Raw genomic sequence first — 57,338 nt, 5'->3', positions numbered from 1 at the left:
GCCCGTGGGCCGTGGAGATCATCCGGGGCGTGGAGGAGGTCGCGCACGAGCAGGGCGTCGGCACCGTGGTGTCCGCGATCCACGACCGGGCGGGCGCGGCACGGCAGTGGATGACCAACCTGCGCGCCCGTGCCTCGGACGGCGTGATCCTGGTGACCTCGGCGCTCGAACCCGGGCTCCACGACGAACTGCGGCGCCTGGGCGTGCCGTTGGTGGTGATCGACCCGGCCGGCGCGCCCGCCACCGAGGCGCCCACCGTCGGCGCCACCAACTGGGCGGGCGGCATGGCCGCCACGGAGCACCTGCTCGGGCTCGGCCACCGCAGGATCGGGTTCATCGAGGGTCCGCCCCGGCTGCTGTGCTCCCGGGCCCGCCTCGACGGCTACCGCGCCGCACTCGACGCGGCCGGGGCGGCCGTCGACGACGCGCTGATCGTGCCGGGGGACTTCTACCACGAGTCCGGCTTCAACGGTACGAACCGGCTGCTCGACCTGGACGAACCGCCCACCGCGATCTTCGCGGCCAGCGACCAGATGGCGCTCGGCGCGATCGAGGCGCTGCGCCGGCGCGGCCTGCGCGTGCCGGAGGACATGAGCGTCATCGGCTTCGACGACCTTCCGGAGGTGCGCTGGTCGTCCCCGCCGCTCACGACGGTCCGCCAACCCCTGTCCGACATGGGCAAGTTGGCGGCCCGCGCGGTGCTCGACCTGGCACGGTCCGTGGCGCCCGCCTCGCCGCGGGTGGAGCTGGCGACGGAGTTGGTCGTCCGCGCCAGCACGGCGCGACCGCGACGCGCATAGCGGAACGGAACCCTCCACAGGGGGTGGTGCGCGCGTTGCAGGGGGGTGTCAACGGCCCTTTTCGTCAAGGGCGTTGACACCCCCTTCGCATGCCCGTAACTTCCGTGGCCGTCTACCGATAATTTTCGGACCGCTTCCGGAAGGTAAGCCATGCCAGCCTTCGACAGAGCCGCTATGTCGGCACCGGTGACCGCGGCCGGCGCCGCGTCCTCCGCCTTTTCCCGCCGCCGGTTCCTGGGGACCGCGTCGGCGGCGGGACTCGCCGCGGCCGGTCTGTCCGCCTGTTCGGACTCCGGGTCCGCGACCACGGACAGCGAGGGCCGCACCGTCGTGGAGTGGTGGAACATCCAGACCACTGAGCCGTCCAAGTCCGTCTGGCCCGATCGGGTCAAGGCGTTCGAGGCCAAGAACCCCGATGTGCGGATCAAGCTCGTCACCCTGGAGAACGACGCGTACAAATCGAAGATGACGGCGCTGACGAGTTCCGGAAAGCTCCCGGACATCTACCACACCTGGGGCGGCGGTGTTCTCGAGCAGCAGATCGACGCGGGGCTCGTGGAGGACCTCTCGTCCTCCGTCAAAACCTTGAACGGGACGCTCGTTCCGGTGTCGGTCAAGGCGTACCAGTTCGACGGCAAGACGTACGCCGTGCCCTTCGACATCGGCGCCGTCGGCTTCTGGTACAACAAGGCGCTGTTCGCCGACGCGGGGATCGATGCCCCGCCCGCCACCTGGGACGACTACCTCGACGCGGTCAAGAAGCTGAAGAGCGCGGGGACCACGCCCATCGCCCTCGCGGGCAAGGAGAAGTGGCCCGGCATGTACTACTGGGCGTACCTGGCCATGCGGATCGCCGGGGTCGACGGCATGCAGAAGGCCGCGGACGCCAAGGACTTCACCGGCGACGCCTTCGTCAAGGCGGGTGAACGCCTCAAGGAACTCGTGGAGCTGGAGCCGTTCCAGAAGGGCTTCCTCGGGGCCGCGTACTCCACGCCCAACGGCGAGGCCGCGGTCATGGGCAACGGCAAGGCCGCGATGGAGCTGATGGGCCAGTGGGCACCCGTCGTGCAGGCCGACTCGGGCAAGGGCATCGGCGAGGACCTGGGCTTCTTCTCGTTCCCCACGGTCGCGGGCGGCAAGGGCGCGCTCACGGACGTGTTCGGCGGAGGCGGCGGGTACGCCGTGCGCAAGGGGGCGCCGCAGGCTGCCGTCGACTTCCTGAAGTTCTTCATGACGGCCGAGTCCGACCGCATCCTCGTGGCCGAGGCCGCCATGATGCCGGTCGTCAAGGACGCCACGGACGCCCTGACCGACCCCAACCTCAAGGACGTCTCGGAAGCCCTGGGCAAGGCGACCGGATTCCAGCTCTACCTCGACCAGGCGTACCCGCCGGCCGTCGGACAGGAGGTCAACGACTCCGTCGCCGGTCTCATCGCCGGGGCCAAGTCCCCGGAACAGGTGGCCAGGTCCGTCACCCAGGTCGCCAAGAGCCAGTAAATGACGATGACTTCGACCGACATGCGCGACGAGCGGACGGACACCGCCAAGGAGCCCGAAGCGGGCGCGCCGAACCGGCGCCCGCTCGGCCGCCGGGCGCGGGACTGGCTGACCCCCTTCGCCTTCACGGTGCCCGCCCTCGTCCTGTTCGGGCTGCTCGTGCTCGCGCCGATCCTGTACGCGCTGTACGTCAGCTTCTTCAACTGGGGTGGCTTCGGCTCCCCTCCGGACTTCGCGGGCGCCGACAACTACACCCGTCTCCTCGACGACCCGGTCTTCCTCGGCGACCTCTGGCGCGGCCTGCTGCTCGTCCTGTTCTCCGTGGGGATCCAGCTGCCGTTCGCGCTCGCCATGGCCGTGCTGCTCAACCAGAAGCTGCGCGGCCGGGCCTTCTACCGGATGCTGTTCTTCGCCCCGTACGTGCTGTCCGAGGTCATCACCGGCGTCCTGTTCTCCATGATCTTCGCGCCGGACGACGGGCTCGCCGACAAGACGCTCGGCGCGGTCGGCCTCGACGGCCTGGGCGGGCTCTGGTTCGCGGACCAGGACCACGTCCTTGCCACCCTGTTCATCGTCATGATGTGGAAGTACTTCGGCTTCCACATGATGCTGTACCTGGCCGGACTGCAGGGCGTCCCCGCCGAGCTGCACGAGGCGGCCCGCATCGACGGCGCGGGACCCTGGCAGCGCTTCCGCCACATCACCCTGCCGCTGCTCGGGCCGACGATCCGCATCAGCGTCTTCCTGTCCGTGATCGGCGCGATCCAGCTCTTCGACCTGGTCTGGGTGGTCACCCAGGGCGGCCCGGACCACCACTCCGAGACGATGGCCGTCACGCTCTTCCAGTTCGGGTTCAAGCGCTACCAGATCGGCTACGCCAGCGCGATCAGCATCGCGATGTTCCTGATCAGTCTCGTCTTCGCCCTCGCCTACCAGCGGTTCGTGCTGCGCCGCGACACCGAAGGAGCCCTCACCTCGATGCGAGGCAACCGATGACCCCGACGCTGCGGCGCAGGATGCGCTCCCTGCCCGTGTACGTCACCGTGTGGGTGGTCGGCGTGGTCATGATCACGCCGCTGCTCTACGCCTTCGTCTCCGGGTTCAAGTCCACCGACCAGCTCTCCCGCAACGCCTTCGGGCTGCCCTCGCCGTGGGTCACGTCCAACTACACGGACGTCCTGGCCTCCGGCTCCTTCTGGCGGATGCTCGGCTCCTCCACCCTGATCGCGGTGGGGACGACCCTGCTGACGGTCGGCACGGCGGCGCTCGCGGCGTTCGCGCTGGCCCGCTTCGCCTTCCGCGGCCGGGAGGTGCTGTTCACGCTCTTCACCATCGGCCTCATGTTCCCGTTCGCGGTGGCGATCCTGCCGCTGTTCATCCTGCTGCGCACCTTCGGGCTGCTCGACGACCCGTGGGGCGTGATCCTGCCGCAGGCCGCGTTCGGGCTGCCGATGACCATCGTCATCCTGCGCGGCTTCTTCCGCGAGATCCCCGGCGAACTGGAGGAGGCCGCCACCCTCGACGGCTGCTCCCCGTTCGGCTTCTTCTGGCGGATCCTGCTGCCGATGGCCCGGCCCGCCCTCGGCACCGTCTCCGTCCTCGCCGTGGTGGGCAGCTGGAACAACTTCCTGCTGCCGCTGCTCGTCTTCAGCGAACCCACCTGGTGGACGATCCCGGTCGGCGTCCAGCAGTTCCAGGGCCAGTACGCCGCCGACATCGCCCGCGTCTTCGCGTACCTGTTCCTCGCCATGGTGCCCGCCCTCGCCTTCTACGCCGTCGCCGAACGGCAGCTGATCGGCGGCATCACGATGGGCGCCACCAAGGGCTGACCCCACGCGGACCGACCTCTCCGACACTCGTACCGCATCGCATGTGAGGAGTTCCATGGCCGAGCCATGGCAGGACACCACCCTGCCCGCCCACGTCCGGGCGGCGGACCTGCTCGCCCGAATGACCACCGAGGAGAAGACCGCCCAGCTGTCCAGCGTATGGATCGGCGCCGAACCCGATGGCAGCGGGGCGGCCGACGTCGCGCCCGGACAGCACACCTACGCGGCCCGCAGCGCCGCACTCGACATGCTGCTGCCCTACGGCCTCGGCCACCTCACCCGCCCCTTCGGCACCGTCCCCGTCGACCCCGCCGAGGGCGCCGCCCGCCTCGCCGACCTGCAGCGCACCATCCGCGCCGGCAACCGCTTCGGCCTGCCCGCGATCGCCCACGAGGAGTGCCTGACCGGCTTCACCGCCTGGCAGGCCACCGTCTTCCCCACTCCGCTCGCCTGGGGCGCCACCTTCGACCCCGCGCTGATCACGGAGATGGCGCAGGCCATCGGTACGTCGATGCGCGCGGTCGGCATCCACCAGGGGCTCGCCCCCGTCCTGGACGTCGTACGGGACCCGCGCTGGGGCCGCACGGAGGAGGCCATCGGCGAGGACCCGTACCTGGTCGGCACCGTCGGCACCGCCTACGTACGAGGTCTCGAGGCGGCCGGGATCGTCGCCACCCTCAAACACTTCGCCGGTTACTCGGCCTCGCGCGCCGCCCGCAACCACGCCCCGGCCCCGCTCGGCCCGCGCGAGCTGGCCGACGTGATCCTGCCACCGTTCGAGATGGCGGTACGCGACGGCGGCGCCCGCTCCGTGATGCCCGCCTACAACGACATCGACGGCCTGCCCGCCCATGCCCACGGGCGCTTGCTCACCCAACTCCTGCGCGAAAACTGGCAATTCACCGGAACCGTGGTCTCCGACTACTACGGCGTCTCACTGCTCGAAGAAGCGCACCGGGTCGCCGAGGGCGAGGGCGGCGCGGCGCGGCTCGCCCTCGCGGCCGGCGTCGACGTGGAATTGCCTGCGGCCCGCTGCTTCAGCCCCGCGGACCCGCTCCCCGAGGACCTGCTCGACCGGGCCGCGCTGCGCGTCCTCACCCAGAAGTGCGAGCTGGGCCTGCTCGACCCCGGCTGGGAACCCGTCGCAGGAGGCGAGCCGGTCTACCTGAACCCTCCGCACATGCGGGAGCTGGCGCGACAAGTGGCCGAGGAATCGGTGGTGCTGCTCGCCAACGACTCCGGGGTGCTGCCCCTGGCACCCGGCGATGGGCCGCGCATCGCGCTCCTCGGCCCGCTCGCCCACGAGCAGGCCGCCATGCTCGGCTGCTACACATTCCCCCGGCACGTCGGCGTGCACCACCCCGACCTGCCGACGGGAGTCGAGGTTCCGACGCTCGCGCAGGCGCTGCACGCAGAGTTCCCGGGTGCCGTGTTCGTCGACGACCCGGCCGGCGCGGACGTCTGTCTGGCCGTGGTCGGGGACCGCTCGGGCCTGTTCGGCCGTGGTTCGTCGGGCGAGGGGTGCGACGCGGAGGACCTCCAACTGCCGTACGGCCAGGGTGATGTGCTTGACGAGGCGATGGCCTGCGGTGCGCCGGTCGTCATCGTCGTCCTCGGCGGGCGTCCCTACGCGCTCGGCCGCTGGGCCGACCGGGCCGCCGCCGTCATCGAGGCGTTCTTCCCCGGGCAGGAGGGCGGCGGCGCCGTCGCGGGCGTCCTGTCCGGGCGCGTCGAGCCGTCGGGGCGCCTCCCCGTCGCCGTGCCGCGCAACCCCGGCGGGCAGCCCGCCCCGTACCTGGTCCCGCCGCTCGGCCGGCACGGCTTCCCCAGCACCGTGGACCCGACGCCCCTGTACCCGTTCGGGCACGGCCTCTCCTACACCACGTTCGACTGGGGCCAACCGCGTTGCGGCGCCCTGGAGTTCACCACTGACGGCGAGACATCGTTCCGTATGACCGTACGCAACACCGGCGACCGGGCGGGCACCGAGGTCGTCCAGCTCTACCTCCACGACCCGGTCGGTACCGTCGCCCGCCCCGAGGTCCGGCTGGTCGGCTACGCCCGCGTCCCGCTGGACGCCGGCGCCTCGGCCGAGGTCCACGCCACGTTCCCCGCCGACCTCGCCGCGTACACCGGTGCGGACGGCCGCCGCGTCGTCGAACCGGGCGCTCTCGAACTACGCGTCGCCGCCTCCAGCGAACGCGTCCACCACACGGTGCCGCTCACCCTGACGGGGGCGGTGCGAGAGGTGGGGCACGAGCGCCGGATGCGGTGCGAGATACGCGTGAAGTAGCACAGCCATAGTTGCACATGCTGCAACCAACCATGGTTTCACCGGCACTTCGGACAGTTTTCTCATTGGAGGTATTGCGTCACCCCTGACCCGCTGGGCTAGTCTCATGATCGATCATCGTTCGATGCGTCTTCAACTTCCTTTACGGACAGACCCGTTGGTGGAGTGTGACCATGAGAAGGACAAATGAGACAAGCGAGTCAGGTGCGGCGAATGAGGGCAGATCGTTAGGCCGAAGATCCCTCCTCGCCGGTGCCGCCGCGGTCGCCGGCGGAGCGGCCCTGACCACCGCCCCGCCCGCGGCCGCCGAGGCCCCCGCACGTTCCGGCGCGGCGGCCGCGACCGCCGTCGCCACCGGGCCGCAGGCCACAGTCGGTACGCCCGACTACGTCACCGTCACCCCGGGTGACGCCCGCTTCCCCGACCTGGTGCGCGGCATCAACCAGCGCTGGGCCGCCAAGCCCGACTACGTCCGCCTGGTCACCACCACCGCCCAGGCCGTGCGGGCCGTCCAGGACGCGGTCGCCGCCGGCAAGCGGCTGACCGTCCGCAGCGGTGGCCACTGCTACGAGGACTTCGTCTTCAACAGCGACGTCCAGGTCGTCATCGACATGTCCGGGATGACGCAGGTCTACTACGACAGCGCCAAGAACGCCTTCGCGGTCGAGGGCGGCGCCTCCAACCTCCAGATATACGAGACGCTCTACAAGCTGTACGGCGTCACGCTCCCGGCGGGCTCCTGCGCCTCCGTCGGCGCGGGCGGCCACATATCCGGCGGCGGCTACGGCCTGCTCTCCCGCCTGCACGGCCTGACCGTCGACCACCTCTACGGCGTCGAGGTCGTCACGGTGGACAAGAACGGCACGGCCAAAGCCGTCGTCGCGACCCGCGACTCCACCGACGCCGCACTCAGGGACCTGTGGTGGGCCCACACCGGCGGCGGTGGCGGCAACTTCGGCCTGATCACCCGCTACTGGCTGCGCACGCCCGGCGCCACCGGCACCGACCCCTCCAAGCTCCTGCCGAAGCCCCCGTCCGAGGTGTTCGTGCACGCCACGGCCTTCCCCTGGAAGGACATGACCGAGGCGTCCTTCACCCGGCTCCTGCAGAACTGGGGCACCTGGCACGAGCAGAACAGCGCCCCGGACTCCAAGTACAACTCCCTGTTCGGCCTGCTGAAGCTGAACCAGCGCGCCAACCCCGAACGGTCCGAGATCGTCCTGCTCACGCAGATGGACGCCACCGTCCCGAACGCTCAGACCCTCCTGGACGACTACCTGGCCGCGGTCTCCGCAGGCGTGGGCGTCACCCGCCGGGCGATGACCCAGCGGTCGGGCGAACACGCGGCGATGCCCCAGTTCGCCAAGCCGCGCACACTTCCCTGGTACATCGCCACGGACTACCTCAGCGGCGGCAACCCCACGCTGTACGGCAAGTACAAGTCGGCGTACGCGCGCAAGGGCTTCTCCGCCACCCAGATCAAGGCGATGTACAAGCACCTGACGCGCACCGACTACAGCAACGGCGACGCGCTGGTCCAGGTCGATTCGTACGGTGGCCGCATCAACAGCGTCAAGCCGGGCGACACCGCCGTGCCGCAGCGCGACTCCGTGCTCAAGCTCCAGTACCAGACCTACTGGACCGACCCGGCCGACGAGGCCAAGCACTTGGCCTGGATCCGCGACTTCTACAAGGACGTGTACGCGGAGACCGGCGGTGTTCCGGTGCCGAACGACATCAACGACGGCTGCTACGTGAACTACCCCGACAAGGACCTCGGCGACGCCGCCTGGAACACCTCGTCGACCGCGTGGAACAGCCTCTACTACAAGGACAACTACGCCCGCCTGCAGAAGGCGAAGGCGGCCTGGGACCCGAAGAACGTCTTCCGGCACGCCCAGTCGGTCCGACTGCCGTAACCACCCGCGGGAACCCTGTGGCCACCGCCGTCCCGCTCGGGGCGGTGGCCACAGGCCGTCGTCAGTCCGGCTTCGAGTCCGGTTTCCCCCTCAGCGCGAGAGCACCGGGAGCGCAGCTCTTCCTCAAGTCGTCGAGTTCGGCGGCCGTCAACTGCTTCTCGGCGGAGCCGCGACGGCCGTCGTGGAGCTGGGCACACGCGCCGTCCAGCCACGCCGGGGAAGGGGCGACCCCGACGAACTCGGCGAGGCGGGTCAGTTCCTGCCGGGGAGCGTCGAGGAGGTCTTCGTAGGCCAGCGTCATGCGCTGCCCGGACGGCAGACCGTCGACGAACCGCGCGCCCTGGACGACGAGTTCGGACCACAGGTCGCCGAACCGTCGCAGGGGGAATTCCCGGTCCCGTACGAGCGCGGGGTCGAAGCTCTCGCCGAGCAACGCCGCCAGATTCGGTGGCAGGGCATCAATGTGCTGAGGTGTCAGGTCGGCGAAATCGTCGACGCCCGTCCGCTCCCTGATCTCACGCATCAGTGTGATCACGCGGTACCCGGAGTGACGGCTCATGGAAAGCGCGCAGTCCGGCCCGTCCCGGAAGAGGTGCACGAACTTGGCGTACGGGAAGGCGGCGCGCAGCTTCGGCGCCCAACCCGTCGAATAACCGGAGCGCTCCACGACAGCGGTGCGCCCGAACCGCGCGCCGAGCAGCTCGAACAGCGCTTCGTGGTGCGCGGCGGCGCTCCGGTCCGGCCAGTCGACGACCGCCGTACGGATCTCGTCGAGCAGACCGTCGGGATCGTCGGTGAGGTGGGGCAGCACCATGAGGGAGAGCGCGGGGATGCCCGTGGTCTGCGCCGTGTACCGCCCCGGGCGGCGGGTGTAGAGGAATTCCGGCATCAGCAGCCCGCTGCGGATCATGCTCGCGAAGTACGGGGTGGGCCGGAAGAGGCTCTCCCAGAACTCCGCGCCCGACAACGGCCCGTCGGGGAAGGCCGCGTCCCCGACCGAGGCCATGTACTCGTTGAGGCTCAGCACGTCGGGATGGGTGTTGAGGATGCGGGACAGCGCGGTGGAGCCGCTGCGGCCCGTCCCGATGACGAAGGTCAGGCTGCGCAAGGTCACTCTCCGATTCGGGCCGGGTCAGGTTCCCCGAACCTATAGCCGTACAGCAGGATCAGTCTCACCGTTTCCAGGGCCAGCAGGCGGTCGGTCTCCTGCTCCTCGTACGTGAGGTCCGCGTAGGGGACCAGCAGGGGATGCGTGCGTCTGCGGTCGCTGCGCCGCCGGCCGTGGCGCCAGCCCTCCGCCATCCGCTGCCGTGCCCAGTTGTCGTGTGCGTGCTCCGCGAGGACCTCGACCAGTGCGTGCAGGCTCTCGGGGACCTCCACACCGTCGGTCTTCGGCGGATCGGGCACCCAGCCGGCGGATCCGTGACGGTGCCTCCTGCGGACACGGAACCTCATCCGGCCCTCCTCGGCGGGCTCGGCCACGCCAGCCGGATCGCCTCGACGAGCAAGGTGGCGGCGGCATCGGAGGCGTACGCCTTCCACAGCTCGTCCTGCTCCGGACGGAGCGAGCCGGCCCGCAGCCCCGCGGTGGCCGTGCCCGCCACCCCGCACACCAGTGAGACGGGCACGTGCGTGCGTCCGGCGCGGCGGACCCGGGCGACCACCTCCGCGACGTCGGAGCCGTCCAGCTCCACCGCGGCCAGCTCGGGCCACACGGTGAGCAGCGGGCGCAGCACCGGATCGGCGGTGCCGCCGACGGGAGCGTCACCCGAGGCGACGGCGCCCACGAGGATGCCCGGTTCGCCTTCCCCCGCAGGTCCGGTCGGTGGCTGTGCGTACACCCGTGCCGCCCAGGAGCCGTGGTTGACGTGCATGCTCTCTCCCAGGGCCATGATCCCTTCGTGCGCCAGGTGGCTGCGGTCGGTGCGGGGCACAGAGGTCCTGGCCGGGCCCTCGATGGTGCAGCCGTGGATCCGGCTGGAGATCACCACGTCCCCGGGGGAGAGGTTCGCCGCCAGGCCGCAGCACACCCCGACGAAGACCACCGCCTCCGGCCGGTACTCCTCGACCGTGGCGGCCAGCGCGCGCTCCACACCGTTGGGCCCTTCGCAGGGCTCGGCCGCCACCACTTCGTACGCGGTGCTGCGGCCGACCGCCTCGATGCCGACGCGCAGCCAGGTGCGGCCGCTGCCGTCCCGTACGGTCTCCACGCGCGCCCCGGAGCTCTCCGCGTGCCGCCGCAGCGCGTGCTGTGCCTCGGGCAGCAGGCTGATGACGGCGATGTCGGCGTGCCGCCGGGCCGAGGTGCGCCCCGGGGCTACGCCGGGCGCGCCGTCCAGACGCTCCCGGAGCCTGCGGCGCGCGACGAACTCGCGGTCCACGTCCTGGCTGATGACGGCGACCTGGTCGTCCCGGTCGAGCAGGTCCACGGACCGGCCCTGAAAGCTGACCTGCCCGGCGACCCCGTCCTCCAGGAAGTAGGGAAGGATCGACAACTGGTGGTCCGCGCGCAGGCGTTCGGCGATGCGGTACTCCTCACGGCAGTACTTGCTCTCCCAGTAGTGCCGGCTGATCAGGGGCACGAAGACACGGCACGCCGCCACGCTCGCCGACAACTGGCTGTGCCAGTCCGCGCCGAGCTCGATGGTGTTGCGGCGCAGATAGTGGAAGTAGGGAAGGTTGTGCGACTCGAAGGCGCGGCAGACCTGCTGGGCCAGAGCGTTGTCCTCGAACGCGTTGCTGAGGAAGACGCTGCCCTCGGCCCGCCCCAGGCTGCGGAAGTAGCCGACACCTTCGTCGTGTGTCTCGAACTCCAGGCGTGGCCGGTAGAGGCGGTCCACCAGCGCGTCCAGCTGCTCGGCGAGTTGCCGCGGATGGCTCCAGTACACGGCGATGCGGTCGGGCTGCTCGACCGCGCGCAGGGCGGCACCGCCCAGCAACGGTGACGGACGGGGCAGGTAACTCCTGTCCGGCGGATCGTGGACCAGCTTGAGCGTCGGCACGAACCGGCCGTGCAGCAGCGGGAAGACCCAGTCGGCGGCGTGCGGCGAGGCGACGTCGAGGACGACGAAGTCACAGGCGTCGACCGCGAGCAGGAATTCGAACGCGTCGTGGAAGTCCAGGGGGATCTCCCGTGACGCGTACCCCGCGTGGGCGATCGACTCCCGGATGTGCGGCGCCGCGGCGCGGTAGGCAGGGTCGTCCGGCAGGATGAGGCCGACCGTGCCGAGCAGCCCCTTGGCCGCCCGGCTCTCGGGACCGCTGCGTCCCGCCAGCCGGCGGATGGCGGGCCGGAGGTCGGACGGATCGGGAAGCCGACGCCGGTTGAAGACGATGCGCTGCTCGTCCGCCACGGGGAAGAAGCCCGCCGAGACGCCGTTCTCCATGAAGACCAGGCGGGGCTTCTTCGCCTGCAGAGCCAGGTTGTGCTCGTGCACCATGAACGGCGAGGTCCGGTAGCGCCGTTCATCCTCCCGGTGGGTCACCACGCCCACCAGGCAGGCGCTCTGCTGCATCAGCAGTTCAAGATGGGTCGGGGACAACGGATTCGTCTTCGGGTCGACGGCGAAGGTGAAGCCCTCGTCCCAGAAGACGTCCCAGAAGTATTCGTTCAGCTCCCGGTCCTCCGCCCAGTAGCTGTGGCTGAAGTAGGCGGGAATGCGCTCCTGTTGGCGGATGCGGCTGCTGCCGGGCATGTTCAGTTCCATCCCCGTTTCCGGCGGGCAGTACACACACGGGTAAACTGGGGCATGCCTCCTCCGTCGCACGCGCCGCGCCCGCTCATCGCCGTGATCGGCAGTGTGGACCCGCGCCGAACGTTCGCCCACCCCCTCTCTTCGGCCCATCTCGCGCCCGCGGCCTGCCGCCAGCTGGGCGCGGAACTCGCCCGCGCCGGCTGCGACGTGGCGGTCTTCTCCAGCAGCCCGGAGTACATCGAGACCGATGTCGTACGCGGCTACGCCGACGCCTGCACCGAGGCAGCGCCCGGCCGGGTCGCCGCCTACCCGCCGCGCCACCGTGACGTGGACTTCGGCTTGTCGCCGAGGGCGCACGTACGGGTGGAGATCCTGCGGGACACCAGCGGCGAATGGGAAGTGGCCTTCTACCGCACGCTCCTCGTGAGCGACGGGGTCCTGTTGATGGGTGGCGGCCAGTCCACGCGGGTGGCGGGCATCGTCGCTCTGTCGCAGCGGCTGCCGCTGGTGGCCGTGGCCACCTTCGGCGGCGGGGCGGGTCAGGTGTGGGTCAACTTCGACCGCGTGCGCAACGACGCGGACGACGCCGACATCCGCCTCATGGGCGACAACTGGTCCCCGGACTCCGCCGCCCGTCTCATCGCCTGCCTGGAACGGCAGCGGGAGCGGAAGCTGCGAAGGCTGGCGGAGGCCGAGCGTGAACAGCACACGGCGGCCCGGCGCGCGGCGGGCGGCATGACCGCGGCGGCCGTGTGCCTGGTGGCGGCGGTGACCGGCCTGGTCACCGCCGGGCCCCCACGCCCCGCCGGCGTCCAGGACCTGGTGGTCCTGGTGGGTTCCCCGCTCGCGGCCGCCGCGGCGGGGGCGATCATCCGCAACTCTTTCGAGGGCGACGCGCGGTGGGGGAGGGCGACGGTACGGGGACTGGGTGCGGGCCTGGTCTCGGTGCTGCTGTACTTCGCCTCACAGCTGTTGAGCGTGCCCACGCTCCTGGACGACCTCGACGTACGCCGCCTGCTGTTCTTCACGATCCCGCTCGGCTTCACGGCGGGTTTCACCTTCGACCTCGTCTTCGAACGCCTCCGCGAGGGCTCCGTGAGCCCGCCGCCCGCGCAACCCCGGGACCCGATGGCGCCGGGGGCGGGGCCGCCCGCGGGCAGGGAGTGAGCGCGGGCCGGCGCCGGCCGCGCTGTCAGTTGCCGAACACTGCCTTCTGGACGTCGTTCGGGCCGTCGAACTGGTCCGCCGGGGCACTGGACAGCTTGTCGACGAGAGTGTCGTCCGCGCCGTTGTCCCTGGCCAGCGAGACCAGGTCGTCGCGGTTCGCGGGGTAGTCGGCACCTTTCAGTGCCTTCTGCAGGTCAATCGGGCTGATGTCCGCCATGGCTGTCTCCTCGCTCTTCTCATGCTTCGGCGTCGGACCCGGGTCGGCCGACAGATGCATCGTGTACACAGTGGGCGAATCCCCGCATGTCGACCGTGCGGGGATTCACGCCATTGCCGAGCGACCGTGCTGTCCCGGCCCGCCCCGGCACGCTCGGGCCGGTCGACCGGAACTCGCGCTTACTGCTGGGGACGCATGGCCCGCCTCGGCACACTGCCGCTCACCGGAATCCGAAGCTTCGGGCCGGCCAACGCCCCGCAGCGGCGCGTGCGTTGTCGGAGCCCCTGCGCGTCCCCGACTTGTTCGCATTACGTACGTCGACCATCGCTCAACGGACCATATCCGGCCAACATCCAGCCAAAATGCTGACATGTACCTGGCTCGAATGGCACGCTTCCCCGCAACACGCTGCACGTACAGCACCACGCTGCACGCCCGCGTCGCGTCTTTTTCTGCTCCGGGCGGCCCTCCATGCCTCCCGGGCCCCCACAGATGGAGCCTGCGTGACCTCTCACATATCCCGTAAGCGTTCGACGCTCGCGATCGCCACCGCCGTCGCCGCCGGAGCGCTGCTCGCCGCCGGACTGACCACCGGCGCCTCCGCCCAGCCGGGCGACGACACCGAGCCGTCCGGCGCTCCCGTCGCCCTCTCGGCGTCGGCCCGCGCGGATCTCCTCCAGGACGCGAGTGCCGACAGATCGGCGACCGCCGACAAGATCGGCCTGGGTGCCAAGGAGAAGCTGGTCGTCCGCGACGTCGTCAAGGACGCCGACGGCACGACCCACACCCGTTACGAGCGCACCTACGACGGCCTGCCCGTCCTCGGCGGCGACCTCGTCGTGCACACCGCCAAGAGCGGCGAGCTGAAGGGCGTCACCAAGGCGACCGAGGCCACCGTGAAGGTCGCCTCCACCGACGCGAAGCAGGACAAGTCCTCGGTCGCGAAGTCCGCCGAGTCGACCGCCGCCAAGGCGAAGACCGCCGAGGCCGACGCGCAGTCGCCCCGCAAGGTGATCTGGGCCGCCTCCGGCAAGCCCGTCCTCGCGTACGAAACCGTCGTCACCGGCGTGCAGAAGGACGGCACGCCCAGCAGGCTCCACGTCATCACGGACGCCGCGACCGGCAAGAAGCTGTACCAGTACCAGGACATCGAGAACGGCACCGGCAACAGCCAGTACAGCGGCAAGGTCACGGTCGGCTCCAAGAAGGTCGCGAGCGGCTACGAGCTGACCGACAAGGCCCGCGGCGGCCACCGCACCTTCGACCTGAAGCACGCGGAGAGCGGCGCGGGCAAGCTCTTCAAGGACTCCAACGACGTCTGGGGCAACGGCAAGCCCTCGAGCGCGCAGACCGCCGCCGTCGACGCCGCCTACGGTGCCCAGCTCACCTGGGACTACTACAAGTCGGTCCACGGCCGCAAGGGCATCAACGGCGACGGCAAGGGCGCGACCTCCCGGGTCCACTTCGGCAACGGCTACGTCAACGCCTTCTGGGACGACAGCTGCTTCTGCATGACGTACGGCGACGGCGAGGGCAACAAGAAGCCCCTCACCTCCATCGACGTCGCGGCCCACGAGATGACGCACGGCGTCACCTCCGCCACCGGCAACATGGAGTACAGCGGCGAGTCCGGCGGCCTCAACGAGGCCACCTCGGACATCTTCGCGACCGCCGTGGAGTTCAAGGCCAAGAACCCCAAGGACGTCGGTGACTACCTCATCGGCGAGAAGATCGACATCAACGGCGACGGCTCCCCGCTGCGTTACATGGACAAGCCGAGCAAGGACGGCGGCTCCCTGGACAAGTGGAGCGCCAACGCCGGCAACGTCGACGTCCACTACTCCTCCGGCATCGCCAACCACTTCTTCTACCTGCTGTCCGAGGGCAGCGGCAAGAAGCGGATCAACGGCGTCAACTACAACTCGCCGACCGCCGACGGCACCAAGGTGCTCGGCATCGGCCGCGCCAAGGCCGAGAAGATCTGGTACAAGGCCCTGACGACGTACTTCACTTCGACCACCAACTACAAGGCGGCCCGTAAGGGCACGCTGAAGGCCGCGAAGGACCTGTACGGCTCGAACTCCACCGAGTACAAGCGCGTGGCCGCCGCCTGGACCGGCGTCAACGTCAAGTAACTCCCAGTCAGTCACGCAAGGGGCGGCGTCCGCAACGGACGCCGCCCCTTGCGGCATCAGTGGTCGAGAAGCTGCGTGTGCGCCAGCTCGGCGTAGAGAGCGTCATGTTCCATGAGTTCGCCGTGCGTGCCGATCGCCCGTACGCGTCCCGCCTCCATGACGATGATCCGGTCGGCCGTGATGACGGTGGAGAGCCGGTGGGCGATGACCAGGACGGTGGTGCTGCGTGCGGCATCAATGATCGTGTCGCGCAATGCCGCCTCGTTGGCCGCGTCGAGCTGCGAGGTGACTTCGTCCATCAGAAGCAGTCCGGGGCGGCGCAGCAGAGCGCGGGCGATCGCCACCCGCTGCCGCTCGCCCCCGGAGAGGCGGCTGCCGCGGTGGCCGACGTGGGTGTCCAGCCCGTGGGGGAGACGGTCCGTCAAGGTGTCAAGGCGCGCCATGCGCAGCACCTGGGCGAGTTCTTCGCCGGAAGGGTCGGTGGTGCCGAGCGTCAGGTTGTCCCGCAGTGTGCCGGCGAGGACGGGGGTGTCCTGCTCGACGTAGCCGATGGATGCGCGGAGCCGGCTCAGGGACCACTGCCGTGTGTCCTTGCCGCCCAGGAGGATGCACCCGGCATCAGGTTCGTAGAAGCGCTCGATGAGAGAGAAGACGGTGGTCTTGCCCGCGCCGGACGGGCCCACGATGGCCGTCAGCCCGCGGTCGGGCACGGTGAAGGAAACCTCGTGGTGCACCCTGGGCAGTCCGGGCCGGTAGGAGAAACGGACTTGCCGGAACGTCACGTCGAGTGGCGACCGGCAGCCTTCGGCGGCCGTGCCGGGTGAGCCGCCCCGCGCCACCGGTTCCCGTGCGCGCACGGCTGCGTGCTCATCTTCCAGCTGTTCGGCCTCGAGCGTCTCAACCTGCTCGATGCGGACGGCGGCGGCGGATCCGACCTGGAACTGGCAGACACCTTCGACGAGTTGGCCGATGCGGGGAGCGAGGGCGAAGAGGTACAACAGGAAGGCGACCAGGGTGGAGACGCTGATCGTGCCGGAAGCGACCCGGGCCCCTCCCACCCCGAGCACGACGAGGAAGCACACCTGAACGACCACCGCCGACGCTGTGGCCGACACCGCCTCCCACACCGCGGCCCGCATGCCTCTGCGGCGGGCGTGTTCGGCAGCACGGCGCAGCGCTTGGGCCTCCCAGTGCTCGGCGCCCGAGGCCTTGACCGTGCGGAAGGCCCCCAGGACGCGCTCCAGGGCGCCCCCGATGTGGCCCACCGCGTCCTGCACCTGCCGGGTGGCGCGGCCGATGCGCGGAGCCACGACCGCGACGATGACGCCGACGAACGCGATCACGCCGAGAGTGACGCAGAGCAGCACGGCGTCGAGGAACCCCATGATGACGACGGTCGCGGCGGTGACCAGTGTGCCGGTGACGGCGGCGGACACCGCCTGGGGTGCGGTCTGGCGCAGCAGCGTCGTATCGGAGGTGACGCGGGCGATCAGGTCGCCCGGTTCGGTGCGCTCCACCACGGGCACCCGCAGGCGCAGCAGCCGCTCGGTCAGCCGACAGCGGGCGGCACAGATCATGGACTCGGCCGACCACTGCAACACGTAGTGGCCCAGCCCCGCCAGCACCGCGCCGACGACCACCAGCAGGCTGAGCACGACGACGGGGCCGGCGGCCTGCTGTCCCTGACTCATGCCGTCCACCACACGCTTGGCCGCCAAGGGCTGGGCCAGGCCCATGACACTGCCGACAAGCCCCAGCAGGACACCTGCGGCCATGCGCCGGCGCTGTGGGCGCAGATGGGTCATGAGCGCTCGCTGGGCCTCCCAGGTGCGGCCGGGACCCGTGTTCTCGTCGAGCGCGTCGGAGCCGTCGGCGGGGCCGGTGGAGGGCCGGGGGTCCTCGATGCCGGGGGCCGTGGTCATCGGCTCACTCCACGGTGAAGAAGCGCTGGAAGTACGTGGGCGAGGCGTCTTCGCCGACGAGGACACCCTCGGCTTCCACCCAGGCGTGGGCGGCGAACGGCGGTCGGCTGCGCACGCCCACGCACCAGGTGGGCCACTGGCCGTACCACCGGCAGAGCAGCACGGTGGCCAGGGACCTCGCAAGGCATCCCTTCTGTCCGCCGGCGGCCAGGCTCACGGCGAGTACCGTCTCCCGGGCCTTCTCCGCCTCGGGGAGGGTGGCGGGCCGGGCGCCGCGACGGAGTCCGGCCAGGATGGTGCGGATGCGTCCCGGCGGCAAGGTGGCCAGTACATGGGCGCAGCCCACGGCCACCCGGGCGGTGAAACGGCGTGCCACCGGCACGGAACGCGGATCGTAGGGGAGAGCTTCCGGGGTCGTCATGCGTGCCTCTTCCGTCGGCCTGTGTCCGGCAGATGCGGGCGCTATGTGGTGAGGAGCCCCGCGGAGCGCAGCTCGCAGACGATGGCGTCGACGTCCTTGACCGCTTCGTCGGCGTCGACGTCGTCGTACTGCGTGGTGAGCGCCTCGACGGCCCGTTCCGCGCCGTGGGCACGACCGTCCAGCAGGGTGCGCAGGACGAGGGCCGCCGTCGGGTTGAGGGTCCAGTATTCGGCGCTCTTCTGATCGAGCAGCGCCATGCCGTATTCGGTCTCGGTCATCAGGACGCCGGGCCTCAAGGCGTGCACCGGGGTCACCTCTCTCGGTCGGCGATGGGCTGGGTGGGGGCGGCGTTCCCATGGGGCGGTGGTGCCATCTCGCGGGAGCGCAGCCAGACTTCGCAGGCGATCGTCGGGTGCAGCAGGTAGCTCTCCGTCTCCGCGGCGAGAGAGCGGCGGCACCATGCGCGCAGGACGCCTTCGTCGATCAGGCCGAGCCGGGCCAGCCGCGAGTCGTCACACAGTGCCAGCAGCCGCCGGCGATGCCTGCGCAGGCCGGCCTCCTCCTCGAACGTGGCGTTCGCCTTGGTGCTGCGTGTCCGGCTGGTCTCCGGCACGACGCCGCGCGTGGCTTCGACGATCAGGGGTTTGTACCGCCAGGGGGTGATCCGCTCCTGTGGCCGCACGGCGAGGCAGGTCTCGATGACGCGAGTGTCGTAGTAGGGGGCGGCGACGGTGACGCCCAGGGGCGCCGCCATCTGGCCGATGTGCCGGGTCCACTGGGAGATGCCGTCCATCGCGACCAGCTCCCGGTGCTCGCCGTGCCCCCTGCCCCGGGGCTCGATGCCGGACAGGCCGGCGCGTATGAGTTCGCGGGCGGCCGCGATGGCGTCGGGCGTGGCCCAGGGCGCCATCCGGGGTGGTACGGCCCAGTCGAGCAGCGGTGTGTCCGCGCCGGGGGGCGGCCTGGTCAGGTCGCGGGCCACGCGTCCGAGCCAGCTCCGGTAGGAGCGCCGGTCCAGAAGCTGGCGCAGCGTGGCACGCCGGGTCCACCGGTACTTGGCGGCGTATCCGCGGATGTTGCGCAGTGCGGTCGAGGGATGGGTCAGTAGCAGGGCATGCAGCCGGGCGGGCGTGCCGGCGAGGAGTTCGTCGCCGCCCAGTCCGGTCATGTGCAGGCCGGAGCCGCGGGCCGCGGCCATTTCCACGATGCCCATCCGGCGGTTGCGGTCGACGGTGATGATGCTGGGCGTGTCCAGGACGTCGTGGAGGGTGTCGATCCCGTCGAAGGTCATGGCCGTGTCCTGAGCCGGTACGACGTGGTGCTCGATGGCTTCGAGTTCCTTGACGGTGCGCCGGGCCCAGTACACGTCGTCGCCGGACTCGTCGTGCAACGCGGCGGTGTACGCGACGACCTTGGCGCCGCTGTGGGCTGCCGTACAGCACAGGGCGGTGGAGTCCAGGCCGCCCAGATCCGCCGTCACCAGCTCACGCCCGCGGGTGCGTACCCCGACCGCTTCGGTGAGCACCTCACGCAGGCGCGCTGCCCCCTCGGCGAGGGGGACGACGGGGTCGGGCGGCGACCACCACTGCCTGGTGGCGGCCCGGCCGTCGGCCTCGAGGGTCAGGCAGTGGCCCGCGGGTACGGCCCGCACGCCCCGCCACAACGGGGGCTCCGACAGCGGGTACGGCACGCTCGAGGTGAGCAGTTCGAGGGCGATCCGGCGTTCGTCGAGGTCGGCGTCGATCAGTTCGGCGAGTACGTCGGCCCGGTCGGAAGCCACGCTGACGGGGCCGTGGCCGAACGTCGCGGTTTCGGTGTGGAATACGCGCCGCAGGTTCACGACGCCACCTCGCACCCGCACTCGGCCGCCGCCACTGGCCACCAGATGGAAGCTGCCGGGCCGGCGTGCGGCGCGGTCCAGGGCCGCCGGCGAGGCGGAGCCGATCGCCGCGGCGTCCTGTTCCAGCTCCTGCTCGGTGACAGTGTGCTCCCCGATCACGGCGACGCGTGTGCCGCCGCACCGACCCACGACGGCCGTCCGCTCGTCCCAGCGGCCCAGCAGCCAGGGTCGTCCGGAGGCATGCAAGAGGCTCCGGGAAGCGTAGGGATGCGCCCTGGTGGCGAGGGGCGTGGCCGCGGCGGTGTCGGGCAACGCGATGAACCAGGCGGGTGCGGCCTGGAGGGAGAGGAGCGCATCCATGAGCAACGGCCTTCGGTCGGCGGTGAGGTGATGCCCGGAGCAGGGGATCGGGTGGCGGCTGGACGCCACCACCCGACAACCGGCCTGGACAAAGGCCGGCGCACACGTATGGATCAGAGGAGCTGCTTGCCGCCGAGGATGTCCTTTGGCCCGCGATCCTTGATCCCGGTCACTTTGCGGAAGCTGCCGACCTTGGTGAGGGTGGGGCGCTCGTACGTCATAATCATTCTCCCTTTTTGAGGGTGATACGCACAGAGAAATATGTGCGGCGAATTCAATCAAAGTGCCCGCCCCGGTTGTCGAGGGCGGCCAAATCCGCAGTACCCACCTAAGTACGAAAAGGGCAACATCACAACGCTTGCTCCGGATAGGGAGGCGGACAGGGGGCGCCCGGGGGGCTCGCGTGGGGTGCGAAGGGTGATGGGGTGTGAGTGCGAGCGTGCGCCCCCCTTTCGCGGCAATTAAGTGGCGCCCATATGTCTCACCTAGGCATATTTCGCCCCGTCTCGTGCTGGGATCCTTGCATGCGGCTCCCGAGGAATGTTCTCCTGCCTATCGATGTACAGTGCGGGAATGCGCGCTTTTCAGGGGCGTACGACCAATTCGGAACCGCATCAAAATAGGTAGGGGTATTTCCCCCACTTTTTGCGGGCTCCCTCCACAAATACCAAGAAGCCCACTACCGAAGCACCCGAGTGGCGGGCAGCAGTACCGAGACGTCCGGCTCCGACCGGGTGGCGAAGCCGCCGGTGACGGTCAGGCGGTCGAGGTCGACGACGGCGATCCGGTCGCTGTCGAGCAGGGACACGTACGCCACCGCCTCATCGGGATGGAACGAGACGGCGGCCGGGATTCCGTCGAGCCGCAGGGTGCGCAGGGGCCGCAGGTCGGCGGTGGTGCACACCGTGAGGGTGTTGCCGACGATGTCCGTCACGAGCAGCCGGTCCTCGTCGAGGGTGTAGACCCGCAGCGGATCGCCGCCCACCTTCCGGCTCCGCCGCACCTTCATGGTGCGCGCGTCGACGGCGACCAGAGCGGAACTCCTGCGGGCGCCGACGAACAGCGTCTTCTCGTCCGTGCTCAGGCAACTGCTCTCCGGCAGCTGTCCCGGGGTCACGAGGACCGGGGGTACGGAAGCGTCGTACGGCCTGACCAAGCTCACCGTGTGCGACAACAGGCCGGTGACATAGGCCCGTTCACCGTCGCGGGTGAGGGAGAAGAGGTGGGTCTTCACCCCGTGCGTCGGCACCGCCCTGGTGGGCGCCCGGTCGGTGGCCGGGTCGTCGAAACCGAGCAGCACCGCCTTCTCCTCGCTGAGTGCGTACAGCCGGTCCCGGTTGTCGATGCCCATGCCGTGGACGCGGTTGTAGGGGCGGATGTCGATGGTCCGGGACAGGGCCCGCTCGGCGAGGCCGACCACGAAGACGGCGGCGCCGCCCTCGCCGACGGTGGAGGCCATGCGGACGCCGTAGTGCCCGACGTAGGCGAAGCGCCGCCGCGAGTCGACGACCATCTCGTGGGGGTAGTCGGGCAGTTGGACGGTCTCCAGGCGCCGGCCCGACGTGACGTCGTAGAAGCTGACCGCGTGGCTGCTCTTCTCCACCACCAGCAGCACGTCACCCCGGGCGGCGGCCCGGGAGGCGCCCGCGCCGGACACCGTGAGACCACCCGCGAGGGCGCCGCCGCCCGCCGCCTTGACCACCGTACGACGTGCCACCACGGGCCCACCTCGTTTCCTCGACTCCGAACACTGTGGCCCCATGAGCCTCTGCGAGGGCCCCGCCCCTCGTGGCGTGTGACGCAGGTCATATGGGCGGCCCGTTCGCCGCGCGCGCCCCCGCCGCGCGACATCGGCGACACGGCGTGGTGGCCCGGGCGCGTCTGAGTACTCCCAGCGCTGCAGGGTGAACCGCCCCGCTGTCACGGGCGTTCACAGGAGGGAAAGGCAATTCCGCCTGTCGATCAGGGAGTTCATCATGTTGGATCGTCGCTCTCTTCTGCGGACCAGTGGCGTGGCGGCAGCCGGCGCGCTCGGCGCCGTCGCTTCTGCCTCGACCGCTGAGGCATCTTCCACGCCGTCCAGTGGTCATCACTCGTTCGTTCACGACCCGACCGACGGCGTAACGCGCACCTTGCTCCAAGAGAACCCCTCGCCCGCCAAGGGCTGGAAGACGGTGCAGACCCTCGTCGAGATACCTCGGCGCAGGGAATCGGGCCGCCACAGCCACCCGGGAGTGGAGGTCGGATACATCGTCCGCGGCGATGTGTCGATGGAGTTCGACGACGGGACCACCCTGCGGCTCCGCACGGGCGACCCCTTCTTCATCCCCTCCGAGACCATTCACAACGCCCGCAATATCGGGAGGGTGACAACCATGATGCTGTCCACCTACGTCGTTGACGAGACAAAGCCGCTGGTCACCCCACACACCCACTGAATCTCTTCCGGCTTGGCGCCGAGGCAGGGCACGGGTTTCCAGGGGCCGGAGCAACACTCCGGCCCCCACGGAACGGCAAGAAAGCGACAAGGTCTTGCCAAGTGCTTCCGGCGAGCGTGTGAGCCGTTCGTCCGCGCATGCGGCTGAGCACGCCACGGAACACTTGGACAGGAACGAGCACCACGCATGAACGGGATCATGGAAACGCGGACCACTGCCTCCGCTCCGACTTGGTCGCAAGACCGGAACCTCACATCCGACGCCGACTGTGACGCCTTCATCAGAGACATCTACGACCAGTACGGCCCTCTGCTCGTCCGGTACGCCGCGCGCTTGCTGGACGGTGACTGGCACAAGGGGGAGGACGTCTTCCAGGAGACCGCGGCCCGAGCCTGGAAGCACGCCCGTTTCCTGGGCAGCCGCAACGAACGCCTCAGACCGTGGTTGTTCACCGTGACCAGGAATCTCGCGATCGACCATCACCGGGCGCGTCAGGTGCGGCCGTTGGAGCACATGTCAGTCGAGGAGCTGGACCTGTCCAGCGACAACACGGCATCCACGATCGACTCCCATGTGGTGTCGCAGGCCCTGGGGCAGCTGAACGAGCAGCAGCGAACCGTCATCTGGCTCATGTACTACCTGGAGTGCAGCGTTGCCCAAGCGGCCGAGCACCTCGGCATACCGGCGGGCACCGTCAAGAGCCGCGCCTTCTACGCCGTGCGGGCGTTGCGCAAAGCGCTGGAGAAGCAGGGGATCCTGGGGGTGTGACCATGGCGCGGGGACCTTACTGACCCTCACTCCTCGGAACAGGGAGCTTGTGCTTCCCGACCGCCCTCTCCGGCACGGTGGGCGCGGGGTCCTCATCCATGTCGAGGGCGGTGAGCCGGTCACGGACCTGCTGAGCGCTGTGTGCCATCGCCCGCGCTTCCGCGTCATCGAGGGCGTCGACCCAGTCCGTCCGTGCGCCTTCCCGGTCGCCCATGGCCAGCCGGGTGTCGCCGAGCCTCATCCGTGTGCCGATGGCGTTCCTGTGGTCTCCCAGTTCCCGGAACGCCCTCGACGCCCGCTGGTAAGTGGCCACCGAGTCCTCGTAACGGCCGAGCAGGCGAAGGTTGTGGCCCAGGATGTCCCACCCCTGGGCGAGCTGCCAGGGCGCGTCGAGGCGGTGGAACAAGGCGATGCCCTCCTCGCTGTACAGGAGGCTCTTCTCGAGGTTGCCCAAGTTGGAATGGAACCAGGCGAGTTCGAGGAGGCACTCGGCCAGCCACAACTCTTCGCCTGTCTCCCGGGAGAGTTCCAGCCCCCGCTCGGAGGCCGCCACCGCGTCCGCCGTCCGTCCGAACAGGAACAGCGCACAGGCCGTGACGTAGTGGGCTCGCGCCTGTTCACCGATGTCGTCGAGCTCTTCGAAGATCGCTGTCGCCTGTTGCAGCTGGTGCAGGGCTTGCTCCTGATGGCCGAGGTAGCCGTGGATGCCACCCAGGTGCCGTAGACAACGGCCCTCTTCGAGGAGGTCGTTGCGGCGTCGGGCCACTTCGAGGGCGGGGGTCAGCGCGGCGATGGCTTCGGGCCAGAACTCCTGCCGGTTGAGGTATTCCTTGAGCGACCAGGCGAGCCCGGTGATGTGCGGGTCGAGCCGCTGGCTGACGGCGGTGTGGAGCAGGCCCGTCAGCACGTGGTGTTCGGCGGTGAGCCACCGGGTCGCCTGCTCGACCGTGGTGAGTTCCTCCGGAGTGACGCCCGAGCGGGGTGCTCCGAGTTCGAGGTCGTGCGATGTGTCCTGTTTGAGGAACCGGTTCGCCTCGCAGGCGGTGAACACGTAGTGGTCCAGGACCCGGAGAGTGGCATGGTGGCGACCCTGTTCGGTGTCGTGGGCATGAGCGAGCTCGGTGGCGTAGCCGCGGAGGAGGTCGTGCAGGCTGTAGCGACCGGGCAGCGGTTGTTCCACGAGGCAGGAGCTGAGCAGTTCGCCGAGTGCGCGGCGGGTCCGGGAGACGGAAAGGCCGGCGAGGCTTGCTGCGGCGGGTGCGGTGATGTGTGGGCCGGGATGCAGGGCCAGCAGGCGGAAGAGCCGGGCGGCGTGCTCCTCCAGTGACTGGTAGGACCAGGAGAAGACGGTGCGCACGTCGGTGGTGGTGTCGAAGCCGGTGAATGCTTCGAGTCCGCCGTGGGTCTGTCGCAGGTCGTCGACCATGGCGTGGAGGGGGAGTGAGGGGTCGAGTTCCGCACGGGCCGCGACCACGGCCATGGCCAGGGGAAGCCGTCCGCACAGCCGGATGATGTCGGCTGCGGCGGTGGGCTCGGCGGCGAGCCGTTCGGGTCCCAGACGCCGTTCGAGGGCTTCGTGCGCCTCGGTCGGTGAGGGCAGCGCGAGCCGGAGGGGCTTGGCACCGTCGGTGGTGATGAGGCCGGGAAGTTGGTTACGGCTGGTGATCAGGGTGAGGCAGCCCGCTCCTGCGGGAAGCAGAGGGCGCACCTGCTGCTCGTCGCGGGCGTTGTCCAGGACGAGGAGGATCCGCCGGTCGGCGAGGAGACTGCGGAAGAGTGTGCTCCGGTCGGCGGTGTCTTCGGGGATGCGCGGGGCGGGGACGCCCAGGGCGGTGAGGAAGCCGTGCAGGGCGCTGCCGGGTTCGACGGCGGGTGCGTGCGGGTGGAAGCCGCACAGGTTGACGAAGAGCTGCCCGTCGGGGAACGAGGAGGCGATGCGGTGCGCGTGGTGCATGGCGAAGGTTGTCTTGCCGACACCGGGAGCACCGCTGATGACCACAGCGGGGGCAGTGGTGGGTCCGGGGCGGCCCGTCGCACCGATGACGGCGGACAGCCACGTGCCTTCGGCCGCCCGCCCTGCGAACACCGGCAGGCTGCGCGGCAGTTGCGCCGGACGTGCCAAGGGCGGAGTCAGGGACGCTGTTCTCCCGCCGTCCGCGACCGGTGCAGGACGTGCGTCGGACTCGGCTCCCGCGTCGTCGGACCGGTCGGCGGCCGGGCCGGTCGACGAGGTTGCCTCGCCCCCGTCCGGTGCCCCGGTCGTGGTGGCCCCGCTCGGATGGCGGCCGCGCTGGGTCACCGTGTCGTTCGTCCGGTCGGCCGGGTGCAGGGGCGGCAGGTCGTGGTGGAGGATGCCCTGGTGCAGGGCGCGTAGGGCCGGACCCGGTTCGAGGCCGAGCTCGTCGGCCAGGTGCCGGCGCACGTCGGTGTAGCGCTGCAGCGCTTCGGGGTGCCGGCCGGCGAGATACAGCGCTCGAAGGAGCAGGGCCCAGCCGGTTTCCCGCAGCGGGTGCTGCGCCGTTATCTCCTCCGCCGCGGCCAGGGCTTCGGTGATCCGGCCTTGCAGGAGCAGGCCGGTGGTGCGGATCTCGCGAGTGCTCTGCCGCAGTTCTTCCAGACGTGCTGTCTCCTGGACGGCGAACAGGTGGTGCGCGGCGTCGGCGAACGCCGTGCCGCGCCACATGTCCAGGGCCTTCTGGGCCTCTTCCACGACGCGTTCGGGCCGGCCTTGGCCCATGAACCGGTGTGCTTGGGCGACGGACCGCTCGAAGCGCACGGTGTCACGGTTCTCGGGCGGCACCCGCAGGGCATAGCCCAAGGGTTCGGTGACCAGCATCTCGAAGGCGCCCTGGCGGCGCAGATGCTGGGGTTCCAGGATCGCGCGTACCTTGCTGATGTGGGCGTGCAGGGAACCCATCGCCGCGCTCGGTGCCCGGCCCGGCTGCTGCGGCCACAGTTCCTCGAACAGGGTCTGCGGAGAGACCGCCCGGCCGTCGGCGAGCAGCAGGCGAATCAGCAGGAGCCGCTGCCTGCGCCGGCCTGGGTCGAGTACCGCCCCCGCCCGCCGTACCTCCAGCGGACCCAGCACTCCGAAGTCGAGACCTTGTCCCACAGCTGTCACCGTTGTCCGCTCCCCGCATATCGGACAGGACGATAGCAGGACGGCCTCCGTCCTCGGCCCCCTCGGGAGCGGCATGCAACTCGGGAGCGGCATGCAAACAGATGTCATGACCTGTGGCGATACATGAACCGCTGTGACGTACAGCCCGTTGAGCGAGCGAACGGTTGTCGTCCGGAGTGGAGAAGAACATGGTCGTCGAGGGAACGTGCACTGACCGGTTCGAACCGGTACGAGCGGCGCTGACAGCGCACCTCGAAGCCGGCGAGGAGCTGGGGGCGTCGATCGCCGTCGATGTGGACGGGGTCATGGAAGTCGATCTGTGGGGTGGCCACGCGGACGAAGCGCGGACCGTTCCATGGCACCGGGACACATTGGTGAGCATGTGGTCGGCCACGAAGACCCTCACCAGTCTCGCGGCCCTCGTCCTCGTCGACCGGGGCGCACTGGATCCGCACCGCCCGGTCGCGCACTACTGGCCCGAGTTCGCCGCCCGGGGAAAGGAACACATCGAGGTGCGGCACGTCCTGGGCCACACCTCGGGACTTTCCGGCTGGGAGCAGCCCTTCTCCGTGGAAGACCTGTACGACTGGCCCACCGCGAGTGCCCGGCTGGCCGCGCAGGCACCCTGGTGGGAGCCGGGCTCCGCTTCGGGCTACCACGTGCAGACCCAAGGACAGCTGGTGGGAGAGCTCGTCCGGCGGGTCAGCGGCCGTACCTTGAGGGAGTTCGTCGACACCGAGATCGCCAAGCCGGCACGAGCCGATGTCCAGATCGGTGCGCGCGAAGCCGACTGGCCGCGCATCGCCGACCTGGTGGCGCCCTCGCAGCTCTCCGGTATACCCACCGGCCTCGATCCCGACGGGATCTTCACCAAGACGCTGTTCGGCAGCCCCGCACGTGACGAGCACGTCGACACCCCGCGGTGGCGCTCCGCCGAACTCGGAGCCGTCAACGGCCACGGCAACGCACGAGGTATGGCCCGAGCGCTCTCCGTCATCTCACGGCGCGGCCAGGTCAACGGCCGCCGGCTGCTCTCCGCGGAGACGGTGGACAAGGTGTTCGACGTCCAGGCCGACGGAGTCGACCTGTTCCTGGGCGTCCCCGTCCGCTGGGGCATGGGCTACGCGCTCGCCGATCCGAGGACGATGCCGCACATGCCCACAGGGAGGATCTGCTTCTGGGTCGGCCGGGGCGGTTCGATCGTGATGATGGACCTCGACCGGCGCGTCACGTTCTCGTACACGATGAACCGGGTGGGCGACGGGCTCCTCGGCTCGGATCGCACGCACAGCTATCTCAGGCATGTCTACGAAGTCCTGGAGTCCGCGGGCTGAGGTGCACCTTCCGGGTGAACCGACCCGGCCGTCCCCTCGTAATACGAGACGAAGGACGCTCCACCCCCGGTGACCGGGCGAGAGCAACGCCCCAGGACGACTCGGTCCGCGGACCGGCAGCCGCGCTCCGTGCCGATGCCACCCGTCGGCCCACAGCAGTCCGGTCCGTGCCGCTCACCTGGCGCGGGCGGACGTACGTCGACTCAGTCACCGGCGAGGTGACCCGGGGCCCCGTTCCTCGAACGCACCGGCCGCACCGGCCTACTTCGCCTGTCCGGTCCGTCGAGGGCCACCAACCAACCAGCTGACCAAGAGGGATCACACGCATGCGCATCACCCGCCACGTCCGTCCGAGCCGCAGAACCGCGCTGCTCGGTGTCACCGCGGCCGTAGGTCTGTCCGTCGCCGCCGTCACCCTGCCCGGCACAGCCGGCGCGGCGCCCCACCACGCGACACGTCCGACGATCGTGCTGGAACACGGGGCGTTCGCCGACGCCGCGAGCTGGGACGGCGTCGTCGCCCGGCTGCAGCGCGCCGGCTATCCGGTGGTGTCCGCCGCCAACCCGCTGCGCGGTCCGGCGACCGATGCCGCCTACCTGCGCAGCGTCATCGACCACGTCGACGGGCCCGTAGTCCTGGTCGGCCACTCCTACGGCGGCACCGTCATCAGCCAGGCCGCCGCGGGCCTCGAGGACAAGGTGAAGGCACTGGTCTACATCGCGGCGTTCCTGCCCGACAGGGGCGAGAGCTCGATCGGACTGACGAACAAGTTCCCCGGCAGCACCCTCGGCCAGGCCGTCGAGTCCGTCAACTACTCCCTGCCCGACGGCGGTCGAGGCGCGGACGTGTACATCAAGCCCGAGAAGTTCCGCGGCCAGTTCGCCGCGGACGTGCCGGCGGACAAGGCCAGGCTCATGGCAGCCGGGCAGCGTCCGGTCGCCGCCGCCGCACTGGAGGAGAAGTCCACCGAGGCCGCCTGGAAGACGATCCCCTCCTGGTCGCTGATCACCACGGGGGACCGCAACATCCCCGTGGCCGCCCAGCGCTACATGTCGGCCCGCGCCAAGGCCCGCACGACGACCGTCGACGCGTCGCACGCGGTGTCCGTGTCCCGCCCCGAAGCCGTCACCCGCATCGTCGAGCAAGCAGCCCGAACGGTCCGATGACCGACGGCCCCACCCTGCCGCCCGCCCCACCTCATCGCACCCGCACAGCCGTGCCCGATCGGGCACTTCACCATCAGACGCATTCACTCCGGAAGGCAGCAACCACCATGGCGTTCATCACCGTCGACCAGGAGAACTCCACCAGCATCGAGCTGTACTACGAGGACCACGGCACGGGGCAGCCGGTCGTGCTGATCCACGGCTACCCGCTCGACGGCCACTCCTGGGAGAAGCAGTCCGCCGCACTCCTGTCGGCCGGCTACCGCGTGATCACGTATGACCGGCGCGGTTTCGGCCGCTCCAGCCGGCCCACCACCGGCTACGACTACGACACCTTCGCCGCCGACCTGAACGTGGTCCTGGAGACCCTCGACCTCGACGACGTCGTTCTGGTGGGTTTCTCCATGGGCACCGGTGAAGTCGGCCGTTACCTGGGCACCTACGGCTCCGACCGGATCGCCAAGGCCGCCTTCCTCGCCTCGCTGGAACCCTTCATCCTCAAGACCGATGACAACCCCGGCGGCGTCGACGGCACCATCTTCAAGGACATCGAACGTGCCGTCACCGCCGACCGCTACGCCTACTTCACGGAGTTCTACAAGAACTTCTACAACCTCGACGAGAACCTCGGCACCCGCATCAGCGAGGAAGCCGTCCGCAACAGCTGGAACGTCGCCGCCGGCGCCTCCTCGTACGCCTCCCTGGCCTGCGTGGCCACCTGGTCCACCGACTTCCGCGCCGACGTGTGCAAGGTCGACGTCCCGGCACTGATCCTGCACGGCACCGCCGACCGCATCCTGCCCATCGAGGCCACCGGCGAACGCTTCCACCAGGCACTCCCGCAGGCCGATTACGTCGTCGTCGAAGGCGCACCCCACGGCCTGCTGTGGACCCACGCCCAGGAAGTCACCGACGCGCTCCTCACGTTCCTCGCCAAGTAACCAGCCCCGCCCACGGGCTGACAGGCCCGTGCCACTTCCCGTGGCACGGGCTCGGTACTGGACCTTGCAGTCGCTGCAAGGGTGAGGATGGCGGCATGTTGTCGATCAGTGATTTCAGCGAGATGTGCGACCTGCCGCCGCAGACACTTCGGTACTACCACGCGGAAGGCCTGCTCGTTCCAGCCGATGTCGACGAGTGGACCGGCTACCGCTCCTACACGTTCGGGCAGGTCGAACGGGCCATGCTGATCACTGTTCTGCGCGGCACAGGCATGAGCGTGACGCTCGTCCGACGCGCTCTCGGCCAACCTGACGAAGCACTGATGCTCTTGCGGCAGCACGTGAAGGAGGTGCGACAGCAGCGAAAGACCCAGGACGAGGCCATCAGAGACGCACGCGCGTTGCTCGCGTCGCCTCCTGAAGCGGTTCTGCGCCACGTCGACGAGATGACCGTGGCGTCGAAGCCGGTGCCGTGCCCGCCCGCCGGACGGCGCGACCGGTACGACTGGAATGCGGCCGACGCGGCGGTCACCGCCGCTGTCCAGGATGTGGTGAGGACCGTGGAGTCGTACGGAGCCGTGGTAGCCGGGACGCCTTGGCGAACCCTGGCCGCCGGGACCCCGGAGCAGAAGCGCCGGATCCTCGCCGGCGAGGGACCGCATTGGCTGGTCAAAGTCCCCGTCGCGGCGGACGAAAAGACGTTGGCTGGCTCCCTGCCTGCCGACATCGAGGTGGAGACGTTCGAGTCCCGGGACGAGCTGTCGATCTTCATGCCGGGCAAGAGCTCGATGGCCAAGCACGGCACTGCACTCTCGCGTCTCCTTGCGCACCCCTTTGACGCCGCCTACGTCGACGTCTCCCGTATGCGCCATCTGCTGCACCCCGACGGGGTCGAAACCGCCGCGGAGGTACGTGAGATCCGCGAGCCGAGCGCCGTCGAGTGACCTCAGGCGATCCGGCAGGATGGCCGCATGCCTCACACCCCGATACGCCCCGCACAGCCCTTCGACGAGAAGTGGATCGCCCAGGCCCTCAACGGTTTCATCGAAGGCTCCGGACACTGGGGTCCCGGCACGCTCGCCATGTTCACCGAAGTCGGCGGCTACTTGACCGGGAGCGGCGAGGAGGTACTCGCGCGGTACCGGGGCTGGAACTGGTACCGGTTCATCGGCCGGTGCGGCGCCGTGGCCCTGCGGGCGAGCTCTTTCCACGTGCGGGACCATCTGCGTGAGGTCCAGCTGGCGATGCTGGATGTCTGGGCAGAAACCCCCTTCGCCGACCCGGAGGCTCGCGCCCGGATGCGGACGGGCGTCCTCGAACTCGCCGACAACGACACGTATGCCGCTCGGACCCACGACGGTGCGACGGTTGCTCTGCACGGGCTCGGCGCCGGCCGGGACGGGAAGCGCTTCGTCGAGTTGCGCACCGGCACCGCCCAGCCGCCGGCGCCAGGTCGGATCACGGCCACCGAGCCGGTGCCCGCGGCCGGTTGGGACACACCTGACCGACTGCGGCGCCTCGTGCACCTCGTACGGCAGAAGGGTCCCGCGCCCTGGGACCGCGCGGCGGCCGCGATGCTCGCCGAGCGGACCGGGCTGAGCCGGGCCGGTGCCGCACTGCTGCTCGCCGGAATACCCGATGTGAAGTACGGGTACGGGGGCCTCGACGCCGAGGCGCGCAAAGTGATGGGACTCAAGCAGTCCGAAGCCGAGGCCGGTGAGCGGGAGTTGGCGGCCCTGCGGGTGGCCGAGCGCCTCGACCTGCTGGCCGACGTGCTGCCCGCGGACCCCGATGAGCTGTGGCTGGAGGGCGGGCAGCTGGCGCTCGCCGAGCGGATCGCCGAGGCCTGGTGCGGGCAACAGGGCGTACGCCCCGCCGTGCCCGAGTCGACGCTCGCCGTCGCCGCCGAGCACAGCGATGTACGGATGGCCCCGGCAGCCGTGTGCGCCGTGTTCGCCGATCCCGCGCGCGAGCCGCGGCTGACCCGCGACCCTGACACCCGGCTGCGGGTGAACAGCATCAGCGGCGGCGGCTGGGAGGGCGACGAGGGTTTCCGTTTCAGAGAGCTGCTCGCCGTGGTGTGCGACGCCGTCGACTGGGTGTACGCCGAGCTTCCCGAAGGGGATCCCGTACGCCGGGGTGTCCCCGAGACCGTACGGCTGCTGCGGGAACGCCTGGCCCACCCGGAGCTGTTGCTCTCCGCCCGCGGCCGCAGCCTGCGCGGCCGCACCGTGGCGGACCTGCTGCCGGCCTTCCCCGGCGCCCTGCCCTACTTGGACGCCGCCGAACCGCTCGCCCATCCCACGCTCGACGACGGCCTGGCCGTCGTGTCCGAGGCGGGGTTCGACCGGCGCGGTGAGCGCGAGGCGCCCGGCGTGTACTTCCGGCCCGGCCGCTACGGGACCGACGAGCGCTCGCGACGCCTGGAGGCCGTGGTCGACGTGGAGGACTCCCATCTGGCGCTGGTCCGCCGGCTGCGCGGTCCCGAGTTCGATCGGATCGTGCAGCGCATAACCGAGGCGTCGCTGCCGCAGGGCGGCTACGAGACCGATCCGCGCCTGTCCGCACCACAGGTGGTCGAGGAGGCGGCCGCCACCACCGGCCTGGATACGGACGCCGCCACCTTGTATCTGCAACTGCTCGCCCTGCCCATGCCCACCGACCGCCGTATCCGCCGCTTCAACCGGTGGACCCCCGCGCACCACAAGGCCGTTGCGGCCGCACTCGTCGAAGCCGGTCTGGCGGTCGCCGACCGCAGGGCCCGCGCTGGGCGGGGGGTATTCCTGCCCGGCGACTGGGCCGGCGGAGACAAGTTCTACCCTCCGATGGAGACCTGGAAGGCCGAACTGCTCGGGGCCCGGGTCATCGGTCACAAGGTCTACTCCCGACCCGTCGCCGGCCCCCTGCCCGAACTCTTCGCCCGGGCCTGGGGGACGCGTCCCCGCTGAGCGTGGTGGCACTTTTGGCACGCGGCATTCGCCGTTCCTGGCCTGCAGAAACGGCTGGAAGTGCTTGGTGGGAGAGCGCTTTGGTCCGCCCCGGTCCGGCTCTTGCTCTTCGACGCTGACTTGGGCACGGGTCCCAACGTCGCTCGCGCCGCAGAGCCGCCGTCGCCGTCCTGCGGGGGAGTGGTGCTGGGAGTGGACACGCACCGGGACGCCCACGTGGATACGGTGCTTGCCGTGACAGGGGCAGTGCTGGCCACCGACGACGGGTGTGGTGAGGGGGGCCGGGGTGGAGGGGACCGGCTCCTATGGGGCGTCTCTGTCGCGCTGTCTGCTGGCGCAGGGTGTGGATGTGTTGGACGTGAACCGGATGGACCGGGCGGATCGCCGTCGGCGCGGTGAACCGGATCCGCTGGATACCCAGAACGCGGCGCGAGCCGTGCTGAGCGGGCGGGCTCGCGCCCAGGCCAAGGCGGGCGACGGGCCGGTGCAGATCGCCCCGCTGGGCAGCGAGGCGTCCTTCGCCGCGCTGTGCGGGGTCAGTCCTGTCGAACGTTCCTCGGGGCGTCGGCAGTTCCGTCGTGTCAACCGTGGTGGCGCCCGTCAGACCAATGCCGCGCTCCACCGGATCGTGTTCACCCGCCTGCGGGTCGACCCACGTACCCAGGACTAATGCGCGCGCCGGATCAAGGAGGGCGTCGGTCGAGCCATCGAAGAGGTGGCCGCCATCGGTGGAGGTACGGAAGTTCTCCTGCCGCGCACGCTTGAGGGTGCCGTCTGGGACCTCGCGGCCCAGGGAGTGTGATGCCCCGCAAATCGACCGCGTTCGGGCCGAAGCCCGCGTTCGGGTTCGCCATGCGGCCCCAGGTCGGTTGTATACCCCTGGGGGGTATGTTACCTTCGCGCTCGAAGATACCCCTACGGGGTACCTGAACAAGGGGATGGAATCATGCCAACGGTCAACCCAAGGCGCTGGTGGGCACTGCTCGTGCTCGCCACCGCCCAGTTCATGGTGATCATGGATACCAGCATCATCGGAGTGGCCCTTCCCGAGATGCAGCGTGAACTCGGCTTCTCGCAGAACGAGTTGCAGTGGGTCTTCAATGCCTATGTCATCGCCTTCGGCGGCCTCCTGCTGCTCGGCGGCCGGCTCTCCGATCTCCTGGGCGCCCGCAAGGTGTTCAACACGGGGTGGGTCGTCCTGATAGCGGGCTCCGTCGTCGCCGCGGCCGCGCAGACCGCCTGGGTCGAGGTCGTGGGTCGCGCGGTGCAGGGCGTGGGCGGCGCGCTGATCGCACCTGCCGCCATGACACTGCTGATGGTTCTCTTCGCCCATGACCCGAAGGAACTGGGCAAGGCGATGGCGCTCTATGGCGCTGCGGCCCCCGCCGGCGGCACGGCGGGAGTGTTCCTGGGCGGTGTGTTCACCGAGTGGCTCAGCTGGCCATGGATCTTCATCATCTACGTCCCGATCGGCGTCGCCACCCTCGCGGCAGCCAAACTGCTGCCCGCCGTCGAGCCCCGCAGGGGCCGAGTCGACGTGCTCGGTGCCGCATCCGTCACCGCAGGCCTCGCCCTCGCCGTCTTCGCCATCGTCCGTGCGGAGCACGTCGGTTGGGGGGCCGGCGCCACTGTTCTCCAGCTCGTGGGCGCCGCCGCTCTACTGGTCCTGTTCTTCGTCATCCAGAAGTCTGTGGGTCAGCCGCTGATGCCGCTCGGCATCTGGCGGGTGCCGCGCCTCGGGTCCGCCAACCTCGCGATGGCGCTGCTCGGTGCCGCATGGATCCCGATGTGGTACTTCCTCAACCTGTATCTGCAGCAGGTGCTCGGCTACGGGGCATTCGCCTCCGGTGCGGCGCTGCTTCCGATGACTGTGCTCCTGATGATCTTCATGACGGCGATCACCGCGAAGCTGCTCGCGAAGTTCGGCGCCAAGCGGCTGATCGGTGGCGGATTGCTTGTCCTTGCGGCAGGTCTGCTGTGGCTGTCGGCCGTCGGGCCGACCGGTTCGTTCGCGGTCGACGTTCTGCCCGCCTCGCTGGTCGCGGCCCTCGGCATGTCGTTGGCGTACATCCCGGCGATGATGGCTGCCATGTCCGGCGCCCCGCAGGAGCAGGCGGGTCTGGCCTCCGGGATCGTGAACACCACCTATCAGGTCGGCTCGGCCCTCGGTCTGGCAGCCCTGACCGCTCTTGCCGCGTCGCAGGGCGCGGGACAGTTGGGCAACCTGCCGGCGCTCACCGACGGCTTCAGCGCCGCGTTCCTGGGCGCTGCCGCAATCGCTGCGACAGGGGGCCTCGCCACTCTCCTCGTGATGCGTGGCGACAAGGCTGCGGCCGCCGTGCAGCAGGCCGACGCACCACAGTCCAGGGGTGAGCAGATCGGCGTGTAGCCGGTGGGCTGCCAGTCGGCCGCACGCGACACTGTTCACAGGGGGCCACTCGATGTCTCACCGGACATTGAGGCGGCCCCTTTCTGCTGTCGAATGCACAGCCGAGTCAGTCGCCGGTCACGTACTCAAGTGACGGGACTCGGCAGTCGCACGGCAGTCCGACCTCGGCAGCTGCGCGCCCGTCATCCCGGCTGCGGCAGTTGACGAGATGGGCGCGGTGCAGTTCGGGGTGCGCGCGCTGAGGGCCGGCGAGGAAGTTGTCAACGGCGAGGGCGCCTTCGGGCGGTCTGCGGCGACGTCACCCGTGGCCCCGATCCGCTACGGCGTCGCGCGCACGAGGCGGGCGATGACGTTCTGCTCGACGTTCTCGTCTTTCCCCCGGGTGCGGACGCGTGCGCCCGCATGCGCGCGGGCGGTGCCGGTTTCCCTCTCGTACGTCGGCAGATGCGCTGACCCGTTGGATCCACCTCAGCGAGCTCGTCACGAGGTTTCCACCCACCGAGGCTCGCCATATACCCCCCGGGGGTATATGGTTCTGATCGTTGGACGGAGCGGAACGGTGCCGGAAGGCGCCCTACACCCTGGGAGATGTCATGACGAACCACGCGGGCCACGGCCAGACCGACCACAGCGCTCACGGCGCTCACGGCGCTCACGGTGGAGCCCAGCCCGGCGGCCTCTCGGTCTCGGCGAACGGCTACACCATCGAGCTCGACTCGACGATCCGCACCGCCGGTGTGCAGCAGGTCAGCTTCCGGGTGATCGGCCCCGACGGGCGGCCGGTGACCGAGTTCGTGCCCGAGCACGAGAAGGAGCTGCACTTCATCGCCGTACGGCGCGACACGGCCGGGTTCCAGCACGTGCATCCGGTGCGGGACGAGAAGGGCACCTGGAGCGTCGAGCTCGCCCTGGAGCCGGGGGACTGGAGGTTCTTCGCCGACGTTCACCCGGCAGGACACGACGGGACCATGACGTTGGGGATCGACGCGGCGGTCGCAGGTCACTACGACCCCCGGCCGCTCCCCGAGGCCACCGGGATCGCACGGACCGGCGCGTACACCGTCGCGCTCGACGGCAAGCTCCTGCCCGGCGAGGCAAGCGAGCTGACCCTCACCGTCAGCAAGGACGGCCGCCCTGTCACCGACCTCCAGCCCTACCTGGCCGCGTACGGGCACCTGGTGGCCCTGCGCGTCGGCGACCTGGGCTACCTCCACGTCCACCCGGAGGGCGAGCCCGGCGACGGCGTCACCGCGCCGGGCCCCGGCATCGCCTTCATGGCGGTTGCGCCCACGGCGGGCACCTACCGCCTGTTCCTGGACTTCCAGCACGACGGCGTCGTCCGGACGGCCGAGTTCACGGTGCGGACCGGCGAGGCGGCGCCCGAGCACGGGATCCACGACGACCACGTGCACCACGCACACCAGGGCCACCACGCCCACCACTGACCGACCGCGTCGATCACTACGGACCGACCACCACTGGTCGACCACACCGGAAGGAGCGTCATGCCCCGCTTGACCCGACTCACGCCCGACACGGCGGTCGGCGCCTCGCGCGACCTCCTCGCGGATCTGGTCTCCCGCCATGGCCAGATCGGCGACATGGTCTCCACGATGGCGCACTCGCCGGCCGTGCTGGGCGGCTACCTCCAGCTCAGCAGGGCCATGGGACGAGCCAAGCTCGACCGCAGGATCAGCGAACGGATCTCCATCGCCGTCCAGGCCCTGCAGGGTTGCGGGCTCTGCCTCGCAGCGCACGTGAGTGCCGCCCGCGCCCTGGGCGTCGATGAGGAGGAGATCGAGCGGGCCCACGCGGGTACCTCGGCCGATCCTGCCGTCGCGGCGGTCATCGCCCTGGCCCTCCAGGTCTACCGCGAGCCGACGTCGATCACCGACGAACAGATCACCGCACTGCGCGAGCACGGCTACAGCGACCGCGCGATCGCCGATGTGCCCGGCGTCGTCGCGCTCAACATCCTCACCGGCGCCTTCAACCTGCTCGCGGGCCTCACCCCCGGAGGCGACCTCGATGCGTAGCAAAGACTCCCCCGCCTGTACTCGCGGGGCACGGCCGCCGCCCCGGGGCCGCGCCCCGCCGCATGGACACGGAAGGAACCCCGCCATGCGACTCTTCGCCATCCGCGACTACCGCCACCTCTTCGGTGCCCAGGTCATCGCCCTCTTCGGCACCGGACTGACCACAGTGGCCCTCGGACTCCTGGCCTACGACCTCGCGGGACCGCGCGCCGGCCTCGTCCTCGGCACCGCCCTCACCATCAAGATGGTCGTGTACGTGGTCATCGCCCCGCCGGCCGCCGCGTACGTCGACCGGCTCCCCCGAAGAACCCTCCTGGTCCTCCTCGACGTGATCCGCGGCGCGGTGGTCCTCGCGCTGCCGCTGGTCACCGAGGTCTGGCACATCTACGTACTGATCGGCCTGCTCCAGGCCGGATCCGCGGCCTTCACCCCGACCTTCCAGGCCGTCATCCCCGACATCGTCACCGATGAGTCCGCCTATACGCGGGCCCTGTCCGCCTCTCAGGTCGCCTCCACCATGGAGAGCCTGCTCAGCCCCGTACTCGCCGCCGTCGCCCTCACCTTCATGAGCTTCGACCGGCTGTTCCTCGGCACCTCCGTCGCCTACCTCGTCTCCGCCCTGCTCGTCCTGTCGACCCGCGTCCCCGACGCCCGCCCCAGCACCCACACCAAGGCATGGGACAAGGCGGCATCGGGCATCAGGACCTTCTTCAGGACGCCACGGCTGCGCGGCATCATGGCGCTCAACATGGTGGTGGCCGCGGCGGGTTCGATCGTCGTCGTCAACACCGTCAACCACGTCCGCGACGAGCTCGGCGGCACGCAGTCCGACGTCGCCCGGATGCTCGCCGCCTCCGGCACCGGAACCCTCGTCGCCGCCCTCGTACTGCCCCGCGTCCTGGACCGGGTCGCCGCCCGCACCGTCATGATGACCGGCGCCGCGGTCCTCGTCGGCGCCACGACCGCCGCGGTGACGCTCATCGCGACCGGCCTGGTCACATGGACCGCCACGGCGATCATCTGGACCGTGACCGGCGTCGGCATGGCACTGATCATCACGCCGACCGGCAAGGTCCTGCGCGCCTCCGTCGCACGCAACGCGATCCCCGAGGCATTCGCCGCCCAGTTCTCCCTCTCCCACCTGGCCTGGCTGATCACCTACCCCGTCGCGGGCTGGCTCGGCACGAACGCGGGCCTCATCACTGCCTGGTCCGTCCTCGCGGTCCTCGCCGCGGCCGGAGCGACCGGCGCCCTCCTCCTGTGGCCGCGCCACGACGGACGAGGAGCCACGACCAGCCCGGTGACACCCGCCCGGCACGCGGCAAGCACGGACCGGTCCACCCTGTCCAAGGCCGCGTGAAGCGCCCGCGTACAGCGCCGTACTGCCTGCGTCGTGCACGGTACGCGCGGGTGGCGGCCACGGCCTTCTCGTACGAGACCGAACGGAAAATGGACATAACGGCAGGGCGATCAGCTATGGACATCCGACGGAACGGAACGGAACGGAGCGGAAGCCGAAGACCAGAGCGATGCCTGTGAATAAGCCGATGCGGAACTTACAGCTGCTCAGACCAGTCGTACGGCGAAGACGGTGGGAGATTCCCGGCCGCCCGCGTCGTCACTTCGCTGGTCTGTGCAAGCGGTTCCTGATACATACGGTGCGTGCCGAGCGGACACACGTACGTGACCGCGCGCCCCCGAGTGCCGGAGGTTCGTCATGGGCAAGCGTTTCACGCGGCAGCACCTCGGCCCAGTGGCCCTGATCGCCCTGATCGCCACCGCCCTGCTCGGTGCGGGCCTGACTCCGGCCGCTTCTGGGACAGTGGAGAGTGGGCGCCCCGGCACCGATTCCGGCGCCGTCACGGGGGCCACTTCCGGCAACGGGTCTGCAACCGCCTCCACCGCCGACGGCATACCTCGCCTCACTGACGCCCGCGGACGCACACTCACCCTGCGCGGCTGGAACATCGAGGACAAGATCCACCACGGCCCGGACGCCCTCAGTGCGATCACCGAGCGGCACTTCGCCGACTTGCGGGCCCACGGCTTCAACTTCGCCCGCCTGCTGGTCTTCTGGGACGACCTGGAGCCGCGGCGCGGGCGCTACAGCGAGTCGTACCTGCGCAAGATCCGGCGCATCCTCGACTGGGCGCACGAGCACGGTGTCCATGTCGTCATCGACGCCCACCAGGACGTGTTCGGGCCCGCGTTCGGCCACCGCGGGATCCCGGCGTGGGCGACGCGGACCGACGGGCTGCCGTTCACCCCGCACCCCGACGACTGGTTCGCCGAGTACTTCGAACCCGCCGTCCAGCGCGCCTTCACCCATCTCTACGAGGACGCGGACTTGCGGCGCGCTCAGGCTCGCATGTGGCGCCTGCTGGCGGACCGCTTCGGCGGACACCCCGCGGTGTTCGGCTACGACCTGATCAACGAGCCGATGGGGGAGCTGCGCACGGGCGAGGACCTGCCGAGTGCCGCACGCCGCATCGAGGCGACGCAGCTCACCCCGATGTACCGCCGCCTGGCGGCCGCCATCCGCACCCGGGACCGCTCGAACCGCCTGTTCATCGAGCCGACGCCGATCGTCGGCGAAGGCGTGCCCACCGGTCTGGGCCGCATCCCCGACGAACGCGTCGTCTACGCCCCGCACTTCTACAACACCGCGATGGAGGCGGGCGCCGATTACGACCCGGCGGCCGGCTGGATCACGGCGTACGAAAACGCCGTCACCGCATACCCGCGCGAGCACTCGGTTCCCGTCGTGGTGGGAGAGTGGGGCCCGCTGAACAGCGGCCTGCCGAACATGCGCCGCTTTCACGACGACGCGCTCGCCTCCTTCACCCGCTACTCCTCGGGCTGGGCCGCCTACGTCTGGTGCTACGGCGGCGGCTACTGCGCCCTTGACCGCGACGGCCGCTTCCGTACGAACAAGGAGCGCACTGTCACGCCGTACGCCCCGGCGGTCGCGGGCACCGTGCGCGCCGACACCCACGACCCGGCCCGCGCGACGTACCGCCTCGCCTACCGGTCGACTCGCCGTCCCGGCACCACCGTGCTGTCCCTGCCGCCGAGCACCACCGGCTGGCGGATCGAGGTGTCGGGCCGCACGGCACACCCCAGCGCCCGAAGTGTGCCGCCCCGGCAGGCACGACAGGTGCGCGTGTGGGCGTCCGACAGAGCGGAGGTGCAGGTAACGGTGCGGCCGGGCTCAGGCCGCCGGGGCTGAGACCCGGGGGAGTCCTACTAGCCCCCGATTCTTATGGCGTGATCGTTCGCTGACCCTGCATGACAGACCTGGTTGAGTGGTTGGTGCCGGGCGAGTTGTGAGTGCCGTTCCGGCGAGCCGTGTCGCCGGTTGAGGTAACGGGCAAGGCTGCACCGTGTTGTCCTGGACGGACCCGGCAGCCGAAGTAAGCTCGACCGGTCAAGGTGCGCGATCGACTCCGTCAGTGTCAGGGCCGCAAAAGGGGGCCACTGACCGGACCGAATCCGACCGACCGCAGCAAGTCAGGGTCGAAGATCCACCTCATCGCGGACCGGAACGGACTGCCGCTGTCTCTGGGTCTTCCCGGCGCCGATATGCACGACAGCCTTGGTCTGAAGCCGCTCGTGCGCGGGACCCGGCCGGTCAGATCCGGTCGCGGTCCCCCCCGCCGTCGGCCTGGCAAGCTCCACGCCGACAAAGGCTATGACTACGAGCACCTACGCAAGTGGCTTCATTGACGAGGCATTCGCCACTGCATCGCGCGCAAGGGCATCGAGCCATCCATTCGGCTTGGCCGACATCGCTGGGTGGTCGAGAGCACCGAGCCCTGGCTGGGCAGGATGCCGACACCTGCACCGCCGCCACGAACGACGGCCTGAACACTCCCTCCCCTTCGCGGCCCGGCCGGACACCGGATCCGCAGGGCCCAGCTGTCCTCGCCCCACAACACCCCCCGCCCCACCGAGCAGGCAGTCGGCGGCCTCGGCCTTATCTGACCCGCACCACACGCGCGCCTCGCCGTCGATGTGACGGGGCGGTTCTCGGTGACGGTGCCGATCAGAACCAGGGGGCTGTTGCCTTCGGTTTCACACCGCCCCCGCAGGCATAGCCGTAGCGGTCCGTCATGTCCAGGGTGACGGCGCTGCCAGTAGGACGTTCCCTTCGGCTCAACGCCTTGAGGGGAGACCATGCGGTGATCTATGGGGCACTGTTACATGATCTGCGGTTATCCGTTATGACGGGTCAACTAGGTTGATTACGTACTCGCCGCACAGCATGGATGACGAGAGTGAAAAGGACAGCTCCCGGCGTGGCGCCGCCCGGCCGGCGGAGCTGTGCCGTGCGTGCGAAAAGATCCATGACCGTGAAGGGGAACCACGTTATGCGTACCACCACCCATCGCCGCAGCGCCCTGCGTACCGCCGCCGTCTCGGTCCTCGTCGGTACGGCGCTCCTGGCCCCGGCCGCGGCCGCGCTGGCGGACGCGCCCACCGCTGAGCAGCGCACTGCCGTACAGAGTGTTGTCGCCGCCAAGCCCGTGAAGATCGACATCGGTGCCGGCGTCACCGTCACCGTGAAGGACGGCAAGCCGTACTACAGCGGCAAGATCCTCAAGCCGGGCCAGACGGTCAACGACGGTATCTACCTGCACCTGAGCGCCGACGGTAAGCGCCTGTACAGCAAGACGCAGGGCGGTGGCACGCCGTACGCCATCTGGGACGTCGCGACCGGCAAGAGCCTCGGTACCCAGAAGAACAGCCCCACCGCCGCGGTGAAGCCCGCGCTGACAGCCAAGCCTTCGGCGGCCTCCGTGAAGGCATGGCAGGAGCTGCGCGTCAGTGGCAAGGCCACCGGCATCACGGGGGGCGCTGAGGTCGGCCTGCAGCAGAAGCAGCGCGGCACGTGGAAGACGCTGCCCGCCTCCACGACCGTCGACAAGTCCGGCGCATACAGCCTGCGCGTCAAGCTCGGCCTGAAGGGCAAGAACGAGCTGCGCATGAAGAGCGGCTCCACCCTGTCGCCCGTCTTCACGGTGACGGTGCGCTGACACCGGCGGGCATCAGCGCATGGCCGTCCGCTGCCGGTGTCCTGGTGGCCAGGGCAGTCGTCAGCTGCCCCAAGGAGGCTTTCGTGGAGCGGGAGTTGGCGCCGGGCAGCTCCACGACACGGCCCAGGCCATGCCGGGCATAGCCGGAGTCTCCGCTGATGGCCGCGTCCAACCACGTCCCGCGCCCGCGTACGACCTGCGACCGCTGACCGTCAAAGCGGGCCGTCGTGCCACCGCTGGCCAGTACTGTTTCTGGCGTGTTGGTCATGGATCTCCGATTGGGCGCGGCGGATGTTCCAGGCTCAGCGCCCGGGTGCTCCAGTGAGTCGGAGCCCCATGAACAGCAGCTCCGCACCGCGCTCAAGGAGGCCGCGGGGCGAGACCGTCAGCCCACAGTCCTCCGCTCTCGTCGGGGGCGGAGGCGTCTGCTGGCGGGAGGCGGACTCAGCCACGGGGGCTGGGCCCAGCGCAGGACAGTCCGTAGCCTCGGTGACTGCTTCGCGCCGGACACCAGCCCTCGCGGCAAGGAACACGTGCCGTGCCTCAGGTGCCGAGGTCCTCGAAGGCGCGGTAGTCCACCCAGCCCTTGATGCCGCCGTTGAGGTGCTTGCCGTAGTACCAAGTGACGCCGGACTTCTTCGTCTTGCAGTACACCCTGACGGGCGCACCGACCCGTGCCCACCTCCGAGTCTGTCCTGGAGGCGGATTCTCGATCTTCGACGACCACAGGTTCGACGACCACAGGGTCGACGACCACAGGGTCGAGGTCGAGGGATACCGCGGGGCAGAGACGATCATCGACCAGGACCGGATCGAGCTGTTCCGCAAGGCGTTTGGGCTCCTCCACCCCTCTGCCGTCTACGGTCAGGCTGCAGGCCGTCCGGGACCTGATCACGGCCGTGTTGGCGACGAGCTGACAGCGCGAGATCACGAATGGGCCAGGCTTTCGTGTTCCCACTGCTCCAGCAGCGTCTCCGCGGGCAGCGCGCTCCCGTCGGGGGCAAGGCGCTGGACCGGCATGTCGTGGGAGGCGCACGCGAGCAGTTGCTCAGCGACGAGGTGAGGAACGTGGCTGCGACCGGTCCCCGCCGGTGTCGCGGGAGAGCTCTATCGCGCTCGCGCTGGCTTGACCTACGCGGAGCTGACGTGTGCCGGAACTCTGGACACGGGCTCTCGCTCGGTTCACCCCCGCTCGCGCAGAGCCCCTTGCCCATGCTCTCCTGTGCCCCTGGGGGTGGCCGGTTCACCTCCGCTCACGCGGAGGCGAGAGGCGAGAGCCGAGCACCGAACTGGTCTCCGGCAACGCCCGCTTCTTCGCAGAAGTCAGCAAGCGCGTCACCTGTCCCTACGACGCCCCCTGCCGTGGGGGCGTCGTCGCGTACTGGACCATCGCCGCCGCTCTTGTGCGTACTTCACCCGTTCTGGTGTGGGGAGAGCTCGGCAAGGTCCCTCCTGATCCGCCATCTGCGTGGCTCGCCATTCTTCTTCGGCTGGCCGCCGCGGGTGGGGTCTGGGTATGAGGACTCCAGCCAGGGGCCGACACACAACGGGCGGTTGGGGTACCTGGCCGCAACCTGTGTAGCTGGCTGACCTGTGCGGATCGATCGGTTCGGCTCTATACCGGTGCCCGTTGCAGATTACGACCGCTTCCGGCGGGGCTGTCATGGTCTTCGTCTTCTCTGCCGACATGACCGCAGTCGGGTACGTGAAGCGGCAGACACAGTAGGCGACTGCGTGGAGTGGCTCCTTCAGGCCGCCCTACAGTGTTCTCCGCAACCCAGTCGTTCGTGACCATGGGGATGCGCAGGTGGGGGGCCAGCAGCACACAGAAGCCCCGCCGCAATGGCGGCGGGGCTTCTGGTGAGGCGTCAGGCGTGGGCATGGCTGTACTCCCGCTCGCCACTGTCAAGGACGCGGAGCAAGGAGGCGGTGACGACGCGTGTGCTGCGGCCGATGCGCAGCACACGGCATGGGAACTCCCCTCGGCGAACCAGGTCGTAGCCCTTCGCCCTGGAGAACCCGAAGGCTCGCGAGGCGTCCTCGACGCTGCCGGTTCCGCCCCAGGTGGCGCGGATGTGCGAGGGACTGTACTGGGCGTCCGTATCCGAGGTCCCGTCGTTCTGGCTGTGCATGTGTGGCTCTTCGGTTCCCTTCAAGACTGCTTAGGTCGCGGAAATATCCCCGGACTCGGTGACGTTCCTCTCTGGCACCGTGATCATGGAGGGGGAGTGGTGGGTCTGAAGCTGTTCAACACGGCGGGTGAGGTGAGTGAGGTCGTGCCGCGTCTGGCTGCGGTGGAGGCGGATGTGCAGGATCTCGTCGAGGCGCACATGGAGGCGATGCTGGGCGTCAGGTTCCTCGCGAGCGAGTACGTCATCGACTGCGTGGATGGCGGGCGGATCGACTCGCTGGGTATCGACGAGAACGGCGCACCCGTGATCGTCGAGTACAAGCGCGGAACCGACGCAGGCGTGATCAACCAGGGCCTTTACTACATGGCCTGGCTGACGAACCACAAGGACGCCTTCAGGAACCTGGCCCGCTGCCGTCTCCGTCTCGGAGCGACAGCCGCGTCCCAGATCCTGTGGAGCACACCCCGGCTGATCTGCGTGGCCGGCGACTTCACCCGCTACGACGCGCACGCCGTTCGCGAGCACCGGCGCTCGATCGACCTGGCCCGCTGCCGGTACTTCGGCAGCGACCACTTCGGCCTTGAGACCGTGGCCTCCGTCACGGGTCACTCGACTCAGGCCAAGCGGGTACGCCGCCGCGCGGCCGGGGCGCCGCCGGTCCGGAAGCAGGGCGGTGCGATGGCCGAGCTGGCCCAGGCGGTCGACGAGGTCCTGATCGGACTCGGGGGCGGCGTCACCCGAGTACAGCGCAAGCAGTACCGCGCCTACCGACGGCTGCGGAACTTCGCCAGCGTCTGCCCGCCGCAGCAGACCAAGCTCCTCGTCTACCTCAAGGCCGACCCGAAGGACATCGACCTCGTTCCCGGCTTCACCCGGGACGTGACGGGGCTCGGCCACCACGGAACGGGTGACTTGGAACTGCAGCTGCGTACGGAGCGGGACCTGAAGCGTGCCCAGGACCTGTTCCGCCTCAGCTACACGGCGGCATAGAGATCTCTCGCTGGAGCGCTGGCGGGGTGTGGAGTTGTGGGCTGGCGTCGTGATGTTGCCTTTCGACGTGGCGGGCAGGGAATGGCGGTGGACCACTAATGGTGCGGAGGATCCCCGGTTTCGCTAACCGGGGATCCCGTGCTAGACGCCGAGGCCACCGTCGCGTGCCCGCCGCAACCTGGTCCGCCAGGAGATCCGTCCTGTGTATTTGGCTCCCCTCGCTGGTCACGGGACCTGTGAGGGGTTCGCCCCGCCAGGCGGAAAGCACGGGTCCGCGGCAGGGTGGTGGGTGTGCTGACGCCTCCGATCGAGCCGATGCTGACTCGGGGCCAGCGAGTCTCTGCCGACGGCAGGGCAGGTTCGCGATGCGATCTGGCAGCAGAAGGTCGATGGTTCTCCAGACACTTCAGCCATGTCTCATCCTGCGCACACGGCAGTGCTTGATCCGGAGCTGATCAGTGTGCATACGCCAGTCGGCGGATGACGTCCCGACCTGCCACGGGTGTTCTCGGTGCGGTGGGCTGGGCGGCCGGGGCACTGTCAGTGGCGGCGGAGGGCTCGCAAGGCGGAGCCGAGAGCTCGCAGCGCAGGCGTTGCGGAGGCGAGTGCGGCACGGTCATCGGCGGGCAACGCGGCCAGGGCATCGGCGAACAGGGCGGCCCAGGCATTCTCGATCCGAGCCATTCCGTGCTGGGCATCCAGCGTCGGAAACAGCTGAACGGCTCGACGGTCGTGAGGATGGGTCTCGCGTCGAATCAAGCCCTGGGCGACCAGACCCCGCACAGCGGTACTGGCGTTACTCCCGTGCAGGCCGAGTTCGCGCGCGAGTTCACCCGTTCCTGTGCCTGGGGATTCCAGTACATAACGCAGAACCTCCAGGTCCGACGGCGGCAGCGGAAGCAGCCCCGCCTCCTGGACCCCTCGCAGCCGCAGGATACGAGCGAGGGCATAGACCGCGGGGGTCAACTGCCTGGCTTCGCGCAGTAGCGCATGGTCGTGGAGTTCGCTATCGCCCTTGGTCACCCTCCCATCCTAGCTTTTCCTATAGCTATATATCTATAGTCGCCTTGCTTGTTGCCCTCCCTTCCCTGGAGCGACCGTGACCTCCCATGCCCGTAGCCAAGCCAGTCCGCCCGTGCCGAAGCCGGCTCCCCCGCCCCCGCCGGGTCGCCTGATCGCGACCCTCGCGTTGCTGTCCTTCGTGATCCCACTGTCCACGGACATGTACCTACCGGGCTTTCCGGCTATGACCCGGGACCTGTCCACGGACGCCGCCGGCGTCCAACTCACCCTCACCGCATTCCTCTTCGGCCTCGCCGTCGGCCAACTGATCCTCGGCCCTCTCTCCGACCGGTACGGACGCCGGAAGCCAATCCTCTTAGGGACCGGCATCTGCACCTTGGTCACGGCGCTGTGCGCCCTCGCCCCCACGCTCGAACTCCTGACCGGCCTCCGGTTCCTCATGGGATTCAGCGGGGCCGCAGCCGTAGTCGTCGGCCGGGCCGTGGTCTCAGACATCGCGTCCGGCGCGGCCGCCACGAGGATCTTCGGCACGCTGATGGCCCTGGGCGGCATCGCCCCCATCGTGGCGCCGCTGGCCGGCGGGGCCATAGTGAACGGCCCCGGCGGCTGGCGCACGGTCTTCTGGGTGCTGGCCGGCGCGACCGCGCTCATGTTCCTGGCCGCGTTGCTCCTCGTTCCCGAGAGCCTGCCCGCCGAACACCGACACGCCCCCGGCATCCGGACCACGCTCAAGGCCGCCGTCTCGGTCCTGACCGACCGCCTCTACCTCGGCCACACCCTTGCCTTCTGCTTCGCCAGTGCCACCCTGTTCTGCTACATCGCCGCTTCCCCCTTCCTGCTGCAGAACGTGTTGGGCTTCAGCGTCGGCGAGGCGTCCACGGCCTTCTCCGTCGGCGCCCTCACCGCCACCGCCTCCAGCGCCGCCGCGACCCGCCTCGTCAGCCGCTACGGCTCCCGGCTCCTGTTGAACACCGGACTGGCCGTGCTCCTGATGTCGAGCGCCCTCGCCCTGCTCGTCACCGCCACAGGAAATCTCAACCGGGTGTGGGCCCTGGGCCTGGTCGGCATCGGCTTCCTCGGCCTCGGGCAGGTCTTCGCCACCGCCCCGGCACTCGCCCTCGCACGTGTACCACACGCGGCCGGCACCGGTTCGGCAGTGCTCGGCACGCTGCAAAGCATCCTCGGCGCAGCCGTCGCTCCCTTGATGGGCATCGCAGGCGGACACACTGTCGTGCCGCTCTTCCTCGGCATGACCGGATGCGCACTGATTGCCACGCTCGCGCTGTGGTTGACCAGACAGGACCCAGGTCTGACACGACAGAAGTGATACCGGCTCAGGATGGCCACCAGCCGATCGGGTCTCATGAGACACCATGCAGTCTGGAGAACGACGGCTACCGGGTCATTGCCTACATTCGGTCAGGCAAGCTCCACCTCCAATCCCGCCGTGGCGCCGATCTCAGCGGTGCCTTCCCCAATCTCGTGGCCGCCGCCGCCCGGATGGAGGAGGACCTGGTGGTTGATGGAGAGCTCGTGGTCCTCCAGGGCGGTCGTCTGGATTTCACCGCGCTGCAGCAGCGCGCACGCCTGACCGGAACGCGGGCGGCTGAGGCCGCACGTACAGCACCGGCCCACGTGGTCGGCTTCGATCTCCTCGAACGCGCGGGGAGCTCCCTCCTCTCACGCCCCTGCCGTGAACGCCTGGACACCCTGCGATCGCTCTTCGCCTCCGAGGTGCTGGGCCCGCCGTGGGCCCTCGTCGCTTCCACCACTGAGCGGGCAGTCGCCCTGGAGTGGGTGGACCCCGTCTGGGGGCGGGTGGGTGTCGAGGGTGTTGTACTCCGCTCGGGCAGCCGCCCCTATCGGCCAGGAGTGCGAGAGCTGATTAAGGTTCGAGCCTATGAGAGCGCCGAAGCGATCATCGCCGGAATCACCGGCACCCGGCACGCTCCGATCTCTCTGCTGCTCGGACGCTACGACCTGAACACCGCCTTCGGCTCACTGCTCGTACGACGCCACTGCCGGCCACCGCTCGCCCGAAGCTCGAACTACGGCTCATGCCCGGAGGCCCGGAGCCCCCTGGGACGGGGTCCGATTCAGCGCGGGATGCGGAGCCCGAGGGGGACTTGCTCTTTGAAACCGTGCAGCCCGACATCGTCGCCGAGTTTCGAGCTGACACCGCCGTGGACGGGGGCAGGTACCGGCATCCTGTGCGCTTCCTGCGTATCCGAGCGGAGTTGCACCCGACGCAGGCACCTCCTTTCGGACAGGAGGGCTCGCCGGATGGCGGTGCCGGCGGCGGGCCCGGTATCTAACCGCTGCGTGCCTTGCTCATTGGCGTTGATGCCAATACTTGGCGTGTTGCGGATCTGTCTCGGCACCGGCACAGGGCAGGTAAGGGCTCATCGACTGCGCCCGGGACGGTACGCGGTCGGCAGTGATGTTGCCACCGAGGCGAGGGCTTGCGCGGTGCGGAGCGCCGGGCCGTCAGCCGCAGCCGGTACGAGGCGGGTGCCATGGCCCGCGGCCATCTCGAAGGCGGGGTGCTGCGACCAGGGGTGTGGGTGTCTTCGCGGAGAGATGGAGTGCCCAGGTCGGCTGGTGGACGGCGTGGCCGCCCCAGATGGTCCAGGTGGGAAGCGAGCTGTCGGCTTTCTGGGCGGCGAAGGCGTCGAACTGTACGCTGCCTTCCTGGGGGCCGGGGGCCTCCCAGGTGATGTAGCGCCCGTTGATGGTGTGCTTCCATTCCGCGTCGGTGAGCGGAACTGTCGCCTCGGTGATGCCGGTCTCGGGAGCGGTGGGGGAGAGGCCGCTGTGCCAGGCGTTCTCGGTGGCTATCGCGTCGAGCAGAGCGCTCACGATCGCGGTCGGTGTGGAGGCGGTGGCCGTGCCGCGCCAAAGGCGGTCGCTGACCGGCGTCTCGTGGGCCGCGAAGGTCCACTTGGTCTCGTGGCCTTCGGCATCGTGGTCGAAGATCGCACGGAGGGTCAGGGACTCGTGATTCGCGACGGTCGTGGAGTCCTCCCAGGTCCTTTCCCTGTCAAGTTCAGCGTGTTGAAGTGGGCGGGTACTCCGATGCTGCTGGACCGCCCCTGCCACGCCTCGGCTCCATCCACACCGGGGCCGTGCGCGCCTGCGACGTGATCCGGATGCTGTCCCGGGACGGCCGACCCACCCCGCTGGGCGACGCGATCGCCCACTACGGGCGGGCGGATCGCCAAGACCCTGCACATCCTGCGCCTGCCCGACGAACCCGGTTACCGGCGGAAGAGCAAAGTGCAGACCAACCTCCAGGAAGGCCGCCACGCGCTCACCCCCCCCTGGTGCTGTTCAACACCCGGTCATGGACGCCGCCGTGCAGCAACTGCGCGAGCACGGGTTCGATGTCCGCGACGAGGATGTGGCCCGCCTCTCCCCGTTCGTCCGGCACCACATCAACATGCTCGGCCGGTACTCGTTCCAGCTTCCCGAACTGCCTGGCGGCCTGCGGCCGCTGCGCGATCCGGACGCTACCGACGACGAGTGAGGAGGGGTATCAGCATCTGGCGATGCGGTCGAGCCATTCCGTAAGCAGGCTGCGCTCGTTGGCGCTCAGTGCGGAAGTCTGCGGGAGGACTGCACGGAGGGCGACCGCAGCGCCGGTCGGCCCGGGCTCGGCCGGGGCGGGGGCGTCTGTGATGATCGCGGCGATGACCGCTTCCCGTGCCAGGTCGGACACGGTGAGATCTCGTCGGTCTTCCGGAGTGGCGATCAGTTTGAGGACTGTGCCGACGCCGACGGCGTGGACGAGTTGCGCGGCGCGTTCCTCATCGACCCGAAGCCTGCCCACCGCGGCGATCCGGTGAATGCGGGCGGCGAGGACTTCGGCTGCGGCGAGCGCTGCCGGCGGACTCGCGTCGGGACGGGGCTCGCCGTACATAAGGGCGTACAGGGCTGGGTTGGCGAGGCCGAAGCCGATGTTCATATTCCATGCGGCGCGCAGGTCCTCGACCGGGTCGCCGCTGGGCGTGAGGTCGGCCTTTTCGTTCAGGTACGCGGCGAACCCGTCGGCGGCCACCGCGTCGAGCAGGCCCTGCTTGTCGCCGAAGAGACGGTAGATGGTCGGGGCCTGGACGCCGACCGCAGCGCTCACTGCCCGGGTCGATACCGCCTCGCGGCCGCTTTCGGCGAGGAGCCGGGCTGCGGCGGTGATGATCCGGGCACGGTGGCTGTCCGCAGAGGAAGGGCGATCGGTCTCCATGTTTCCAATGTTAACGGAAGCTCGTTAGCGATTTGCCGACTCGGTGATAACGTGTTTTCGTTATCAGTGGAAACGGTGTCGGCGGGCAACGATCTGAAGGCGCACCGTCACATCCTCGAAGCAATCCCTCCCGGAGGTTTCCATGATCGTCGTCACCGCCCCCACTGGCCAGATCGGCCACCAGACCCTTGCCAGGCTCCTCGACAGCGGTCAGCCGATCCGCGTGATCGCCCGCGACCCCGCCCGCCTCTCCCCGCAGGTCCGCGAGCGCGTAGAGATCGTCCAGGGGTCGCACGGCCACAGCGACGTTGTCGCCGAGGCGTTCGCGGGCGCCGACAGCGTGCTGTGGTTGGTGCCCCCGAACCCCCAGGCCGACAACGTCGAGGACTACTACCTGGACCTCACCCGGCCGGCGTGCGACGCGATCAAGAGCCAAGGAGTCCAGCGCGTCATCGGCGTCTCCAGCTTGGGCCGTGCGTACGGCAAGCCCGCCGGGCTCCTGTCACCCGCGTTCGCGATGGACGAGCTGCTCGAGAGCACCGGCGTGAACTACCGGTCGCTGGCCATGCCGTTCTTCATGGAGAACCTGCTCGGCCAGATCGAGGTGATCAAGAGCCAGGGGACGTTCTTCCTGGCGAACTCCGCGGACCGCCACCTCGCGACCGTCGCCACCCGCGACATCGCCGCGGCGGCTGCCGACCTGCTGCTCGACGACTCCTGGAGCGGACAGGGCAGCGTCCCGGTGATCGGCCCCGACGCGCTGTCCCCCAACGGCATGGCCGAGGTCCTGACCGAGGTCCTGGAACGACCGGTCCGCTTCCAGCAAGTCAGCAGCGAGGCACACAAGACGACGATGCTGCAGTACGGGATGACCGACGGATAGGCACAGGGACTGGTCGACATGGCCACAGCCCAGAACGCCGGCATCTACGACGCCGAGCAGCGCACCCTGCAGACCGCCGGACCGACCAGCTTCCGCCAGTGGTGCCAGGACGTACTCAAGCCGGCCCTGACGGCCTGACGCCGGCTGCCGGGTGACTCGGCGCCCGCTGTCACCCGGCGCAAGCAGGCTGGTGAACTCGGCGATGGCCTCCGGGGAGGGCTTGAAGTGGCAGCGGACGTTCTCCGGTTTCTTGTGCTGGGACTTCGCCACCAGCATCAGCAGGGAAGCGCCCTCCTCGCCGAAGCGGGCCAGGAAGGAGCGGCGGAACTTGTGCAGGTCCCAGCCAGTACCCGGCCCGCGTACGGCGGTGTGCTCGTCGAGTAGGGCCCGGGTCTGCCCGTACGAGAGCCGCGCGAACCCGGTGTCCGGGCACACATCCCGGGGGCTGACGATCTTCCCTGGACCGGCGCAGCGGCGGGTGACAAACACCGGCCCCCGGGTGCGGCCCTTCAGCAGGCGGGGCAGCAGCCGGGCGGTGCCCGCGTCCCAGTAGACGGTCTCCAGCGCGAAATATTCTCGCGTGCCTGGCCCTGGCGGCGGGACTTCGCCTTCGTGGCCTTGGCCTTGACCTGACAGCGGCGCCCGGCGAAGTCCAGGTCCTCGATGGTTGACGCCCCGGGACCGCCGGAGCCCCGTGACCACGTTCACGGCCCCAGGGCAGCCATGTCAGACGGTGGCGTCGGTTCCGGGATCCGGCACCGCAAGGGCCCAGTCCCCCATGGCCTCCAGGACGTTGCGCAGCCCTTGACCGAGGGGCGTGAGCTCGTACACGACGCGCGGCGGGATTTCCGCGTAGGTGGTGCGGGTGACGATGCCGTGCCGTTCGAACTGGCGCAGCCGGCTGGTCAGGGTATGCGGGCTGATGCCGGGCAGGGCCTCACGCAGCTGGTTGAAGCGAAGCGGCCCGGGCAGCAGTTCACGCACGATCAGGGTTGCCCACGGCCCGTTGAGGAGGGTGAGGAAGCGGGCGACTCCGCACTCGGGCAGACAGGGTTCGGGGTCGGTCATGTTCTTGACGGTAACTCCATTAGTGCAGTTGATGTAACCGGTGCACCGTATGCACTAATGGATTCATGACCTACGTGATTCACGGCGCCACCGGCGCCCAAGGTGCCCCTGTCGTCGCTGCCCTCGTCGCCGCGGGCAAGCCCGTCACCGCCCTGACCCGCAACCCGGACGCCGTCGTGGACGGCGCGCGCGTGGTGGCCGCCAGCTACTCCTCCGTGGAGGAGCTCACCGAGGCGTACCGGGGTGCCGACGGGGTGTTCGTCCACTTGCCGGTGGTGTCCGAATAGGACCGCCTCGCCTACGCCCGCACCATCGTCACCGCCGTCAACGCGGCCCGACCGGCCCGGGTGGTGTTCTCCACCAGCGGTGCCCCGACCGACCCCGCCCTCGGCGGTGCGGCCGCACTGCTGGCCGGCGGCCTGGCGGGCAGCGGGGTGTCACATGCGGTGATCGCGCCCACGCTGTACCTGGAGAACCTCCTCATGCCGTACGTCATGGACGCCGTACGCGAACGGGGTGCGCTGCCTTACCCGATCCGTGGCGATTTCCCGGTCTCCTGGGCATCCCACCTCGACATCGCTGATGTCGCTGTCGCCCTGTTCGACCGCCACGACGTCACCGGCGTGGTTTCGGTCGGCCAGTACCCGGCGATCACAGGAGCGGACCTGGCCGAGGCGTTCGGCACTCATTTCGGCAAGCGCGTGATCTTCGAGCCGATCACTCCCGAGCAGATGCGGGCCTCCGTCGCGCCCGTGATCGGCGAGGGCCCCGCCGCCGACGTCGCCGGCCTCTACCAGGCCATGAGCGCGCTTCCTGACCACTCCATCACTCCCGAGGACTCTGCTCAGAAGCTCCTCGGCATCACCCCCCGCACCACCGGCCAGTGGCTCACCGACATCGGCCTGTGAAACACCCGTAACAGTTGATAACCGTGGCCCCATGGGGCATGTCGCACCATCGGCCGAAGGGCGGCCTACCGGGAAGCTGTGTCCGGCGCGCCCTGGGCCGAGCGTGGGGTGCGGATCTTGGCGTCGCGCGCATGGCCCGCCGTGCGCAGGGTGCGCAAGGTGGCGGCGCATTGTTGCTGGGCCTGGTGATGGAGAACGGATCCGATCCGCAGATCGAGCTCTTCCTCGAAGACCCGGCCGTCGCCCGGATTCGGGCGGCGGCCGCAGTAGCCCGCGGCCTGGATGCGGTCAACGACTTTACTGGTGCCGCCGACGGTGATGGCGAACTCGCGGGCCATGTCCTGAACCCGGCAGCCGCCGGTGTGCTCCAGCATCCGCAGAATCTCCAGCCAGGTCAGCGGGAAATCGCATTCGCTGCGCAGCCGGGCGTCGATGGCGTTCCACAGCTCGGTTTCGTAGCGGATCAGATCGTGGTATAGCGCCTGGAGATCTGACATCATGACCCAACAGGTCCTGGCTGTGCCGGCAGGAATGCGGCGTCGCGTACGGCGCCAGGCTGCGGTGAGGGTCCAGCCGACGCTCCAATTCCGAATCGAGTACCGCCCGGCACCGCCGATTCGCCGCCGTGAAGACGTTGTTCCAGGAATGCGGCTGGAGCGGCAGCCCCATCTCGCTCAGCCACAGCCACAGCCACAGCGGCTCCGGGCCCGCCGGTCCTTCGGTGTACCAGGTCATCCGTTCGTCCGCGGTTGCCTCCGTCAGCGCTCGACCAGTGCCACCTCCCTAAAACTGGGTGGGGGATGCTCAACCTTTCGGGCGGCGTCGTCACCGCAGGCAAGGACTGGACGGACGACGGCGCGGTGCACGAGGTGCACTCGCTCAAGCGCCGTGCGGCTACCGCGACCCGACCTGTGCCGATCCCGCCGCAGTTCGTGACGGGCGGCTGTTCCGGAACCAGGCCGGCAACTACGTGGAGGCAGCTGCGTATGGCACGACGTGGGCGCGGGCACGGAAGTATGTCCTCACGCGCACGGAACTCGCCTCCGGGTTGGCCAAGCGGCCCTACGATCTGCGGCACGCCGGGATCTCGTTCTGGCTGTACTCCGGTGTGGACCCGGCCGAATGTGCTCGCCGCGCGGGCCAGAGCATCGAGGTCCTCTTCCGCCACTACACCAAGTTCCTGGACGGCGTCCGGGAGCAGGCCAACCGCCTCATCGAGCAGTCGATGGAGGAGTGGGACCGCGTTGGCAAGGGGATGGCGAGTGAGGGCTGAGTCGGGGTTTTGGTCCGTGACTGGTCCGGAACAGCTGGTCAGAAGGGGGACAGCGGTGGGAGAAACTGGAAGTTACAACGCAAACCGGGCCCTGCGCTGAGCGGGCCGCACGGAAGGCGCCTGACGGGCAAAAGACCAGGTCAGGCGCCTTTTTTTGTACCCTAGAAGAAGCCGAGCTTCTTCGCCGAGTACGACACCAGAAGGTTCTTCGTCTGCTGGTAGTGCTCCAGCATCATCTTGTGCGTTTCGCGGCCGATCCCGGACTGCTTGTAGCCACCGAACGCCGCGTGCGCGGGGTAGGCGTGGTAGCAGTTCGTCCAGACGCGGCCGGCCTGGAGCGCGCGGCCCGCGCGGTACGCCGTGTTGATGTCACGCGTCCACACGCCCGCCCCCAAGCCGTAGAGCGTGTCGTTGGCGATCTTGATGGCGTCGTCGAAGTCGTTGAACGAAGCGACCGACACGACCGGCCCGAAGATCTCCTCCTGGAAGATCCGCATGCGGTTGTTGCCTTCGAAGATCGTCGGCTGGACGTAGTAGCCCCCGGCCAACTCGCCGTCGTACTCCACGCGCTGCCCGCCCGTCAGTACTTTGGCGCCCTCCTGCTGGCCGATGTCCAGGTAGGAGAGGGTCTTCTCCAGCTGGTCATTGGAAGCCTGCGCTCCGATCATGGTGTCGGTGTCGAGGGGATGCCCGGCCTTGATCTGTTCGGTGCGCGCGATCGCCGCGTCGAGGAACTCGCTGTAGTGACCGCGCTGCACCAGCGCCCGCGACGGACAGGTGCACACCTCACCCTGATTGAGGGCGAACATCGTGAAGCCTTCGAGCGCCTTGTCCCTGAAGTCGTCGTTGGCCGCCCACACGTCGTCGAAGAAGATGTTCGGCGACTTGCCGCCCAACTCCAACGTCACCGGCTTGATGTTCTCGGAGGCGTACTGCATGATCAGCCGCCCCGTGGTGGTCTCGCCGGTGAACGCGACCTTGGCGACGCGCGGGCTGGAGGCCAGCGGCTTGCCCGCCTCGACCCCGAACCCGTTGACGATGTTGATGACGCCCGGCGGCAGCAGATCGGCGACCAGGCTCATCCAGTAGTGGATGGAGGCCGGCGTCTGTTCGGCGGGTTTGAGGACGACGGCGTTCCCGGCGGCGAGGGCCGGGGCCAGCTTCCATGTGGCCATGAGGATCGGGAAGTTCCACGGAATGATCTGCGCGACGACGCCGAGCGGCTCGTGGAAGTGGTACGCGATGGTGTCCTCGTCGAGCTCGCTCAGCGACCCCTCCTGCGCGCGGATGACGCCCGCGAAGTACCGGAAGTGGTCGATGGCCAGCGGAATGTCGGCGGCCAGCGTCTCGCGGACCGGTTTGCCGTTCTCCCAGCTCTCGGCGATCGCGAGCTGTTCGAGGTTGGCCTCCATTCGATCGGCGATCTTCAACAGCACGTCCGCGCGCCCGGTGACGGACGTACGTCCCCAGGCGGGTGCGGCCGCGTGCGCCGCGTCGAGGGCTCGCTCAACATCCTCCGCGGTGCCCCGGGCGATCTCGGTGAAGGGCCGGCCGTTGACCGGGCTCGGGTTCTCGAAGTACTGGCCACGGGCCGGCGCCACATACTCGCCGCCGATGAAGTGGTCGTATCGAGACTGGTAGGAGACGATCGCGCCCTCGGTGCCGGGCGCTGCGTAACGGGTCATCTTGGCTGGCCTCCCGGGGAAGGCTGCCCGCCGTTGGGCAGCTTTCGCCCGGAGGCTAGGAGCCCGGACGTTGCATCGACGTTGCGCACCTCTCCTCGTACGTCACCCACGCGGCCCTGCGTCCGGCCGGTGGGAGTGGGGAGCGTGGGGTCCTGTCGGCTCAACGGCCGGCCCCGCCGCGCTCGCGGCCGGCAGACGTCAACTCGGCGTCCAACTCCCTCAAACGGGCCAGCACCGGAGCCGTCGGACGCAACGCGGCCAGCGCCCGCCACACCGGCAGGTCGTCCTCTCCCCAGGAAGCGTGCACCCAGTCCGCGAGGAGATCGGGGTCGTTGCGGTCGACGAGCGCGGCCCGCAGCTGGTCGGCGAGCCTGCGGCGGAGCCGGACGAGAGCGGGAGCCTGCGACTGCGGCAGCAAGGGACCGGCATACGCCGCCGCGGCCGCCGCCACCGCACCCGCCCCCAGACGACGCTCGACCGTGTCGACATCGCACTCGACAGGCACCGCCAGCCTGTACGGCCGAGACCGCACCAACTCGGCGCCGAGCACCCGCCGCAGCCGTGCCATCTCCGCCCGCAACGTCACCTGCGGCACCGACTCGTCCTCGTACAACGCGTACAACAACTCGTCCCCCGCCAGTCCCTCCGGATGACGGGCCAGCAGTACGACGATCTCGCTGTGCCTCCTGCTCAGCCGCACCTTTCGCCCACCCGCGAGCAGCAGCGCCTCATCCCGGCCCAAAGCGGCCAGCTCCACCTTGTCACCTGCTCGCATCGGCGGAGTGAGCAGCGCCAGCTGGGACTCGGCGGCCCGCGCGACCGCCTGCACGAAGGCGAGACTGTGCGGGTGCGCGAGGCCGTCCC

At 69.5% G+C, this 57,338-nt stretch carries 48 protein-coding genes and 5 pseudogenes (2 of these 53 cut by a window edge); 31 read left to right on the top strand and 22 right to left on the bottom strand.

Annotated elements, in window-relative coordinates; genetic code table 11:
- From ACI2L3_RS14710 to ACI2L3_RS14685, 6 genes are all read left to right on the top strand, one after another.
- Positions 1-800 carry the 3' portion of a LacI family DNA-binding transcriptional regulator gene (locus ACI2L3_RS14710; protein ID WP_404752731.1) on the top strand. The gene continues 259 nt to the left of window position 1, outside the view, so only the last 800 of its 1,059 coding nucleotides appear in the window; the start codon falls outside the window, past its left edge; its stop codon occupies positions 798-800.
- A 174-nt stretch (positions 801-974) separates the two neighbouring features.
- On the top strand, positions 975-2,297 hold the full coding sequence (locus ACI2L3_RS14705; protein ID WP_404752730.1) for an extracellular solute-binding protein: 1,323 nt from the start codon (positions 975-977) through the stop codon (positions 2,295-2,297).
- A gap of 6 nt (positions 2,298-2,303) precedes the next feature.
- Positions 2,304-3,293, top strand: a complete 990-nt coding sequence (locus tag ACI2L3_RS14700) for a carbohydrate ABC transporter permease (RefSeq protein WP_404752906.1) — start codon at positions 2,304-2,306, stop codon at positions 3,291-3,293.
- Positions 3,290-4,126 carry a carbohydrate ABC transporter permease gene (locus ACI2L3_RS14695; RefSeq protein ID WP_404752729.1) on the top strand — a complete coding sequence of 279 codons (837 nt, stop codon included), beginning with the start codon at positions 3,290-3,292 and terminating at the stop codon, positions 4,124-4,126. Before ACI2L3_RS14700 ends, ACI2L3_RS14695 begins: the two co-directional genes overlap by 4 nt.
- A gap of 55 nt (positions 4,127-4,181) precedes the next feature.
- Entirely contained in the window at positions 4,182-6,419 is a 2,238-nt protein-coding gene (locus ACI2L3_RS14690) for a glycoside hydrolase family 3 N-terminal domain-containing protein (RefSeq protein WP_404752728.1), read from the top strand.
- 173 nt (positions 6,420-6,592) lie between these two features.
- On the top strand, positions 6,593-8,338 hold the full coding sequence (locus ACI2L3_RS14685; protein ID WP_404752727.1) for an FAD-binding oxidoreductase: 1,746 nt from the start codon (positions 6,593-6,595) through the stop codon (positions 8,336-8,338).
- Between the two features lie 61 nt (positions 8,339-8,399).
- Here ACI2L3_RS14685 and ACI2L3_RS14680 read toward each other — a convergent pair whose 3' ends face one another.
- The 3 genes from ACI2L3_RS14680 to ACI2L3_RS14670 are packed head-to-tail and all read right to left on the bottom strand — an operon-like array spanning position 8,400 to position 12,033.
- Complete coding sequence (locus tag ACI2L3_RS14680; protein WP_404752726.1) at positions 8,400-9,452, bottom strand: sulfotransferase; 1,053 nt, start codon at positions 9,450-9,452, stop codon at positions 8,400-8,402.
- On the bottom strand, positions 9,449-9,793 hold the full coding sequence (locus ACI2L3_RS14675; protein WP_404752725.1) for a RyR domain-containing protein: 345 nt from the start codon (positions 9,791-9,793) through the stop codon (positions 9,449-9,451). Before ACI2L3_RS14675 ends, ACI2L3_RS14680 begins: the two co-directional genes overlap by 4 nt.
- Positions 9,790-12,033 carry a TIR domain-containing protein gene (locus ACI2L3_RS14670; protein WP_404752724.1) on the bottom strand — a complete coding sequence of 748 codons (2,244 nt, stop codon included), beginning with the start codon at positions 12,031-12,033 and terminating at the stop codon, positions 9,790-9,792. The genes ACI2L3_RS14675 and ACI2L3_RS14670 overlap by 4 nt, the downstream gene beginning before the upstream one ends.
- Before the next feature lie 54 nt (positions 12,034-12,087).
- Between ACI2L3_RS14670 and ACI2L3_RS14665 the strand changes: the two genes are divergently transcribed.
- On the top strand, positions 12,088-13,200 hold the full coding sequence (locus ACI2L3_RS14665) for a hypothetical protein (RefSeq protein WP_404752723.1): 1,113 nt from the start codon (positions 12,088-12,090) through the stop codon (positions 13,198-13,200).
- Positions 13,201-13,225: 25 nt separating this feature from the next.
- On the opposite strand, the gene ACI2L3_RS14660 is transcribed toward ACI2L3_RS14665, so the two are convergent.
- Positions 13,226-13,417: a DUF2795 domain-containing protein gene (locus tag ACI2L3_RS14660; RefSeq protein WP_404752722.1), complete on the bottom strand. Its 192-nt coding sequence runs from the start codon at positions 13,415-13,417 to the stop codon at positions 13,226-13,228.
- Positions 13,418-13,920: 503 nt separating this feature from the next.
- Between ACI2L3_RS14660 and ACI2L3_RS14655 the strand changes: the two genes are divergently transcribed.
- Entirely contained in the window at positions 13,921-15,552 is a 1,632-nt protein-coding gene (locus ACI2L3_RS14655) for a M4 family metallopeptidase (protein WP_404752721.1), read from the top strand.
- A gap of 56 nt (positions 15,553-15,608) precedes the next feature.
- On the opposite strand, the gene ACI2L3_RS14650 is transcribed toward ACI2L3_RS14655, so the two are convergent.
- From ACI2L3_RS14650 to ACI2L3_RS14625, 6 genes are all read right to left on the bottom strand, one after another.
- Positions 15,609-17,474 carry an ABC transporter ATP-binding protein gene (locus tag ACI2L3_RS14650; RefSeq protein WP_404752720.1) on the bottom strand — a complete coding sequence of 622 codons (1,866 nt, stop codon included), beginning with the start codon at positions 17,472-17,474 and terminating at the stop codon, positions 15,609-15,611.
- Positions 17,475-17,478: 4 nt separating this feature from the next.
- Complete coding sequence (locus ACI2L3_RS14645; protein ID WP_404752719.1) at positions 17,479-17,895, bottom strand: lasso peptide biosynthesis B2 protein; 417 nt, start codon at positions 17,893-17,895, stop codon at positions 17,479-17,481.
- 41 nt (positions 17,896-17,936) lie between these two features.
- Complete coding sequence (locus ACI2L3_RS14640; RefSeq protein ID WP_404752718.1) at positions 17,937-18,200, bottom strand: lasso peptide biosynthesis PqqD family chaperone; 264 nt, start codon at positions 18,198-18,200, stop codon at positions 17,937-17,939.
- A 5-nt stretch (positions 18,201-18,205) separates the two neighbouring features.
- Positions 18,206-20,095, bottom strand: coding sequence for a lasso peptide isopeptide bond-forming cyclase (locus ACI2L3_RS14635; RefSeq protein WP_404752717.1), 1,890 nt, complete (start codon positions 20,093-20,095; stop codon positions 18,206-18,208).
- A gap of 113 nt (positions 20,096-20,208) precedes the next feature.
- Positions 20,209-20,316, bottom strand: a complete 108-nt coding sequence (locus ACI2L3_RS14630) for a keywimysin-related RiPP (protein WP_404752716.1) — start codon at positions 20,314-20,316, stop codon at positions 20,209-20,211.
- Between the two features lie 458 nt (positions 20,317-20,774).
- The gene (locus ACI2L3_RS14625; protein WP_404752715.1) at positions 20,775-21,812 is read right to left on the bottom strand and encodes a YncE family protein; all 1,038 of its coding nucleotides are present in this window, start codon (positions 21,810-21,812) and stop codon (positions 20,775-20,777) included.
- A 259-nt stretch (positions 21,813-22,071) separates the two neighbouring features.
- Here ACI2L3_RS14625 and ACI2L3_RS14620 point away from each other — a divergent pair, with 259 nt between their 5' ends.
- Together ACI2L3_RS14620 and ACI2L3_RS14615 are read left to right on the top strand one after the other, a co-directional pair.
- Positions 22,072-22,533 (top strand): cupin domain-containing protein, encoded by a 462-nt coding sequence (locus tag ACI2L3_RS14620; RefSeq protein WP_404752714.1) that lies wholly within the window; start codon positions 22,072-22,074, stop codon positions 22,531-22,533.
- Between the two features lie 186 nt (positions 22,534-22,719).
- On the top strand, positions 22,720-23,301 hold the full coding sequence (locus tag ACI2L3_RS14615) for a sigma-70 family RNA polymerase sigma factor (protein ID WP_404752713.1): 582 nt from the start codon (positions 22,720-22,722) through the stop codon (positions 23,299-23,301).
- 16 nt (positions 23,302-23,317) lie between these two features.
- On the opposite strand, the gene ACI2L3_RS14610 is transcribed toward ACI2L3_RS14615, so the two are convergent.
- Positions 23,318-26,422, bottom strand: a complete 3,105-nt coding sequence (locus ACI2L3_RS14610) for an AfsR/SARP family transcriptional regulator (RefSeq protein ID WP_404752712.1) — start codon at positions 26,420-26,422, stop codon at positions 23,318-23,320.
- Between the two features lie 188 nt (positions 26,423-26,610).
- Here ACI2L3_RS14610 and ACI2L3_RS14605 point away from each other — a divergent pair, with 188 nt between their 5' ends.
- The 13 genes and pseudogenes from ACI2L3_RS14605 (at position 26,611) to ACI2L3_RS14545 (ending at position 42,272) form a co-directional block, all read left to right on the top strand.
- Complete coding sequence (locus tag ACI2L3_RS14605; RefSeq protein WP_404752711.1) at positions 26,611-27,756, top strand: serine hydrolase domain-containing protein; 1,146 nt, start codon at positions 26,611-26,613, stop codon at positions 27,754-27,756.
- Between the two features lie 326 nt (positions 27,757-28,082).
- Entirely contained in the window at positions 28,083-28,922 is an 840-nt protein-coding gene (locus ACI2L3_RS14600) for an alpha/beta fold hydrolase (protein ID WP_404752710.1), read from the top strand.
- 107 nt (positions 28,923-29,029) lie between these two features.
- On the top strand, positions 29,030-29,863 hold the full coding sequence (locus ACI2L3_RS14595; RefSeq protein ID WP_404752709.1) for an alpha/beta fold hydrolase: 834 nt from the start codon (positions 29,030-29,032) through the stop codon (positions 29,861-29,863).
- Between the two features lie 95 nt (positions 29,864-29,958).
- Positions 29,959-30,807: a MerR family transcriptional regulator gene (locus tag ACI2L3_RS14590; RefSeq protein WP_404752708.1), complete on the top strand. Its 849-nt coding sequence runs from the start codon at positions 29,959-29,961 to the stop codon at positions 30,805-30,807.
- A 27-nt stretch (positions 30,808-30,834) separates the two neighbouring features.
- Complete coding sequence (locus tag ACI2L3_RS14585) at positions 30,835-32,811, top strand: hypothetical protein (RefSeq protein WP_404752707.1); 1,977 nt, start codon at positions 30,835-30,837, stop codon at positions 32,809-32,811.
- Positions 32,812-33,178: 367 nt separating this feature from the next.
- Positions 33,179-33,481 (top strand): transposase, encoded by a 303-nt coding sequence (locus ACI2L3_RS14580; protein WP_404752905.1) that lies wholly within the window; start codon positions 33,179-33,181, stop codon positions 33,479-33,481.
- 276 nt (positions 33,482-33,757) lie between these two features.
- Entirely contained in the window at positions 33,758-35,200 is a 1,443-nt protein-coding gene (locus ACI2L3_RS14575) for an MFS transporter (RefSeq protein ID WP_404752706.1), read from the top strand.
- Between the two features lie 593 nt (positions 35,201-35,793).
- A complete protein-coding gene (locus ACI2L3_RS14570) occupies positions 35,794-36,645 on the top strand; it encodes a hypothetical protein (protein WP_404752705.1) in 852 nt (283 codons plus the stop codon).
- Between the two features lie 60 nt (positions 36,646-36,705).
- Complete coding sequence (locus ACI2L3_RS14565; protein WP_404752704.1) at positions 36,706-37,236, top strand: carboxymuconolactone decarboxylase family protein; 531 nt, start codon at positions 36,706-36,708, stop codon at positions 37,234-37,236.
- Between the two features lie 85 nt (positions 37,237-37,321).
- Entirely contained in the window at positions 37,322-38,596 is a 1,275-nt protein-coding gene (locus ACI2L3_RS14560; RefSeq protein ID WP_404752703.1) for an MFS transporter, read from the top strand.
- A gap of 357 nt (positions 38,597-38,953) precedes the next feature.
- On the top strand, positions 38,954-40,465 hold the full coding sequence (locus tag ACI2L3_RS14555; RefSeq protein ID WP_404752702.1) for a glycoside hydrolase family 5 protein: 1,512 nt from the start codon (positions 38,954-38,956) through the stop codon (positions 40,463-40,465).
- A 141-nt stretch (positions 40,466-40,606) separates the two neighbouring features.
- Positions 40,607-41,125: pseudogene (locus tag ACI2L3_RS14550) on the top strand (IS5 family transposase); the annotation flags it as partial.
- Positions 41,126-41,606: 481 nt separating this feature from the next.
- Positions 41,607-42,272, top strand: coding sequence for a hypothetical protein (locus ACI2L3_RS14545; RefSeq protein ID WP_404752701.1), 666 nt, complete (start codon positions 41,607-41,609; stop codon positions 42,270-42,272).
- On the opposite strand, the gene ACI2L3_RS14540 is transcribed toward ACI2L3_RS14545, so the two are convergent.
- The 3 genes from ACI2L3_RS14540 to ACI2L3_RS14530 all read right to left on the bottom strand — a co-directional run bounded on the left by ACI2L3_RS14540 (position 42,253) and on the right by ACI2L3_RS14530 (position 44,404).
- Positions 42,253-42,540: a hypothetical protein gene (locus tag ACI2L3_RS14540; RefSeq protein WP_404752700.1), complete on the bottom strand. Its 288-nt coding sequence runs from the start codon at positions 42,538-42,540 to the stop codon at positions 42,253-42,255. The two genes, ACI2L3_RS14545 and ACI2L3_RS14540, sit on opposite strands and share 20 nt — an antisense overlap.
- Positions 42,541-42,815: 275 nt before the next feature.
- Complete coding sequence (locus ACI2L3_RS14535) at positions 42,816-43,100, bottom strand: hypothetical protein (RefSeq protein WP_404752699.1); 285 nt, start codon at positions 43,098-43,100, stop codon at positions 42,816-42,818.
- 1,040 nt (positions 43,101-44,140) lie between these two features.
- Complete coding sequence (locus ACI2L3_RS14530; protein ID WP_404752698.1) at positions 44,141-44,404, bottom strand: helix-turn-helix transcriptional regulator; 264 nt, start codon at positions 44,402-44,404, stop codon at positions 44,141-44,143.
- A gap of 96 nt (positions 44,405-44,500) precedes the next feature.
- Between ACI2L3_RS14530 and ACI2L3_RS14525 the strand changes: the two genes are divergently transcribed.
- Entirely contained in the window at positions 44,501-45,394 is an 894-nt protein-coding gene (locus tag ACI2L3_RS14525) for a transporter (protein ID WP_404752697.1), read from the top strand.
- Between the two features lie 540 nt (positions 45,395-45,934).
- On the opposite strand, the gene ACI2L3_RS14520 is transcribed toward ACI2L3_RS14525, so the two are convergent.
- The gene (locus tag ACI2L3_RS14520) at positions 45,935-46,417 is read right to left on the bottom strand and encodes a MarR family winged helix-turn-helix transcriptional regulator (protein WP_404752696.1); all 483 of its coding nucleotides are present in this window, start codon (positions 46,415-46,417) and stop codon (positions 45,935-45,937) included.
- A 76-nt stretch (positions 46,418-46,493) separates the two neighbouring features.
- On the opposite strand from ACI2L3_RS14520, the gene ACI2L3_RS14515 reads away from it, so the two are divergent.
- Both ACI2L3_RS14515 and ACI2L3_RS14510 read left to right on the top strand, forming a co-directional pair.
- Complete coding sequence (locus ACI2L3_RS14515; protein ID WP_404752695.1) at positions 46,494-47,744, top strand: multidrug effflux MFS transporter; 1,251 nt, start codon at positions 46,494-46,496, stop codon at positions 47,742-47,744.
- A pseudogene (locus ACI2L3_RS14510) lies at positions 47,675-48,250 on the top strand (hypothetical protein); the annotation flags it as partial. The gene ACI2L3_RS14515 and the pseudogene ACI2L3_RS14510, both read left to right, overlap by 70 nt.
- Positions 48,251-48,904: 654 nt before the next feature.
- On the opposite strand, the gene ACI2L3_RS14505 reads toward ACI2L3_RS14510, so the two are convergent.
- A complete protein-coding gene (locus tag ACI2L3_RS14505; protein ID WP_404752694.1) occupies positions 48,905-49,516 on the bottom strand; it encodes a DUF317 domain-containing protein in 612 nt (203 codons plus the stop codon).
- 2 nt (positions 49,517-49,518) lie between these two features.
- Here ACI2L3_RS14505 and ACI2L3_RS14500 point away from each other — a divergent pair.
- Positions 49,519-49,943 (top strand): annotated as a pseudogene (locus ACI2L3_RS14500) (Tn3 family transposase); the annotation flags it as partial.
- 9 nt (positions 49,944-49,952) lie between these two features.
- On the opposite strand, the gene ACI2L3_RS14495 reads toward ACI2L3_RS14500, so the two are convergent.
- Positions 49,953-50,657 carry a TetR/AcrR family transcriptional regulator gene (locus ACI2L3_RS14495; RefSeq protein WP_404752693.1) on the bottom strand — a complete coding sequence of 235 codons (705 nt, stop codon included), beginning with the start codon at positions 50,655-50,657 and terminating at the stop codon, positions 49,953-49,955.
- A gap of 142 nt (positions 50,658-50,799) precedes the next feature.
- Between ACI2L3_RS14495 and ACI2L3_RS14490 the strand changes: the two are divergent.
- Positions 50,800-51,678, top strand: a pseudogene (locus tag ACI2L3_RS14490) (NAD(P)H-binding protein).
- Between the two features lie 21 nt (positions 51,679-51,699).
- Here ACI2L3_RS14490 and ACI2L3_RS14485 read toward each other — a convergent pair.
- Both ACI2L3_RS14485 and ACI2L3_RS14480 read right to left on the bottom strand, forming a co-directional pair.
- A pseudogene (locus ACI2L3_RS14485) lies at positions 51,700-52,205 on the bottom strand (site-specific integrase); the annotation flags it as partial.
- Between the two features lie 61 nt (positions 52,206-52,266).
- Positions 52,267-52,608: a winged helix-turn-helix transcriptional regulator gene (locus tag ACI2L3_RS14480; RefSeq protein WP_404752692.1), complete on the bottom strand. Its 342-nt coding sequence runs from the start codon at positions 52,606-52,608 to the stop codon at positions 52,267-52,269.
- 65 nt (positions 52,609-52,673) lie between these two features.
- Here ACI2L3_RS14480 and ACI2L3_RS14475 point away from each other — a divergent pair, with 65 nt between their 5' ends.
- Both ACI2L3_RS14475 and ACI2L3_RS14470 read left to right on the top strand, forming a co-directional pair.
- Complete coding sequence (locus ACI2L3_RS14475) at positions 52,674-52,895, top strand: NAD(P)H-binding protein (RefSeq protein ID WP_404752691.1); 222 nt, start codon at positions 52,674-52,676, stop codon at positions 52,893-52,895.
- 63 nt (positions 52,896-52,958) lie between these two features.
- The gene (locus tag ACI2L3_RS14470) at positions 52,959-53,516 is read left to right on the top strand and encodes a hydroxylase (RefSeq protein ID WP_404752690.1); all 558 of its coding nucleotides are present in this window, start codon (positions 52,959-52,961) and stop codon (positions 53,514-53,516) included.
- Between the two features lie 65 nt (positions 53,517-53,581).
- On the opposite strand, the gene ACI2L3_RS14465 is transcribed toward ACI2L3_RS14470, so the two are convergent.
- Positions 53,582-54,016, bottom strand: coding sequence for a MarR family winged helix-turn-helix transcriptional regulator (locus tag ACI2L3_RS14465; protein WP_404752689.1), 435 nt, complete (start codon positions 54,014-54,016; stop codon positions 53,582-53,584).
- Between the two features lie 470 nt (positions 54,017-54,486).
- On the opposite strand from ACI2L3_RS14465, the gene ACI2L3_RS14460 reads away from it, so the two are divergent.
- Positions 54,487-54,789, top strand: a complete 303-nt coding sequence (locus ACI2L3_RS14460; RefSeq protein WP_404752688.1) for a hypothetical protein — start codon at positions 54,487-54,489, stop codon at positions 54,787-54,789.
- Between the two features lie 161 nt (positions 54,790-54,950).
- Here ACI2L3_RS14460 and ACI2L3_RS14455 read toward each other — a convergent pair whose 3' ends face one another.
- A complete protein-coding gene (locus tag ACI2L3_RS14455; protein ID WP_404752687.1) occupies positions 54,951-56,474 on the bottom strand; it encodes an aldehyde dehydrogenase family protein in 1,524 nt (507 codons plus the stop codon).
- Positions 56,475-56,634: 160 nt separating this feature from the next.
- Positions 56,635-57,338 carry the 3' portion of a GAF domain-containing protein gene (locus ACI2L3_RS14450; RefSeq protein ID WP_404752686.1) on the bottom strand. 577 nt of this gene lie beyond the right edge of the window, so the window shows 704 of its 1,281 coding nt (coding positions 578-1,281); the start codon falls outside the window, past its right edge; its stop codon occupies positions 56,635-56,637.

Origin of the sequence: Streptomyces sp. NPDC029674 (genome assembly GCF_044903205.1) — a bacterium.
Classification (GTDB): domain Bacteria; phylum Actinomycetota; class Actinomycetes; order Streptomycetales; family Streptomycetaceae; genus Streptomyces.
The sequence above is the reverse complement of the archived record's forward strand: the minus strand, read 5'-3'. Positions and strand labels throughout refer to the sequence as shown.

Coding starts and splice junctions, on each gene's coding strand:
- ACI2L3_RS14705 (WP_404752730.1), top strand. CDS start 975: ATGTCGGCACCGGTGACCGCGGCCGGCGCCGCGTCCTCCGCCTTTTCC.
- ACI2L3_RS14700 (WP_404752906.1), top strand. CDS start 2,304: ATGACTTCGACCGACATGCGCGACGAGCGGACGGACACCGCCAAGGAG.
- ACI2L3_RS14695 (WP_404752729.1), top strand. CDS start 3,290: ATGACCCCGACGCTGCGGCGCAGGATGCGCTCCCTGCCCGTGTACGTC.
- ACI2L3_RS14690 (WP_404752728.1), top strand. CDS start 4,182: ATGGCCGAGCCATGGCAGGACACCACCCTGCCCGCCCACGTCCGGGCG.
- ACI2L3_RS14685 (WP_404752727.1), top strand. CDS start 6,593: ATGAGAAGGACAAATGAGACAAGCGAGTCAGGTGCGGCGAATGAGGGC.
- ACI2L3_RS14675 (WP_404752725.1), bottom strand. CDS start 9,793: ATGAGGTTCCGTGTCCGCAGGAGGCACCGTCACGGATCCGCCGGCTGG.
- ACI2L3_RS14670 (WP_404752724.1), bottom strand. CDS start 12,033: ATGCCCGGCAGCAGCCGCATCCGCCAACAGGAGCGCATTCCCGCCTAC.
- ACI2L3_RS14665 (WP_404752723.1), top strand. CDS start 12,088: ATGCCTCCTCCGTCGCACGCGCCGCGCCCGCTCATCGCCGTGATCGGC.
- ACI2L3_RS14660 (WP_404752722.1), bottom strand. CDS start 13,417: ATGGCGGACATCAGCCCGATTGACCTGCAGAAGGCACTGAAAGGTGCC.
- ACI2L3_RS14650 (WP_404752720.1), bottom strand. CDS start 17,474: ATGACCACGGCCCCCGGCATCGAGGACCCCCGGCCCTCCACCGGCCCC.
- ACI2L3_RS14645 (WP_404752719.1), bottom strand. CDS start 17,895: ATGACGACCCCGGAAGCTCTCCCCTACGATCCGCGTTCCGTGCCGGTG.
- ACI2L3_RS14635 (WP_404752717.1), bottom strand. CDS start 20,095: ATGGATGCGCTCCTCTCCCTCCAGGCCGCACCCGCCTGGTTCATCGCG.
- ACI2L3_RS14630 (WP_404752716.1), bottom strand. CDS start 20,316: ATGACGTACGAGCGCCCCACCCTCACCAAGGTCGGCAGCTTCCGCAAA.
- ACI2L3_RS14620 (WP_404752714.1), top strand. CDS start 22,072: ATGTTGGATCGTCGCTCTCTTCTGCGGACCAGTGGCGTGGCGGCAGCC.
- ACI2L3_RS14615 (WP_404752713.1), top strand. CDS start 22,720: ATGAACGGGATCATGGAAACGCGGACCACTGCCTCCGCTCCGACTTGG.
- ACI2L3_RS14605 (WP_404752711.1), top strand. CDS start 26,611: ATGGTCGTCGAGGGAACGTGCACTGACCGGTTCGAACCGGTACGAGCG.
- ACI2L3_RS14600 (WP_404752710.1), top strand. CDS start 28,083: ATGCGCATCACCCGCCACGTCCGTCCGAGCCGCAGAACCGCGCTGCTC.
- ACI2L3_RS14595 (WP_404752709.1), top strand. CDS start 29,030: ATGGCGTTCATCACCGTCGACCAGGAGAACTCCACCAGCATCGAGCTG.
- ACI2L3_RS14590 (WP_404752708.1), top strand. CDS start 29,959: ATGTTGTCGATCAGTGATTTCAGCGAGATGTGCGACCTGCCGCCGCAG.
- ACI2L3_RS14585 (WP_404752707.1), top strand. CDS start 30,835: ATGCCTCACACCCCGATACGCCCCGCACAGCCCTTCGACGAGAAGTGG.
- ACI2L3_RS14580 (WP_404752905.1), top strand. CDS start 33,179: ATGGACCGGGCGGATCGCCGTCGGCGCGGTGAACCGGATCCGCTGGAT.
- ACI2L3_RS14575 (WP_404752706.1), top strand. CDS start 33,758: ATGCCAACGGTCAACCCAAGGCGCTGGTGGGCACTGCTCGTGCTCGCC.
- ACI2L3_RS14570 (WP_404752705.1), top strand. CDS start 35,794: ATGACGAACCACGCGGGCCACGGCCAGACCGACCACAGCGCTCACGGC.
- ACI2L3_RS14565 (WP_404752704.1), top strand. CDS start 36,706: ATGCCCCGCTTGACCCGACTCACGCCCGACACGGCGGTCGGCGCCTCG.
- ACI2L3_RS14560 (WP_404752703.1), top strand. CDS start 37,322: ATGCGACTCTTCGCCATCCGCGACTACCGCCACCTCTTCGGTGCCCAG.
- ACI2L3_RS14555 (WP_404752702.1), top strand. CDS start 38,954: ATGGGCAAGCGTTTCACGCGGCAGCACCTCGGCCCAGTGGCCCTGATC.
- ACI2L3_RS14545 (WP_404752701.1), top strand. CDS start 41,607: ATGCGTACCACCACCCATCGCCGCAGCGCCCTGCGTACCGCCGCCGTC.
- ACI2L3_RS14540 (WP_404752700.1), bottom strand. CDS start 42,540: ATGACCAACACGCCAGAAACAGTACTGGCCAGCGGTGGCACGACGGCC.
- ACI2L3_RS14530 (WP_404752698.1), bottom strand. CDS start 44,404: ATGCACAGCCAGAACGACGGGACCTCGGATACGGACGCCCAGTACAGT.
- ACI2L3_RS14495 (WP_404752693.1), bottom strand. CDS start 50,657: ATGGAGACCGATCGCCCTTCCTCTGCGGACAGCCACCGTGCCCGGATC.
- ACI2L3_RS14480 (WP_404752692.1), bottom strand. CDS start 52,608: ATGACCGACCCCGAACCCTGTCTGCCCGAGTGCGGAGTCGCCCGCTTC.
- ACI2L3_RS14475 (WP_404752691.1), top strand. CDS start 52,674: ATGACCTACGTGATTCACGGCGCCACCGGCGCCCAAGGTGCCCCTGTC.
- ACI2L3_RS14465 (WP_404752689.1), bottom strand. CDS start 54,016: ATGATGTCAGATCTCCAGGCGCTATACCACGATCTGATCCGCTACGAA.
- ACI2L3_RS14455 (WP_404752687.1), bottom strand. CDS start 56,474: ATGACCCGTTACGCAGCGCCCGGCACCGAGGGCGCGATCGTCTCCTAC.